The sequence below is a fragment of the Streptomyces flaveus genome (assembly GCF_014647675.1).
In the GTDB taxonomy this organism is placed as follows: domain Bacteria; phylum Actinomycetota; class Actinomycetes; order Streptomycetales; family Streptomycetaceae; genus Streptomyces; species Streptomyces flaveus.
Genome location: NZ_BMPQ01000025.1, coordinates 1 through 56,918, shown reverse-complemented (window position 1 = coordinate 56,918; position 56,918 = coordinate 1). Strand labels below are relative to the sequence as shown.

Sequence of the window (56,918 nt, the reverse complement as noted above, 5' to 3'; positions counted from 1 at the left end):
CCGTCACCAGCGACTCGCGGTCCAGGAGCACATCCGTGACCGGGCGGGAGCCCAGCTCCAGGGCGTCCTCCAGGCGCTCCTGCTCCTCGGGGTCGAGGAACCCGGCCTGGCCCGCGTCCTCCACGAGGCGGTTGAGCTGCTCGCTGGTGAAGACCGCCTCGACCTCGTCCTTCGGCTCGACGTGGAAGAGCTTCAGGATCAGGCGGGAGCAGGCGCCGAGGCCCGCGGTGACCGGCTTGCACAGCCGGGCGAAGGCGACCAGGCCGGGGCTGAGCCACAGCGCGGTCTTCTCCGGCGCCGCCATCGCCAGGTTCTTCGGCAGCATCTCGCCGACGACGAGGTGGAGGAAGACGACCGCGGCGAGAGCGATGACGTACCCGAGCGGATGGATCATGCCTTCGGGCAGATGCACCGCATGGAAGACCGGCTCCAGGAGACGGGCCACGGTGGGCTCGGCGACAGCACCGAGCGTCAACGAGCAGACGGTGATGCCGAACTGGGCGGCGGCCATCATCTGCGGCAGGTTCTCCAGGCCGTACATGACCTGCCGGGCGCGTGCGGTGCCGAGCGGTTCGATCTGGCTGCGGCGTACGGAGACGAGCGCGAACTCGGCACCGACGAAGAAACCGTTGGCGAGTACGAGCAGGGCGGCGAACAGAAGTTGGAGCAGACTCATCGGACGGCCTCCGCCACGGCGTCCGCGGCCTTGACCAGACGTACCCGCTCGGCCCGGTAGTGCCCGACCTGGCGGACCGACAGGCGCCAGCCCGGGAGTTCGGCCTTGTCACCGGGTGCCGGGATCCGGCCGAGCAGATCGGCGACGAGGCCGGCGACGGTCTCGTACGGACCCTCGGGCACATCGAGGCCGATGCGCTGGAGGACGTCGACGCGGCAGCTGCCGTCGGCGTCCCAGGTGGGGCGGCCGTCCTCGGAGGGGGCCACGGCGAGTTCCGGCAGGTCGTGTCCGTCGTGCTCGTCGCGGACCTCGCCGACGAGTTCCTCGACGATGTCCTCCAGGGTGACGACGCCGGCCGTGCCGCCGTACTCGTCGACGACGACCGCGATGGGCTGCTCGCTGCGCAGCCGCTCCAGGAGGGGCTTCACCGGCAGGGTCTCCGGGACGAGCAGCGGGGCCTGCGCGATCCGGCCGACGGGGGTGCGCAGCCGTTCGTGCGTGGGCACCGCGAGGGCGTCCTTGAGGTGCACCATGCCGACGATTTCGTCGATGCGCTCCAGGTAGACGGGGAAGCGGGACAGGCCGGTGGCGCGGGTGAGGTTGACGACGTCCTCGGCGGTCGCGGAGGACTGCAGGGCGCTGACCTTCACGCGCGGCGTCATGACGTGCTGCGCGGTGAGGTCCGCCAGGGAGAGGGTGCGGACGAAGAGGTCGGCGGTGTCCTGTTCCAGGGTGCCGGCCCGGGCGGAGTGCCTGGCCAGTGAGACGAGTTCGCCGGGGGTGCGGGCGGAGGCCAGCTCCGCGGTGGGCTCGACGCCGAAGAGGCGGACGAGCCGGTTGGCGACGGCATTCAGGCCGGCGATCACCGGCCTGAACAGACTGGAGAAGAGGTGCTGAGGCCCCGCGACGAAGCGCGCGACCTGCATCGGCCTGGACACCGCCCAGTTCTTGGGCACGAGCTCGCCGATCACCATCTGCACGGCCGAGGCCAGCAGCATGCCGACGATCACGGAGACACCGGGGACGGCGCCTTCGGGGATGCCGATCGAGGTGAACGGGCCGTGCAGCAGCTCGGCGAGCGCCGGTTCGGCGAGCATGCCGACGACGAGGGAGGTGATGGTGATGCCGAGCTGGGTGCCGGAGAGCTGGAAGGACAGCTCCTTGAGCGACTCGACGACCCGGTGGGCCCGTCGGTCACCCTCGGCCGCGGCCTTCTCGGCGTCGGGGCGCTCCACCGTGACGAGGCCGAACTCGGCCGCCACGAAGAAGCCGTTGGCGAGGATCAGGAGGAACGCCGCCCCGAGGAGCAGCAGGGGGATGGTCATGCCGCCGCCTCGATATGCCGGGAGGGGGCGGCGCAGGTACTACAGGACGATCCGTCCATCGCTGGAGGGAGTCACTCCTCGACTAGCAGGAGCCCCTGACTTCCGGGGCGGAACATCAGGGGCGGAGGCGCAACGAAAACGCCTCCGGCACCAGATTAATCAAGACACCCGGAAAAACGGCAGGGTGAATTCATCGGATCAGCCGTGACCTTCGTCGTGCCGGCCGTCGTGCTGTCCGTCGGCGTCGCCGATCGCGCGGGCCTCGGCCAGCGCCCGCAGCGTACGGGCGTCCCTGATCGCCCGCTGTTTCGCGATCCCCGGCTGGATGCCGAGCGCGGGCAGGCTGGTGCCGTCGCTGAGGTTCAGGAACACCCACGGGTCGCCGGGACGCAGGTTGACCTGCAGGATCTCCGCCCAGGCAAGGTGCCGGCGGCTGGCGATGTTGACGACGGTGACCCCGGACTCGTCGGCGACGACTTTCGGCCGTGAGAGCAGCACGAGCACCCCGAAGAGCAGCGCCCCGGTGAAGACGAAGCTGAGACGCTCCCCCGGGCTGAGGTTCTCCAGCAGCATCGCGACCGTCGTGATGACCACGAAGATCGCGGCACCGGCGGTCAGCAGGACGGCACGGGTGCGTCCCGGCCTGAAAGTGACGGGCAGAGCGGGCAGATCCGACATGAACGTGCTCCGGATCCCGGTCAGAGACGGCAGGCGTGGATGGCCGTGGTCAGGATGGCCCGGGCGCCGATGTCGTACAGGTCGTCCATGATCCGCTGGGCTTCCTTGGCCGGGACCATCGCCCGGACGGCGACCCAGCCTTCGTTGTGCAGCGGCGAGACCGTCGGCGACTCCAGACCCGGCGTGAGGGCCACGGCCTTCTCCAACTGCTCGACGCGGCAGTCGTAGTCCATCATCACGTACGTCCGCGCCACCAGGACGCCCTGAAGGCGGCGCAGGAACTGCTGGACCTTCGACTCGGCGGTCTCCTCGGCGTCCGCCCCCGTACGGCGGATGACGACGGCCTCGGACTTCATGATGGGCTCGCCGATGACCGCGAGGCCCGCGTTGCGCAGCGAGGTACCGGTCTCGACGACGTCCGCGATGACCTCGGCGACGCCCAGCTCGATCGCGGTCTCGACGGCGCCGTCGAGGTGGACGACGGAGGCGTCGATGCCGTGGTCGGCGAGGTGCCCCGCGACGATGCCCTCGTACGAGGTGGCGACCGTCATGCCGTTCAGGTCCTCGACGCCGTTCGCCGTGCCCGGCTTGGTGGCGTAGCGGAACGTGGAGCGGGCGAAGCCGAGCGGCAGGATCTCCTCGGCGTCGGCGCCGGAGTCGATGAGCAGGTCGCGTCCGGTGATGCCGATGTCGAGCTGCCCGGAGGAGACGTAGATCGCGATGTCGCGGGGGCGGAGATAGAAGAACTCGACGTCGTTCTCCGGGTCGACGATCCGGAGTTCCTTGGACTCCCGGCGCTGCTGGTAGCCGGCCTCATGCAGCATCTCCGCCGCAGGGCCTGACAGGGAACCCTTGTTGGGGACGGCGATGCGCAGCATGAGGTCGGCTTCCTTTGTTCGTGCGTACGTGCGGGAGTCGGGGTTGCGTCTTTACGGCGACGGCGTGACAGCTCAGAGATGGGCGTACACGTCGTCCAGGGAGATGCCGCGGGCGACCATCATCACCTGAACGTGGTAGAGCAGCTGCGAGATCTCCTCGGCGGCCGCTTCCTTGCCCTCGTACTCGGCGGCCATCCAGACCTCGGCGGCCTCTTCGACGACCTTCTTGCCGATGGCATGGACCCCCTTGCCGACCAGCTCGGCGGTGCGAGAGGTGGCGGGGTCGCCGTTGGCTGCCTTGTGCTGGAGCTCGGTGAAGAGCTCCTCGAACGTCTTCTTGGACATGGTGGCGACCACTTTACGCGCAGCCGCCCGTTCCTCAGCGCCAGGGTTCGGATACCGAGCGCAGTGTGGCCGCGGTCGCCACGGCGGCCGTCACCGCCTCGTGTCCCTTGTCCTCGCTGGAGCCCGCGATGCCCGCGCGGTCGAGGGCCTGTTCCTCGGTGTCGCAGGTCAGCACGCCGAAGCCGATGGGGACGCCGGTGTCCACACAGACCTGGGTGAGGCCCTGGGTGACGCCCTGGCACACGTACTCGAAGTGGGGGGTGCCGCCGCGGATGACGACGCCGAGGGCGACGATCGCGTCGTAGCCGCGGCCCGCGAGGACCTTGGCGACGACCGGCAGCTCGAAGCTGCCGGGGACGCGCAGGACGGTCGGCTCGTCGATGCCCAACTCGCGCAGGGCGCGCAGGGCGCCGTCGACGAGGCCTTCCATCACCTTTTCGTGCCACTGTGCCGCGATCACCGCGACGCGCAGGTCGCCGCAGTTGCGTACGGACAGTTCAGGTGCACCCTTGCCGCTCACGTGTCTCCTTGAGTGTTCTCTTACTGGTTGCCGCAGGGGGACACGGTGGTCGTGTCCAGCCAGGGCAGGTCGTGCCCCATCCGGTCCCGCTTGGTGCGCAGGTAGCGGAGGTTGTGCTCGCCCGCCTTCACGGGCATCGGCTCGCGGTCGGTGACCTTGAGGCCGTGGCGGACGAGTGCGTCGGTCTTGTCGGGGTTGTTGGTCATCAGCCGCACGCTGCGTACACCGAGGTCCTCGAGGATCTGCGCGCCCGCGCCGTAGTCCCGGGCGTCGGCGGGCAGGCCCAGCTCCAGGTTGGCGTCGAGGGTGTCGCGACCGCGCTCCTGGAGCTCGTACGCGCGCAGCTTGGACAGCAGGCCGATGCCGCGCCCCTCGTGCCCACGCAGATACACCACCACTCCCCTGCCCTCGGCGTGGATGCGCTCCAGGGAGGCCTCCAGCTGGGGGCCGCAGTCGCAGCGCAGCGAGTGGAAGATGTCGCCGGTGAGGCACTCGGAGTGGATACGGACGACGACGTTCTCGCCGTCGCCGATCTCGCCGTGGACGAGGGCGACGTGCTCGACGCCGTCGACGGTGGAGCGGTAACCGTATGCCGTGAACTCGCCGTAGGCAGTGGGTAGTTGGGTCTGGGCTTCGCGGCGGACGGTGGGCTCGGAGGTACGGCGGTAGGCGATGAGGTCCTCGATGGAGATGATCGTCAGGCCGTGCTTGCGGGCGAACGGGATCAGCTGGGGCAGCCGCAGCATGCGGCCGTCCTCGCCGGCGATCTCGACGATCGCGCCGGCCGGGCGCAGTCCGGCGAGCCGGGCGAGGTCGACGGCGGCCTCGGTGTGGCCGTTGCGCACGAGCACCCCGCCGGACCTGGCGCGCAGCGGGAAGATGTGGCCGGGGCGGACGAAGTCACCGGCCTGCGCCGTACCGCTCGCCAGCAGTTGGAGTGTGGTGGCGCGGTCGGAGGCGGAGATGCCCGTGGTGACGCCGTGCTCGGGTGTGGCGTCGACGGTGACTGTGAAGGCGGTGCGCATCGACTCGGTGTTGTGCTGCACCATCTGCGGCAGTTCGAGCCGGTCGAGCTCGTCGCCCTCCATCGGCGCGCAGATCATGCCCCGGCACTCGCTCATCATGAAGGCGATGATCTCGGGGGTCGCCTTCTCGGCGGCGACGACGAGGTCGCCCTCGTTCTCCCGGTCCTCGTCGTCGACGACCACGACGGGGCGGCCCGCCGCGATGTCGGCGATGGCCTGCTCGACCGGGTCGAGTGCGAAGTCTTCGATGTTGTCTGTGCTGTACCAGACGGGCGCCACTGTCATGCCGGGGCTCCTTCCAGAACGGGCTGCGCCGCCCTGCGGGAGCGCAGCCACCAGTCGCGCATGCCCCACAGGACGAGTGCGCCGTAGATGATGTAGACGAAGCCGGAGAAGGCGAAGCCGTTGGCGAAGTTGAGCGGCACGCCCACGAGGTCGACCAGAAGCCAGGCGAACCAGAACTCGACCATGCCGCGCGCCTGGGCGTACATGGCGACGATCGTGCCGACGAAGATGTACGCGTCCGGCCAGGGGTCCCACGAGAGGGTCGGGTACGCGGTGAACAGGCCGCCGACCGCGAGGGTGCCGAGGGCGGCGGCGCCGGCCAGGCAGGCGCGCTCCCGCCAGGTGGCGAACCGTACGGCGACCGAACCGTCCTGCGCCTTCCGCCCGCTGCGGTTCCACTGCCAGAAGCCCCAGGCGGCGACGGCCATGACGACCACCTGTTTGCCGGCGCTGCCGGAGAGGTGGGCGGTCGCGAAGGCCGTGAGGAGGATGACGCCGGAGAGGAACTGGGCGGGCCAGGTCCATATGGAGCGTCGCCAGCCGAGGGCGAGGGCGATCAGACCGATGGTGTTGCCCATCATGTCCGCCCACTTGATGTGCTGTCCGAAGACTGTGAAGGCCTCGGAGTTCAGCCAGTTCACCGCCCGGCCTCCTGGCTGCCGAGCAGCCGCTCGACGTACTTGGCGATGACGTCGACCTCGAGGTTGACGGGGTCGCCGGGCTGCTTGAGGCCGAGCGTGGTCAGGGCGAGGGTCGTGGGGATGAGGCTGATGGTGAAGTAGTCGGGGCCCGCGTCGACGACGGTCAGGCTGATGCCGTCGACGGTGATGGAGCCCTTCTCGACGACGTAGCGCCTGAGGTCCTCGGGGAGCGAGATCTTCACGATCTCCCAGTTGTCGGACGGCTTGCGCTCGATCACCTCGCCGGTGCCGTCCACATGGCCCTGCACGATGTGCCCGCCGAGGCGGTCGCCGACGGCCATGGGGCGTTCGAGGTTGACGCGGGAGCCGACGGCGAGGGCGCCGAGGCTGGAGCGGTTCAGGGTCTCGGCCATCACATCGGCGGTGAACTCGTCGCCTTCGTGGTCGACGACCGTGAGACATACGCCGTTGACGGCGATGGAGTCGCCGTGGCGCGCGCCTTCGGTGACTACGGGGCCGCGGAGCCGAAAGCGGGAGGCGTCGTCAAGATTCTCGACGGACGTGACCTCGCCCAGCTCTTCGACGATTCCGGTGAACACTTCCCGGGTCCTCCTGCCTCTTCGGGCACGGACTCCGGGGCCTGTCGATGACGACAGATAGAACGGACGGCGACACCGGGAACGACGCCGAATGAGACGTGCCCCTGGGACACGTCGAAACAGACGGCGACGCGCACGAATGCCCGCCCGCCGCGCACTGCCTCCCATCCGGACTTTAACCGTCGGTCCAGGAATTTCACCTGGTCAACCGGCCGCTGGAAGCGACCGGGTCGCGGACTTTAACCGCCGGTTCGGAGTTTCACCGACCCCGGAGTGCGCTGCTTCTGGTACAGAGCCAGTGTGCCACGCCTGATCGATGCCTACGGGCCCCATGCCTGTGTGCTGGCTCACAGCGCAACTCAATGGACTTCACGGGACACTCATGACGGCCCAACTTCCGTATGGGCACGGCGCCTTATCATTGGTCCATACCTATTGACGCGCTGATTCAGTCCTCTTAGGGTCTGCGTTCACCGACCCGCCCCCAAGAGCGACCCGGCGGCGGTGACGGAGGCCCTTGCCCCGCCGCCGGGTCTCCTGCCCGGCTTCTGCCGCATGGTCACCGCCCGAACAACTCGTCCTGCGCCCCCTCCCGAGCCATCAGCAACGCCCCCCGAAGCACCGCCCCGCCCCCCAGCGAACTGGCCCGCACCTCGGTGGGCAGCGGTGACATCCGGGTGAGCCGCTCCTGGACGCGCGCTGCCAGCGTCTCGCCGCCGGCCTGCCCGATCTCCCCCGCGAGCACCACACACCCGGGGTCCAGCACGGCGATCACGGACGCGGCCCCGATGGCCACACGATCGGCGAGCGCGTCGAGGAACTGGTCCGCCGCACCGCCGACCGCCGCCCGCACCAAGGCCGCCGCCTGCGGCTCATGAGGCGACGGGGGTGCCACGACCCCGTACCGCCCGGCGAGTTCGACGATCGCCGCAGCACCCGCGAGTGAGTGGAAGCCCCCGTCGCAGGCCGTCGCCGACGGCAGTCCCGAGGTTCCCGGGACCGGGAGGAAGCCGATTTCGCCGGTGCCGCCGGAGGCGCCCCTGCGCAGGGTGCCGTCGAGGACGACGGCGGCGCCGATGCCGTGGCCGAGCCAGAGGAGGACGAAGGTGTCCCGGTCGTGGGCGGAGCCGGCCCGCTGCTCCGCCAGGGCCGCGAGGTTCGTCTCGTTCTCGACGAGGACGCGGGCCGCGAGCCGGTCGTCGAGGGCGGCGACGAGGCGCCGGTGCCACTCGGGCAGTCCGGAGGAGTCGCGGAGTTCGCCGGTGGCGGGGTCGATCAGGCCGGGCGCGCCGATCCCCACCGTGTGCAGCCGGTCGGCGCCTGCCTCCTTGGCCGTACGCTCGACCAGCGTGACCGCCTGCTCGACGGCGGACCCGGTGCCCGCCTCGTCCCCGATCGGCACCGACGCCTCGGCCAGCACCGTACCCAGCAGATCCGTGACGACCACGGACACGCCCTCGGTGCGTACATCCAGCGCGGCCAGATGCGCGAGGTCGGCGACGATCCCGTACAGCCGGGCGTTCGGGCCACGGCGCTGCTCCCCCGCCTCCCCCACGACCGCGATCAGCCCGGCGGCCGTGAGGCGTTCCACGAGGTCGGCGACCGTGGGCCGGGACAGTCCGGTGAGCTGTTTCAACTGCCCTGCCGTCAAAGGGCCTTCCTGCTGCAGCAGCCGCAGGGCGAGCCGGTCGTTGATGGCCCGGGCAGTACTCGGAGATGCGGGCATGCCGGGATCCTTCCAGATTGGAGGGGCAGGGCGACCAGGGCCCGATTTCCGCTATCTATCAGGCAGGGACCCTGATAGTTTACGTCGGCGGATCGGCAGAGCGGACAGCCGCGACGGAGGGCCCGGAGACGTGAGTGAAGTGGTCTACGACAAACGCGAGTTGAGGCGCGCCCGGTACGCCGTGGCGACGGTTTTCGCCGTGCACGGCGCCGTGACGGGCTCGTTCGCGACCCGCGTCCCGTGGATCCAGGATCACGCCTCGGTGAGTGCGGGCCAGCTGGGTGTGGCGCTCGCGTTCCCCGCGATCGGCGCCTCCGTGGCTATGCCGCTGGCCAGCGGGATCAGCCACCGCTTCGGTGCCCGTGCGGCCCTGCGCGGGCTGCTCGCGCTGTGGACGCTGGCCCTGGTGCTCCCCTCGCTCGCGCCGAACCTGCTCACCCTGTGCGTGGCCCTCTTCGTGTACGGCGCCACCGCGGGCATGGCCGACGTGGTGATGAACGCGCTGGGCGTGGAGGTCGAGAACCGTCTCGACAAGTCGATCATGTCCGGCCTGCACGGCTGGTGGAGCGCGGGCGCCCTGATCGGCTCGGCGGCCGGCACCCTCGCCGCCCATCTGGGCTCGGACGCCCGCCTCCATCACGCGCTGGCGGCCGTGGCGCTCACGCTGATCGGTGTGGCCGCCTGTCAGGGCGTACTGGATCTGCGGCCGACGGAGGACGAGGAGGCGCCGCCGCGGTTCGCGCTGCCGCCCAGGTCCGCGCTGCTCATCGGTGCGGTCGGGTTCTGCGCGGTGTTCGCGGAAGGGGCCAGCCTGGACTGGTCGGCGGTCTATCTGCGGGACGTGCTCGGCAGCTCGGCGGGGGTCGCGGCGGCGTCCACGACCGGCTTCACGCTCACCATGGCGCTCGCACGCATCGCGGGTGACAGGGTGATCGACCGCTTCGGGCCGGTCCGCACCGTACGCGTCGGCGGCTTCCTCGCGACCCTCGGCGGACTGCTCGTGGTGGTAGCCGGACACGTCGGAAACACAGCGGTCGCGATGAGCGGCTTCGCACTCCTTGGCCTCGGCATCGCCGTCGTCGTCCCGCTCTGCTTCGCGGCGGCCGGACGCAGCGGCCCCAACCCCGCCCAGGCCATCGCGGGCGTCGCCACCATCACGTACACCTCGGGCCTGATCGCCCCCTCCGCGATCGGCACGATCGCGGACGCGACGAGCCTGATGGTGTCCTTCGGCCTGGTGACGGCCTTGACCTTCGGGCTCGTCGCGTTCGCGGGCGTCCTGCGGACGGGCGGTCGGCAGACCGGCGGACTCGCTTCACACGAACCGGTTCAGCGCGCCAAGTCGTAGGCGTAGTCCGGCGCGAAGGACCCCGGCGCGCCCAGACAACCGTCGGACTCGCCCGGCAGCTTGATCCACAGGTAGCCGTCGATCCGGGCCTGACCGGTGCTCAGAGTCGGGGCCTGGCCCAGTTTGCGGCCCACCGGATCGCACCACTCGCCGTCGGCCGGGGCGCCGTTGCCGTTGCGGCTGGTGTCGATCACGGCGCCGAGGCTCGCGGGACCGCCGAGCGCGTCGAGGGTCCGCCGGACGTACGCGATCTCGCCGCTCGTACCGTTGAAGTTGGAGACGTTGCTGAAGATGCCGTCCGAGGAGGCGGCCGAGGCGGCGCCCGCCTGCCGTAGCAGCGAGGCCTGCTTCGCCGGGGAGTTCCAGCCGGAGTGGCCCGCGTCGTGGTAGACCCGGGCGTTCGGGTTCGCGGCCTTGAGGACGCGGCCCGCGCGGGCCAACGAGGCGAAGCGGTCGGCCCGTTGACCTTCCGAGAGGCAGTCGGACTGGGCGATGGCGTCGGGCTCCAGGATCACGACGACCTCGCCGGAGCCGAGGCCCGCCGCGAACTTGTCGATCCACGCGTCGTACTCGTCGAGGTTCCCCGCCCCGCCCTGGGAGTGCCCGCCGCAGTCGCGCTGCGGAATCGCGTACGGCACCACGACCGGGACGCTCCCCTTGGCCGCGGCGGCGGACGTGACCGCGCGGACCCGCGAGGTGATGGTGCCCGGAGCGAACTCCGCGAACCACACTGCCTGCGGACGGTCCGCTATCCGGGACTCTATGAGCGCGGCACGCGGGTCGTTGCGGTTCGCGGCGACCCAGTCGAGCACATTGGAATCGGGGTAGCGGTACAGATTCGTGGACGCCTCGACGGTCTTCTTCTTCACCTCGGGCTTCGGGGCTTTCGACGGCTTGGGGCTCGGCTTGGCCGAGGACTTGGACGGCGAGGGGGACGGCGAAGGGGACGCCTTCGTGGGCGAGGCGGTCGGCACGGCAGGACCGGGCTCCAGGAGCGGGGAGCTGGTCACCTCCGGGCGGGCCTCGTCGCCGCGTCCGTCGTCGAGTGCGGACATCATCCCCGTCGCGGTGCCGACCGCCACCACGGCGGAGGCCACCGACACCATGACGCCACGCCGGGCGGCGCGACTGCGCTCGGCCTTGCGTTCGGCCAGGCGCCGGGCACGTTTGCCTGACACTCGGTGTTCCCCCCTCTTCCCGCTCTTCCCGATCGAGCACGTTCCCCCGTTCTGGGGAAGCGTTCGGCCCGTCGGACCTTTAGCCACCCTAAGGGTGGGACGCTGCATCCATGGTCCAGTTGGAACATTTCGCGACACCCGTGGACAAGGTCGTATCTCGTTTGCGCACGCTGAGCACGACTTGGCCCGAGCGGGACGGCGTCGCGGTTTTCAACCGCGTCTACCTCACCGTCACGGAGGAGGTCGACCGGCACGTGGACGCCGGCCAATTCCCCGACGCGCAGGCCGCGATCACGCTGGATGTACGGTTCGCCGAGCGTTACCTCGCGGCCGTCGAGGCGGTGACCGAAGAGCGCCGTCCGCCCGCCTGCTGGCGTCCGCTGTTCCAGTTCCGGCGCCATCCCGGCGTACGCCCCTTGCAGTTCGCGCTAGCGGGCATCAATGCGCACATCGGCCACGATCTGGCGCTCGCCGTAGTAGACGCTTGTCGTACGCTCGACTGCGAGCCCGTCTACCTGGAGGACGAGTTCGACCGCGTGGGCGACATCCTCATCGCGCTGGAGGAGCGCATCCGCGAAGATCTGATGCCGGGCCCCGACGTCCTCCAGATCGCCGATCCGCTCACCCATCTGATCGGCTCGTGGAGCCTGGAGCGGGCGCGGGACGGAGCGTGGTCGGCGGCCCGCGCGCTGTGGGCCCTGCGCGCACTGCCCGACCTCGCCGACGAGTTCGCCCGCCGCCTGGATGCGGCCGTCGGTCTGGCGAGCCGGATGCTGCTCACCCCACTGCCGGATTGATCCGGCCACACCGGCTCGGCACCGCCGAATCGGGGTACGCGCGCGTTAGGTTGACCGTTGAACTGCCTTAGGCGAACCGACGCGAAGGAGCGTACGCATGGCCACCAGGTTGGGTCTCTGTCTTCCCCAGGCGCAGCAGTACGACATCGGACGGGACGTACCCGATGTGGCGCGCACCGCCGAGCAGATCGGCTACGAGAGCTTGTGGGTGTACGAGCGCGCCCTGTTTCCGGAGCCCGCGACGCAGGGCTTGTACGGCGTCCCGGGCCTGCCCTGGCCCGAGCACTACCGCAGTGTCCCCGACGCGCTGGTCACGCTGACGCTGGCGGTCACGGCCACCGAGCGGGTCCGGCTCGGCACGAGCGTCCTGGTCGCCCCGCTGCACGGGCCGTTCCAGCTGGCCAAGACGCTCGGGACGCTGGACGCGGCCAGTGGCGGCCGGGTGGTGGCGGGCTTCGGCACGGGCTGGTCGCTGGACGAGTACGCGGCCGCCGGCGTCGCGCCGTTCGAGGAGCGCGGCAAGGTCCTGGACGAGGTCCTCGACGTGTGCCAGGCGGTTTGGGGCCCGGACCCGGTGGAGTACGAGGGCCGCCTCACCAAGATCGCGTCGTCCGTGGTCGGGCCCAAGCCCGCCCGGCCGATCCCGGTCCTGCTGCCCGCCAACACCAAGAAGGCGCTGACCCGGCTCGTCGACCGCGCCGACGGCTGGCTGCCGATCGCCATGGGTGCCGAGCAGCTCGCCGCACAGTGGCGGCAGGTGCAGGACCTGGCGGCCGAGCGCGGCCGGACGAAGCCGATCGAGACCGCGGTGCGGGTGAACGGCGTGCAGTACACGGCGAAGGCGTACGACGGCGCCGACCGCGCCCCGTTCCAGGGCAACGTCGAGCAGATCGTGACGGACCTCAAGGCCCACGCCGAGGTCGGCCTCGACGAGTTCTTCCTCGACCTCCAGGCCTCGACGCGGGACGCCCAGGAGCTCAAGGACGTGGCCGCCGAGGTGTACACGGCGGCGCGGGCGGCCGGGATCTGAGGCTCTCGGCAACCGCCGGCCGGCCCGGTCTCAGTCCTCGGGCAGTTCCACCGGTGCGATCTCTTCGTAGACGTCGCCGGGTCCGGGGTTGGCCGGGTCGGCCTGGCCGCCGAGGTGGTGCATGACACCCCACACGGCGTTCAGCGCGGTCTGCACGGCGCCCTCGGCCCAGCCCGCCGTCCAGGAGATGTCGTCGCCCGCCAGGAAGATGCCGCGCTTGTCCTCGGGGAGCCGGTCCTGCATGAAGTGCGTGAACAGGCGCCGCTGGTAGCGGTAGTGGCCGGGCAGGTTGGCCTTGAACGCGCCCATGAAATGGGGCTCGTTCTCCCAGGACACGGTCACCGGGCTGCCGATGATGTGCTTCCTGATGTCGACCTTCGGATAGATCTCACCGAGCGACTTCAGCATGACCTCCATCCGCTCGTTCGCGGACAGCGGCAGCCATTTCAGACTGTCGTCGCACCAGGTGTAGGAGAGGCAGATGACAGCGGGCTTGTCCGGACCGTTGTCGAGGAGGTAGGTGCCGCGCGTCATACGGTCGGTGAGGGTCATCGACATGACGTCCCGCCCCGTTTTTTCGTCCCTGCCGAGCCAGAAAGGCCGGTCGACCGGCACGAAGAGCTTGCTCGACTCCATGTAGTGGGTGCGCTCGATGGCGGTCCAGTGGTCGATCGGGAAGAGCGAGTCGTCGCAGTCGACCTTGGAGAGCAGCATCCAGGACTGGGCGGTGAAGATCGCCGCCTGGTACGTACGGATGTCGCCGTTCGCGTCCGTCACGGTGATCCGGTTTCCGGCGGTGCGGTTCAGGCGGGTCACGGCGGGCTTCGGACTTCCGTCGTGCAGCTTCGCGAGCGATGTCCCGTACGGCCAGTGGACGATCTTCTCCGGCTCGCGTTCCCAGAGCCGGAGCGGGAGTTGCCGGCTGCCGCCGACGATGCCGCGGTGGTGGTCGTCGGCCTCGGTGTAGACGACGCGCAGGATCTCGAGGATCGAGTTGGGGAAGTCGGTGTCCCAGCCGCCCGTGCCGAAGCCGACCTGGCCGAAGATCTCGCGGTGCCGAAAGGATCTGAAGGCCTCCGAGTCGCAGAGGAAGCCGTAGAAGGTCTGGTCGTCGAGCTTCTCGACCAGCCTGGCCCAGATCTCGCGGATGCGCGGGACGTCGCGCTCGCGCATGGCCTGGTTCATGGCGGAGAAGTCGGCGCCCTCTTCGAGGCAGGCGTTCCAGGCCGCCGCCACTTGGCGGTAGACCTCGGGCAGGTCGTCGATGGTCCGGGCGTAGTGGGACTCGCCCTTGAGGTCGACGACCGTCGAAGGCGTCACCTCGGCAAGGGGGTTGGGAAACGGCCGGGTCTCGAGGCCCACCAGGTCGATGTAGTGCTGGAGGGCGGTGGAGGACGGCGGGAAGCGCATCGCGCCCAGTTCGGCGGTGAGGGAGGGATCGCACCCGTCGAAGCCCACCGTCCGCAGTCGGCCGCCGATCTCGTCGGCCTCGTACACGACGGGCTTCAGGCCCATCTTCATCAGCTCGTACGCCGCCACGATGCCGGACAGACCGCCGCCGATGACGGCGATCTCGGTGCCGTGTGCGGTCGCCGGGATCTGGCCGAGGCCGGCGGGATGCGCGAGGAAGTCGTCGTACGCGTACGGGAAGTCCGGGCCGAACATGGTGATCGGCGGCTGCTGCTTGTCTGCGTGCTCGACGGCGTTGGGCACGGTGGACGTCATGGGGTGCGGACTCCTTGCGCGAAAAGCTTGTTCAGGGGGTGGCGGGGTTTTCAGATCAGGGACCCGTAGAGACCGGGGCGCCGGTCCTTCAGGTACGGGTTCTCCTCGCGTGAGGCGGCGAGGAACGCGGGGTCCACGTCACCGAAGACGAGTTCCTCCCCGCGACCCGCGCGGGCCCGGGCGCATCCGTCGGGCCCGGCCAGCGTGGAGAGTCCGACGAACTCGAACTCCCCTTCCGCACCGACCCGGTTGACGTACGCGACGTACATCTGGTTCTCGAAGGCGCGCACCGGTACGACGGACTCGGCGACGAACTGGAACGGGTGCATCTGGGCCGTGGGGACCACGAGGAGGTCGGTGCCGGCCAGGGCGTGAGCGCGGACGTTCTCCGGGAACTCCACGTCGTAGCAGATCATGAGGCCGATGCGGAGGCCGCCGAACTCGGCCTGGACGACCGGCTCGTCGCCCGGCGTGAAGTGCTCGCGTTCGAAGCAGCCGAAGAGGTGCGTCTTGCGGTAGTTGGCGAGCCGCGTGCCGTCGGGGGCGATCAGCTGGGCGGAGTTGAAGACGGTCTCGCCGTCGCGCTCCGGGTAGCCGTACGCGACCGCGAGTCCGTGCCGCCCGGCGATCTCCGCGACCGCGTCGGCCCCGTCCCCGTCGGCGGGCTCGGCAAGGCGGCCCACGTCCGCCCCGATCGCGTACCCGCTCAGAAACATCTCCGGCGCCATCAGCAGCCCGGCCCCCGCATCGGCGGCACGCCCCGCGGCCTCGTCGAGAACCTTGAGGTTCGCGGCGACGGAGCCGAGGCGTCCGGAGCTCTGGAGCAGGGCGGTGCGCATGGGTGTTCCTCACCGGGGGCGGAGGGGGTCTGGGGGCCAGATCGACGGTACGGGCGGTGACTTCGGGCGGACAAGGCGGTGTTGTTGCGCGTTTGAGGGTGGATCGTTGCGTACATCGAGGGCTGGGCGGCGATTCGTTGCGCACGGGTGGTTTCACGGTCGGACCTTGGCGGTCGAGGCTCTGGCCAGCAGGATCAGTGCTGTCAGCAGGTACGGCACGGCGAGCACCGCGAACACCATGCTGTGCGTCGCCTGCGCGCCGATGACCGCGTACACGCCGAACACGGCGACCGTGGCCAGCTCGGTGCCCAGGCTCGCGACGGAGGTGAGGGTGGCCCGGCGGGTGTCGTCGATGCGGTGCTGGAGCCTGACCTCGGCGAGCACCTCGGCCAGGTGGAAGCCGCCGAAGGCGACGGCGACGAGGGCGATACCGGCAGGCGTACGCGTCAGCGCACCGACGGCGAGGGCGAGCGCGGCGCCCGCGATCACCGCCGCGAGCCCGGTCGTCCCGAGGCGTTCGGCCGCTCCCGTGAGCAGGCTGCCTGCCGCGACCACTCCCCAGACCAGCAAGAGCAGGTAGGGCACCGTCTGGTCGGCCACGCCCGTGTCGCGGATCAGGAGCGAGGTGTACTCGTCGAGCGCGCCCCATACCGCGGCGACGGCCGGCACGAGCAGCAGAGCGCCGCGCACGGAACGGTCACGGTGTGCTTCGGCGAGGCCGGTGCGCAAGGTCGTCGCCCAGCCGTCGTCACCGGTCTCCGGCGGCACCCGGTGCTCCGGGAACCGGGTCGCCGACGCCGCGGTCAGCAGGCAGGCCAGGACGCTGACTGCGCCGACGGCCGGGTAGCCGCCCAGCGCGAGCACCGGTCCGGCCAGTCCCATCGACGCCATCGTGGCCAGCAGTCGCGCCGCCCTGGACCGGCCCATGACGCGGGCGTAGCGGTCGGCGGCGCCGAGCCGGTCCAGCTCCTCATAGACCAGCGCCTCCAGCGCGCCGGAGCCGAGCGCTCCGCCCGCGCCCCACAGGACGAAGCCGAGCGCGAAGGCCCCGTACGACGGGACGAGCACCCACAGCGCGAAGCCTGCGGCGGTGAGCAGCGGGCCGACCCACAGCAGCGTCCGCCGCGAGAAGGCGTCCGCCCAGGCACCGGAGGGGACCTCCAGCAGTACGCCGGTGATCGACCACAGGGCGAAGAGAGAGGAGATCTGCCACAGGGACATCCCGGTGTCGGCGAACAGCAGGGCGTACACCGGGTAGAGCAGGACGAGGTCGTCGAGGAACGCGTAGCCGTACAACGTGGCCGTGAGCCGCCGTCCACCGGTGGTCTCGGGCACACGCGCAGGTGAGATTGTCATGAGGCCTTCCCGCAGGGACGAATCGGACGCCGGAGGTACAGCGCCCGAGGCGGTCCTCGGGAGGCACGGCTGGTGGATCAATGTCGCCAGGTCATGGCACCGATGTTAGACGGGACCGGCCGTCCGGCCCAGCGAAAAAGTCGTGAGCGAGAAAGTCGTGATCACCGCCGCGTGGTCGGAGGGCCAGTCGTTGTCCTCGACGTCGGGCCAGGGGCGGGGATTGCCGGTGACGAGGGTCCGGGAGTCGAGCACGCGCAGCCCGTCACCCGCGTACAGGACGTAGTCGATCCGGTCCTGCGGCTCCGGGCGGCCGCTGCCGTCCTCGTGCTCGGTGTGCACCGGGGACCAGGTGACACCGGGTTCCTTGAGCGGGTCCGGGTGGGCCTCGCGGAAGGAGTCGCGCAGGCCCGCCTCCTCGGCGGCCTTGGTCACGGGCCACTCGGCGTCCGTGCGGTCCAGGTGGGAAGGGGCGTTGAAGTCGCCGACGAGGAGGACCGGTGTGGTGTCGCGGGCCGCGAGGTCCGGGGCCATCGTGTCCAGGATCTCCCTCAACTGGCCGAGCCGTCCCGCCTCGTGGGCCACGAGCTCGGGCGCGGCAAGTCCGTCGAAGGAGGCCTCGTACGGGCCGTACGGCGTGTAGTCGAGGTGGGCGCTCCACAGCACGGCCTCTTGCCGCTCGCCGAGCCGGATCCGTACTCCGGTCGCCCCGTAGAAGCCGGGGTCCGGGGCGCCCAGCCGGGCGACGATCGGATACCGGCTGATGACGCCGAGGTTCTCCCCCGCCTGATGGTGCTCCCAGCCGAGGGCGTCGGCGAGTTCGCGGGCGGAGGTGCCGTACGTCTCCTGGAGGCCGACCACGTCGACGCCCGCCTCCAGGATGACCTTGAGCTGCTTCTCGCGGTGGTGGGCGACCTTCGTGCCGCCGTACCAGAGGTTCCAGCTCATCACGCGCAGCTCGCGGGGCGTGATCATCTCGCGCAGCCGTGCGGGAGTCACGTCTTCCAGGCTCTCCAGGACCGTCCGCCCGGGCGCGGAGGCGATCGGCGCCAACGACGGCACCGCGAGGACCGCGCAGCCCGCCGCCTCGGCGGAGGAGACGCCGGTCTGGGTGTCCTCGACGGCCACACAGGTGGCGGGTTCGACGCCGAGGGCGCGGCAGGCGGCGAGGTACGGGTCGGGGTCGGGTTTGGTGCGCGGGGTGTCGTCGGCGGTGACGGTGACCGCGAACCGTCCGGCGCCCAGGGCCTCGACCACCAGGTCCGCGACCGCACGCGGGGACGCGGTCACCAGGGCGGCGGGCACGCCGTCCGCCGCCAGCGCGTCGAGGAGCCGGAGAGCGCCGGGCCGGGCCACGACACCCGAGCGCACCCGTACCGCGAACTCCCGGTGCAGGTCCGCGGCGACCTCGTCGAACGGGGCGCCCGTGGCCCGGCTCAGCACCTCGGCGGTGTGCTCGACGGGCCGCCCGAGCACATCCCCCTCGTCGGTCTCCGCGAGCGAACGGCCGAGTCCCGCCGCCACCTGCTCGACCGCCTCCCACCACAACCGCTCGGTGTCCACAAGGGTGCCGTCCATGTCGAACAGGACGGCCTGAAGCGGCTGTTGGGGAGTCCCGGGAGGGGGCTGGAGGGTGTGGGGGGACACGTGACTCTCTCTCATACGCGTTCGGCGACCAGGACCGGACGCTCCGGCAGGCTGAGGGTCACGGCGGAGCCCGCTCCCAGCGCGGCGGCCTCGTGGGTCGGCAGGTCGGCCTTCACCTCGGTGCCGTCGGCGAGCCGGACGGTGACGCGGGTGGCCGCACCGAGGAAGGCAGAGGAGACGACTCGGGCGTCACCGGCGTCCTCGGCCTTCACCCGCACCGCCTCGGGCCGTACGAGCACGTCCACCTCCGCCGCGGCGGGCGCTTCGCCGTCGACCGGCAGCCGCTGACCGAGCACCTCGACCGTCCCGCCGGCCACCTGCCCCGGAATGCGGCTCATCGTCCCGACGAACTCCGCGACGAAGGCCGTGGCGGGCCGCCCGTACAACTCCGCCGGAGCCGCGCACTGTTCGAGCTGTCCGGCCCGCATCACGGCGACCCGGTCCGCCATCGACAGGGCCTCCTCCTGATCGTGTGTCACGAACAGGGTGGTGATGCCGAGTTCCTGCTGGAGCCGGCGGATCTCCTCGCGCAGGTTGAGCCGTACCTTGGCGTCGAGCGCCGACAGCGGTTCGTCGAGGAGTAGCACGCGGGGGCGCAGAGCGAGCGCCCGGGCCAGCGCGACGCGCTGCTGCTGACCGCCGGAGAGCTGGTGGGGGAAGCTGCCGCCCTTGTCACCGAGACCGACGAGTTCGAGCAACTCGGCGGCCCGGGACCGCCGTTCGGCCGTACGCACCTTGCGCATCCGCAGACCGAAGGCCACGTTGTCGAGCGCGCTGAGGTGCGGGAAGAGGCTGTACGACTGGAAGACCATCCCGGCGTCGCGCCGGTGGGCCGGGACGCGCGTGACGTCCTCGCCGTCGACCAATACCTCGCCTGAGTCGGGGTGTTCGAACCCGGCGAGCATCCGCAGCGCGGTGGTCTTGCCGCAGCCGGACGGGCCGAGGAGGGCGAGGAGTTCGCCGGGACGTGCGGTCAGGTCGAGTCCGTCGAGGGCGACGGTGGGCCCGAACTCGCGGCGCAGGCCCCGGAATTCGACGGTGGCCGCCTCGGTGTCGGTGGCCTTCTCAAGCAGCGTGGTGACGGTCATGGTTCATCCCCGGGGAGCGGTACGGGAGCGCCCGCCGAACCCGGCGAGCGCGAGAAGGAGTGCCCAGGTGACCAGCAGGCTGAGCACGGACACGGCGACGGAGAGCTGGGCCTGCGATCCGCTGACGTTGACGATCCACACGGCGAACGGCTGGAAGCCGAGCAGCTGGGCGACGGTGAACTCGCCGAGCACCAGGGCCAGCGTGAGGAACGAGGCGTTGAGCAGCGCCCCGCGCAGGTTCGGCAGTACGGCGCGTACGAGCGCCTGCGGCCAGCCCGCGCCACAGCTGCGGGCTGCCTCGACGAGGGTGCGTACGTCCATCGCTCGCAGCCCGGCGTCCAGGGCCCGGTACACGAACGGCAGCGCCATCACGACATACGCGAGGACGAGCACGAACGGGAAGTCGGGGTTCTGGATCGCCGTGAACGTCTGGAACAGCGGGGTGCGCGAGAGGTGTTCGGGCCCCCACTTCAGGACCGTGCCGATCCCGGCGACGAACGCGATCGGCGGCACGACGAGCGGCAGCGAGCACACCACCTCGACGACCGGCCGCAGCTTCGGCGCCCCGAGCCGCAGCGCGACCATCGCGGGCACCATCAGCAGCAGGACGATCGCGATGGTCGCGGCGGCCAGCTCCAGCGAGAGCAGCAGACTGGAGACGAAGCCGTCGGTGCCGAAGATCTGGGTGTACGCGTCGAAGGTGACGCCCTCCCCCGGCACGTCGACCGTGAAGATCACGGACGCGGCCAGCGGCACCAGGAAGTAGAGCGCGGCGCCGGCGAGGACGAGCCCGCGCCAGGGACGTACGGGTACGGACCTGTTCGTGCTTCGAGCCGATGCGTTCGTGCTTCGAGCGGCTGTGTTCATGCTTCGAGCCATCGCGCGCTCCGTCGTTGCAGGGGCAGGTACACGGCCATCACCAGGCCCGCGACGAGGACCATGTCGAGACTGAGGGCGAGCGCCACGTTCTCCTGGCCGACCAGGACGTTGCCGGAGATGGCGTCGGCGATCTGCAGGGTGACCAACGGGATCGAACTTCCCACCATGGCCGCGGCGGTGGCGTACGCGGCGAAGGCGCTGCCGAAGAGCAGTACGAACCCGCCGAGCAGCGAGGGCGCGAGGACGGGCAGGGCGACGTGTCGCCAGTACTGGACGGCGGTGGCCCCGTTGTTCCGCGCGGCCTCGCGCCACTGAACGCGCAGGCCGTCGAGGGCGGGGGTGATGGTGAGGACCATCAGTGGGATCAGGAAGTACAGGTAGACGATCACCAGCCCCCAGAAGCTGTAGAGGTCCCAGCCCTTGTCGGTGAGGTCCAAGTACCGCGTCAGGACACCGGAGTTGCCGAGGGTGGCGACGAACGCGAAGGCCAGCGGGACGCCGCCGAAGTTGGCGAGGACGCCGGACGCGGTGAGTACGGCCTCGCGCAGCGCGCGGAAGCGGGAGGTCACCACGGCCTGGGCGAGCAGGAGTCCGAGGACGGCCGAGATGACCGCCGAGACTGCGGACAGCTTGACGCTGCCGAGCAGGGCGGTGAGGTACGCGCCCTTGAGCGAGGCCGTCAGGTTGGCCGTGGTGTACGAAGTCGCCCCGGTGGCCGGGTCCTTGACGGTGAACGCGCCGTTCAGCATGGCCAGGGCGGGGATCCCGAAGGCGAGCGCCACGAAGGCGAGCAGCGGGACGACGGCGAGCCAGCCGGGCGCGTGGCGCCGCCGCTTCGGAGAAGCGACCGGCGGCGCCACGTCGACTCGTGTGAGTGTCGCGGTCACTCGGAGACCGCCTTGCCCCAGCCCTGCCCGAGTACCTCCTTGGCCTTGCTCTGCTGCGCCTCCGTCGGGAACTCCGGAGTGCCGGAGACCTCGGGGAGCTTGGCCGCGGCCGTCTTGTCGAGCGTGCCGGCCTTCTCCATGGCGGTCATCAGGGCCGGGCGGGCGTACCCCTTGAGCCAGAGGTTCTGGCCCTCGGCGCTGTAGAGGTACTCCTGCCACAGGCGGGCGGCCGCCGGGTGCGGGGCGTCCTTGTTGACGGCCTGCGAGTAGTACTGGGAGAACTTGCCGTCCGACGGGACCGCGACCTGCCAGTCAAGACCCTTGGACTTGAACTCGTCGGCGTACCCGGCGTTGAGGTAGTCCCAGTCGATGCTGATCGGCGTCTCGCCCTTCTCGACCGTGGCGGGAGTCGACTCGACGGGCGTGTAGTTGCCGTTCTTCTTGAGCTCGGCGAAGAAGTCGAGGCCGGGCTGGATGTCGTCGAAGGAGCCGCCGCTCGCGAGGGAGGCCGCCCAGACGCCGCCGAAGGCCGAACCGGACTTGGTGGGATTGCCGTTGAGCGCGACCTGGCCCTTGTACTGCGGCTTGAGGAGGTCCTCGAAGGTGGTCGGGCACGTCTTCACGCGCTTGGCGTCGCAGCCGATGGAGATGTAGCCGCCGTAGTCGTTGTACCAGCGGCCTTGCGCGTCCTTCTGACCCTCGGGGATGTCGGCGAAGTCCGCGACCTTGTACGGCGCGAGGAGTCCCTGCTGGGCGGCGCTCAGCGCGAAGGAGCTGCCCAGGTCGAGCACGTCGGGGGCGCGGTCCTGGCCCTTGCGGGAGGTGACGGCGTTGATCTCGTCCTGGCTGCTGCCGTCGGGGTTCTCGACCTCGATCTTGATGCCGTACTTCTTCTCGAACCCGTCGATCAGCGCACCGTAGTTGGCCCAGTCGCGGGGCAGCGCGATCGCCTGCAGCGTGCCCTCCTTCTTGGCCGCCTTGACCAGCGCGTCCATGCCACCGAAGGCCTCGGCCGAGGTCGCGGTGGCGGCGCTCTTGCCGTCGGTGGTGGTGGACGCGTCGTCGGGGGCCGCGCCACAGGCACTCAGGGCGAGTGCGGCAGCGCCGACGAAGACGGCTGTTCTCGGCAGGGACACGGTCACGGTCTTCTCCAGGGATGCGCTCAGGGGTCACACGAGGCAGGGCTCACGCGAGGTAGGAGTCACGCGAGACTGAGAACTTGTCAGCGGAACTTGTCTGAACAAGTTGGCCTCAGTAGGCCCGCCGTTGATGTCCTGTTCGTAAACTCTGGAAAAACCATGGCCCTTGATTCTCCGGCCAGTCACCGGGCGCACGTGTCACCGCCGATCCTCGTCTAGGCTGGTCAAGGGGTACACACCTGCGCACAGAGGGGGAGCATGGCGGCACGACACGAGGAGATCGCCGAGGAGCTCAGGCGGGCGATCGACCGCGAGGAGTACACCGTGGGCAGTCGACTGCCCACCGAGACCGACCTCGCGGCCCGCTACGAAGTATCCCGCGGCACCGTCCGCCAGGCCGTCGCCGCGCTGACCTCCGAGGGGCTCATCGGTTCCCGGCAGGGCGCGCGTCGCGTGGTCCTCGCCAGCCGCCGCAGCCAGACCTTCGAGGAACTGCGCAGTTTCGCCCAGTGGGCGCGCGCGATGGGGCGCGAGGCGACGGGACACGTGGTGTCGTCGACGTACCGCCCGGCCACACCCGAAGACTCCGTACGCCTCCAACTGACTGCCGGCACCCAGGTGTTGCACGTCCTGCGCGTACGCGGCCTGGACGGTGAACCCGTACTCCTGGAACGCACGGTGTACGCCGACTGGATCTCCCCCGCCGTGGAACGCGTCGAGCCGGACTGCCCGTCGGTCACCCAGCGCCTCTACGAGGACACAGGCCTCGTCTTCGCCTACGGCGAGCACGTCATCGACGCGGTGGCGGCCGGCGCCCAGGACGCCGACCTCCTCGGCATCCGCCGCACGAGCCCCCTGCTCCGGGTCCGCCGAGTCACCACGACCCGCGAAGGCCGCCCGGTCGAATGGTCCGACGACCGCTATCGCTCGGACGCCGTGACGTTCAGCGTCCACAACTCGATAGCCAACAACGCACTGGCGAGGCGCGCTCCGTAAGGGCGCCCCTTCGAGGGGCGCGGGGCTGTTACATATGCGGCTCCGCCGCGATGGGGGTCCCCCCGCTCGAGTGAATTCGAGAGTGGGGGAGCGACAAGCCCCCACTGACCCGCACGCCGCACACCGGACCTCGCGCGAAACGCTTACGTAGGAGACCCCGAAGAGAACCGTCGCAACAACGGCGACAGCACCAGCACGGACTTGGTCCGCTCCACGAACGGCTCCTCCGCGATCCGCTCCAGCACCCGCTCGAAGTGCCGCATGTCAGAAGCGAAAACCTGCACAACAGCATCCGCCTCCCCGGTGACGGTGGACGCGGCCACAACCTCCTGATACCGCTCAAGACCGCGCTGGATGGTCTCGGGCGAAGTGTTCCGGCGGCAGTAGATCTCGACGAACCCCTCGGTCTCCCAGCCAAGCGCCGCCGGGTCCACCCGAACCGTGAACCCGGTGATGGCCCCGGTGGCCCGCAACCGGTCCACCCGCCGCTTCACCGCGGGCGCGGACAGCCCGACCTCCTGGCCGATGTCCGCGTAGGAGCGGCGGGCGTCCTCGGCGAGGGCGTGCACGATGCGTTCGTCGAGATCGTTCAGCACTGCGGGTGGTTCACTTTTCTGAGGCGGCGAGACGGGACCGGCGATAGCCGTAACTGAAGTAGAACACGAGCCCGACGGCCATCCGGACCCCGAAGACGACCCAGGTCACGGTGTTGAGACTGCCCATCATCCACACACAGAAGCCGAAGCCCAGCGCGGGCAGCACCGGCGACAACGGCACCCGGAACGCACACGGCATCTCGGGCCGCGTACGCCGCAGCACCACGACGGCCACATTGACGAGCGCGATGGCGATCACGGCACCGGCCGCGAGCAGCGTGCCCCTCGGCGCATGTTCGTTGCTCGGGGCTTTTCGGCCGTTGCGCAAGCCCTCGCCAGCAGCCGACGAAGGCCTCGTACGGCCTCCACTCGGAGCCCGTACGGCCTGCGCTCAGGATCCCTCCGGCTCCCCCGCGATCGCCCGCGCCTCGGCCACGTCGTCCTCGTCGAAGCCCATCTGTCCGGGCCGCCCGTGTGCCGCCGCCTGGTCGTCGATCCAACGGTTGTGCGCCTCCCAGGCGGCCTGCTTGCTGGTGCCCAGGGCGGCCCCGATCTGCGACCAGGAGGCGCCCGACTCGCGGGCCGCGCGGACGGTGAGCTGACGGCCGTACGCGGCCTTGCGGGCCACCACCTCGCTGAGCGCGAGCAGTTCGAGGAGCTCGGCGCGGTCGAGGGCTTCCTCGTCGCTTCCGGCCTCGGCCATAGACTCCCGGACCCGCAGCTCGTCGAGACGGGCCACGGCGGTCAGCAGCGTGTACTGGGGCTCGATGCTCTGTGGTGTCGTCATGCCCTCAGCCTCTCGTCAAGCCACCTTGACGTCAAGAGGGCCTGACGCCAACGGCCCCCGCTCTCCCGGCGACGGGACAACAGGGGCCGTACAGGTCTGCCGTACGTACAGAAGGAACCCGTGTCAACTCCAGCTGGCATGCAGCGGCTTGCCCTCCGCGTAGCCCGCGGCGCTCTGGATGCCGACGACGGCCTTCTCGGCGAACTCCTCCAGGGAGCCCGCGCCGGCGTAGGTGCAGGAGGAGCGGACGCCCGCGATGATCGAATCGATCAGGTCCTCGACGCCCGGCCGGGTCGGGTCGAGGAACATCCGGGAGGTCGAGATGCCCTCCTCGAACAGGCTCTTGCGGGCCCGGTCGTACGCCGACTCCTCCGACGTACGGTTGCGCACCGCGCGCGCGGACGCCATGCCGAACGACTCCTTGTAGGGGCGGCCGTTGGCGTCGTGCTGGAGGTCGCCCGGCGACTCGTACGTACCGGCGAACCAGGAGCCGACCATGACGTTCGACGCGCCCGCGGCCAGTGCCATGGCGACGTCGCGCGGGTGGCGGACGCCGCCGTCGGCCCACACGTGCTTGCCGTACTTCTTCGCCTCGGCGGCGCATTCCAGGACGGCCGAGAACTGCGGGCGGCCGACCCCGGTCATCATGCGGGTGGTGCACATGGCGCCGGGGCCCACGCCCACCTTGATGATGTCGGCGCCGGCCTCGATCAGATCCCGTACGCCCTCGGCGGCGACGATGTTGCCCGCGACGATCGGTACCTGCGGGTCGAGGGCGCGGACGGCCTTGACCGCGGCGATCATCGACTCCTGGTGGCCGTGCGCGGTGTCCACGACGAGTGTGTCGATGCCCGCGGCGAGGAGCTGCTTGGCCTTGCCCGCGACATCGCCGTTGATGCCGAGGGCGGCGGCGATGCGCAGCTTGCCGTTGGCGTCGGTGGCCGGCGTGTAGAGCGTGGCGCGCAGGGCACCCTTGCGGGTCAGGATGCCGGCGAGCTTGCCGTCCCTGTCGACGGCGGGCGCGTAGCGGCGGTTGGCGCCGTCGAGCTTGTTGAACGCGTCGCGCGGGTCGATGTCCGCGTCGAGCAGCAGCAGGTCCCGGGACATGACCTCGGACAGCTGCGTGAAGCGGTCGACCCCGCCCAGGTCGGCGTCGGTGACCACACCGACCGGCCTGCCGGCCTCGTCCACCACGACGCCGGCGTTGTGCGCCCGCTTCGGCAGCAGCGCCAGCGCGTCGGCGACGGTCTGGTGCGGGTCCAGCACGATCGGGGTGTCCAGGACGAGGTGACGGCCCTTGACCCAGGAGACGACCTCGGTGACCACGTCGATCGGGATGTCCTGCGGAATGACGACGAGCCCACCGCGACGGGCCACGGTCTCGGTCATCCGGCGGCCCGCGATCGCCGTCATGTTGGCGACCACCAGCGGAATCGTGGTGCCGGTGCCGTCCGGCGACGACAGATCGACGTCCTGCCGCGAGCCGACCGCGGAACGGTTCGGCACCATGAAGACGTCGTCGTACGTCAGGTCGTATGCGGGCTGGATGTCATTGAGGAAACGCACGTGCTGCACATCCCAGTCGATCAGAAGTGGCCCCCGAGCAGATCAGCGCGAGGGAAGAGCACGTACCTCATTGTCCCATGACGGTGGTTGCGGCCTGCCCGGGCCGATCATCCAGGCTGGTCAGAGGGCCTCTGGTGGGATCCTCCCAACACGAGCAGCACCGAAAGCCCCGTCAGCCGGTCCGCGGCCTCCGCGAACACATCCTGCGCGATCTCCCACTCCTCCGGCCGCGCCTTGGCGTATGTACGCCAGCCCGTGACGACGATCAGCAAGCCGCGCTCGGCGGCGCCCGTGGGCCAGACGGAGCGGTCGGTGAGGCTGTCGGCCAGCGCGTCCCAGTTGCGGCCGAACCAGTCGGGCAGCTCCAGGGCGCGTACGCAGCGCTCCATGAAGCCCGCCTTGTCCGCGACCCCGGCGAGGTCCAGCGTGACCACGAGGCGGTCCGCCACGTCGTCCGTCATCTCGGTACCGCCCTGCTTCGAAGGACTCGTCACTCGTCAAGACTCGTAAGGGGAAACTCGTACGGGGTCGTACGGGGAAAGAGAGCGGCCCGTCAGCGGTCGAGCGCTGACGGGCCGCTGACGGATCAGGGCCCGTCGGGGTCGGCCCGGTTCAGGGCCGGACGCGGCGCGGGCCCCGTCGTCATCAGGTAGTCCGCGGCCGATGTGTCGGTCACCAGGCTGGTGACCAGGCCGGAGCGGAGCACCGCGTCGATGGCGGCCGCCTTGCGCTGCCCGCCCGCGATCGCGACGACTTCGGGGATACGCCGCAGCCGGTCGGCCTCGACCGTGATGCAGCGCTCCCCCAGGTCCCGGCCCACGCGACGGCCCTGGGCGTCGAAGAGGTGCGCGGACATCTCGGCGGCGACACCGAGCGAGGCGTAGTGCGAGCGCTCCTCGTCGGTGAGCATGTCGTGCACCGTGGAGATGCCCGCCTCCCAGGAACCGATCGACACACAGGCGACCGTCACCTTGTCGAAGTACTCGAAGGCACGGGCGATCCCCGTCTGGTTGCGCAGCGCGGCGGCGGTGGCCACGTCCGGCAGCAGCATCGGCGCGTAGATGGGGTGGGCGTCGCCGCCCGAGACCTGGGCGGCCCGGCGCACGGCCTCGACCGAGCCGCGCTCGGCCGTCCCGGCGTCGTACACACCCGTCAACTGCACCACCGTGCACGGCGGCAGCCGGTCGAGGGCCGCCGCCATGTGGATGGTGGATCGTCCCCATGCGAGGCCGAGCACATCACCCTCGGTGACCAGCTCGCCGAGCAGGTCGGCGGCCACTTCGCCGAGGTTCTCCGGGTCGGGCGACTCCTCGGCGTCGGCCGGGGACTCCACCACGACGGCGTGCCTGAGTCCGTAGCGGGCACGCAGCGCGTCGGAGCGCTCCGCGTCCAACTCGGCGGGGACACGGATCTCGATCCTCACCAGATCCCGTTCGAGAGCGGTCTCCAGGACCCGGGCCACCTTGAAGCGGCTGACGCCGAACTCCTCGGCGATCTGGATCTTGGACTTGCCCTCAAGGTAGAAGCGGCGGGCCATGGCCGCCGCCTGCACCAGCTCAGCGGGTCCCATCCGCATGGCTGACCGGCCCGCCGACATACCCGACACGGCGATCTCCTCACTGCTGTTCACACTCTGGATTCGCCGTTCATCCTCGCAGATCCGGCGTCCTTGATCAGCCCTGATGGGCGGCGTTCACGTTCCCTTGGCCTGGCGGTGGCTCAGTGGCCGCACGCCCAGGCCGCACGGGCCATCACCGCCTCCGCCTGGCTGCGCAATGCACGTACCGCCTCTGCCGGGTCCGAAGCGCCGTACACCGCCGAACCCGCCACGAAGACGTCGGCTCCGGCCTCGGCGCAGCGTTCGATCGTCTCGGCCGAGACTCCGCCGTCGACCTGGAGCCAGAGCTCGAGGCCGTGCTTGGAGATCAACTCGCGGGTCCGGCGGATCTTCGGGAGCATGATGTCGAGGAAGGCCTGGCCTCCGAAGCCCGGCTCGACGGTCATGATCAGCAGCATGTCGAGTTCGGCGAGGAGATCCTCGTACGGCTCGATCGGCGTCGCCGGCTTGAGGGCCATGGAGGCGCGGGCGCCCTTGGCCCGGATCTCGCGGGCGAGCCGCACCGGAGCGGCGGCAGCCTCCACATGAAAGGTGACGGAACCGGCACCCGCTTCTACGTACTGGGGCGCCCAGCGATCGGCGTCCTCGATCATCAGATGGCAGTCCAGCGGCGTGTCCGTAGCGCGCGCCAGGGACTCTACGACCGGCACACCGAGCGTGAGGTTCGGGACGAAATGGTTGTCCATCACATCCACATGGAGCCAGTCGGCCCCCTCGACCGCCTTGGCCTCCTCGGCGAGGCGAGCGAAGTCGGCGGACAAAATGCTGGGGTTGATCTGCACGGCCATGCTCTAAGCCTGCCATGCCCTCGAGGGGTTGTTCGCCTCGGTCCGGATCTAGTCCCTTCTGCGCATGCGGCATCCCATGACGGCGTGCCATTCTGGGCCGCCCACGGGCTCCACGTACGGCTACGGGGGTGGCCATGACGGACGTACCAGACCGGCCGAAGCGAGGCATCGCGCACCTGGTCTGCGGGCCGCGGGCCAAGTGGCTGGTGGTGGCGCTGTGGGTAGTGGTGCTGCTCCTCGCGGCGCCGTTCGCGCAGAAACTCACCGACGCCCAGGACAATGACGCGGCGTCCTGGCTGCCAGGATCCGCGGAGTCGACCCAAGTCCTGGAGGCTTCCGAGGACTTCAGGCCGGAGCAGATCCCCGCGATCGTCGTGTATGCCCGGGAGAGCGGCCTCACGGCACAGGACCGGGCGCAGATCTCCGAGGACGTACGCCAACTCAAGGCGCTGCGCGACCACGGCATCCGCGGGGCGGAGACGCGGGGCCCGACGTTCGACCGGGACGCCGATCCGCGGGCGGCCCAGGTCTTCGTGCCGATCACGATGGACGAGAAGGGCTGGGAGCGGATCGCGCCCGCGGTCGACTCGATCCGTGCGGACGTCGGCGAGGGCGGCGACGGCCTTGCCGTGCACATCACGGGCCCGGGCGGTACGTCCGCGGACTTCTCCGAGGCCTTCGAGGGCATCGACTCGACGCTGCTGTTCTCGGCGATGGTCGTCGTCATCGTGATGCTGCTGCTCACCTATCGCAGCCCGACGCTGCTCCTCGTTCCGCTGCTCGGGGTGATCGTCGCGCTGTTCACCTCGCAGGCGCTGATCTACTTCCTGGCGGAGAACGCGGGTCTGACCGTCAACGGCCAGAGCGCGGGCATCCTCACGGTCCTGGTGTTCGGCGCCGGGACTGACTACGCCCTGCTCCTGGTCGCCCGCTACCGGGAGGAGCTGCGTCGCCACGAGGACCGCCACGAGGCCATGGCGCTGGCCCTGCACCGGGCGGGTCCGGCGGTGATCGCGTCCGGCGCCACGGTCGTCCTGAGCATGCTGGTCCTGCTCGCCGCCGAGATGAACTCGACGAGGGGCCTCGGCCCGGTCGCCGCCATCGGCGTCGCGGTGGCGCTGCTCGCGATGCTGACCCTGTTCCCCGCCCTGCTCGTGATCTTCGGCCGCTGGATCTTCTGGCCGGTGATCCCGCACTTCGGCGCGCCCGACCCGGCCGAACGCGGCCTCTGGGCCCGCATGGGCCGCCGTATCGCCCGCCGTCCACGCATGATCTGGGGCGTCACGGCGGCGGCACTCGCGCTGCTGTCGCTCGGCCTGCTCCAGATGCGGGCGGAGGGGCTCAGCAACGCCGACGCCTTCACCGACAAACCCGACTCGATCGTCGGCCAGGAGGTGTCCGCGCGCTACTTCCCCGCGGGCAGCGGCGATCCGCTGGTGGTCATCAGCAACCAGGCGCAGGCCGAAGAGGTGGGCCAGGCGGTCGCGGGTACATCCGGTGTCGTACCGGAGTCTCTGGGCCTGCCACCGGGCGCGAAGCCGGAGTTCGAGGGCAGGGTCCTCTTCGAGGCCACGATGACCGCGCCCGCGGACAGCGAGGCCGCGAAGGAGACGGTGGAGCGGGTACGGGACGCCGTGCACGCAGTGCCCGACGCGGACGCGCAGGTGGGCGGCGGTACGGCGGCTCTGCTGGACATGGACAGGGCGACGACCCACGACAACATCCTGATCATCCCGCTGGTGCTCGTGGTAGTGCTGCTGATCCTCGGTGCGCTGTTGCGCGCCCTGATCGCGCCGCTCCTGCTGATCGGCACGGTGGTGCTGTCGTTCGCCGCCGCGCTGGGGATCAGTGCGCTCGCGTTCCGGTACCTCTTCGACTACGCGGGCGAGGCGACGGACTTCCCGCTCTTCGTCTTCGTGTTCCTGGTGGCGCTGGGTATCGACTACAACATCTTCCTGACGACCCGCATCCGCGAGGAGGCGGCCCGGCAGGGCACCCGCCCCGGCGTGGTGACGGGCCTGGCCGCGACCGGCGCCGTCATCACCTCGGCGGGCCTGGTCCTGGCAGGCACCTTCGCCGCCCTCGGCACGCTCCCCATGGTGGCCTTCGCGGAGATCGGCTTCGCCGTGGCCCTCGGCGTCCTCCTCGACACGTTCATCGTCCGCTCGATCCTGGTCACGTCCCTGTTCCTGGACGTCGGCCCGAAGGTGTGGTGGCCGCACCGACTGGCCCGGGAGGACAGCGGGGCGCCCCCGCCGACGGCGGTCGAGGGCACCACCCCGGAACCGGCGTCGCGGCCGGGCAGCCCGTCGGAGTAGAGCCCTTCCTGTCGGGCCCCCTCCTGTTCCTGTCGGCCCTATGGCTTGACCGCGATACGGCCCTCATCCATACGGAGCAGGAGGAGCCGGGCACCGGTCTTCTCCAGGAATTCGTCCACCGCGCATTTCGACCCTTGCCACCAGCCGTAGTCGTCGATGAGGAGAACGCCGCCACTGACCAACCGCGGGTAGAGATACTCGAGTTCATGGCGCGTCGACGCGTACCAGTCGGTGTCGAGCCGCAGGACCGAAATCCGCCCGGGGGCCGCTGCGGGAATGGTGTCCTCCACAAGCCCCTGGACGAAATGCACGCGATCCGTGGGGTACGGAATCCTTTCGAAGCCCTCTTTGACGTCCTCCAGCGTGGCGACCGCCCAGATGGGGCGGCTCCTGTCCTGTCTGGCGAGCAGATCCCCGGCGAATTCACCGTCCCGGCGAAGGTCCTTGTCGGTCGGCGCCGGCATGCCCTCGAACGTATCGAAGAGGTACAGGTGCCGCCCGGTGTCATGCATGCCGAGCAGGGTGCGGGCGGCCGCCTGCATACTGCCGCCCCGCCACACTCCGCACTCGACGATGTCGCCGGCGATGTTGTGCCGACTGACGTAACGGGTGGCCAGAATCAGGGCATTGAGCCGTTCGGGCGAGGTCATCGTGTAGGGAGAAACGGCCCGGATGATGTCCTTGGCCGTGTCGTCGTAGTCGGCGGGGAGTTTGGGGCCGGGAGCCACCTCCGACCTTTGCGGGGAAGTCCGTGAGGAATTCCCCGCGGAAGGCCGCGGGGTCATCGATTCGGACGTCGGTGAGGACTTCACGGGCCTCGGACGGCGGATTTCGTAGCCGGTGAGCCGTCTCAGGGTCGCGTTGACATTCTTACGCCACGTCATAAAGGCAACGTACGTCCCGAACCAGAAACCGGCAGCTTCACCAGCGCCACGGCATCAGCGCCACGGCATTTCGTCAGCCGGTGCGGCGGATCAGCGCCAGATACATCGCGTCCGTCCCGTGCAGATGCGGCCACAGCTGTACGTCGGGACCGTCACCCAGTGCCGGTACGCCGGGCAACTGCGGCCGAGCGTCGAGCAGTTCGGCGGAGCCGTCGTACTGCTTGAGGGCGTCGTCGACGACCGCGCGGGTCTCGGCGAGGTGCGGCGAACAGGTGACGTAAGCGACGACCCCGCCGACGCGTACCGACGCGAGCGCCGTGCGCAGCAGCCCTCGCTGGAGCGGCGCGAAGTCGTCCAGGTCGTCGGGGCGGCGCCGCCAGCGGGCCTCGGGGCGGCGGCGCAGGGCGCCGAGTCCCGTGCACGGCACGTCCATCAGGACCCGGTCGAAGGAGCCGGGCCGCCACGGCGGACGCGTACCGTCGGCGGCGATGACCTGGTACGGCCCCGGGTTCCCGGCGAGCGCCCTGGCCACGAGCCCGGCACGGTGCGGCTGCTTCTCGGCGGCGAGCAGTACGGCCCCGCGCTCGGCGGCGAGCCCGGCGAGCAGCGCCGCCTTGCCGCCCGGCCCTGCGCAGCCGTCGAGCCACGCCTTGTCGGGCCCGTCGAGGGGCGTGTTGGCAAGGGCGAGCGCCACGAGTTGGCTGCCCTCATCCTGGACGCCGGCCCGGCCCTCCCGTACGGCTTCGATGGCGCCCGGTTCGCCGCCCTCGGAGAGCCGCACGGCGTACGGCGACCAGCGCCCGGGCAACGCGGCCTCGTCATCGAGTGCGTCGCGAAGTTCCCCGGCCGTGGCGCGTCCGGGCCGGGCGACGAGGGTCACCTCGGGCCGCTCGTTGTCGGCAGCGAGGAGGTCCTCGATCCCGTCGCGCCCGCCTCCGAGGGAGTCCCACAACGCGGAGACGATCCACCGAGGGTGCGAGTGCACGACGGCGAGATGGTCCTCGGGGTCGTCGTCGTACGGCGGTGCCACCCGCTCCAGCCACCCGTCGAGGTCGTGCTGCGCGACCTTCCGCAGAACGGCGTTGACGAACTTGGCCCGCCCGTCACCGAGTACGACCCTGGCGAGCTCGACGGAGGCGGACACGGCGGCGTGGCTGGGAATGCGCGTACCGAGCAACTGATGTACACCGAGGCTCAGCACATCGAGCACGGGAGGGTCGACCTCACTGAGCGGCCGGTCCACACAGGCCGCGATGACAGCGTCGTACGTCCCCTGCCGACGCAGCGTCCCGTACACCAACTCCGTTGCCAGCGCCGCGTCCCGCCCGTCGAAGTCCCCCTTCTCCCGCGCCTTCCGCAGCAGCGGTGGCAGGACGAGATTGGCGTACGCGTCCCGCTCGTCCACGGCCCGCAAGGCCTCGAAGGCGAGCATCCGCACGGGGTCCTTCTTCGGACGACGGTGAGGCTTCCCCTGCGGGCGACGACGACGGTCCTGCTCGTTCACGTAAAAGGTGCTCCGGATCTTGGAAGGGTTACTCGTCCAGCGTACGTCGCCCCCTCCTGGGCCCCTTCTAGACCCCGACCCGCTCGTCGGAGGCGATCCGTGCCCCGCGTGCCCAGTCCGCCGCGCGCATCGGCTTCTTGCCCTGGGCCTGGACCCACAGGAGTTCGACGGCGTGCGAGCCGGTGCCGACGTACACGTTGTTCTTGGCGACGGACAGTTCGCCCGGGGCGAGGTCCGTGCGCTCGGGCACGAGCGCGACCTGGATGAGCTTGAGCCGCTCGCCGCGGAAGACGGTCCAGGCACCGGGCGCCGGGGTGCATCCCCGCACCACCCGGTCGACGCGCAACGCGGGCGCGGACCAGCCGATCTCCGCATCCTCGACAGTGAGCTTCGGGGCGATCGTGACGCCCTCCGCCGGCTGCGGTACGGCCTTGAGCGTGCCGTCCGCGATCCCGTCCATCGTCGCGACGAGCAGCCCGGCACCCGCGAAGGCGAGCCGCGTCAGCAGATCCCCGCTGGTGTCGGTGGGCCGCACCTCTTCGGTGACGGTCCCGTACACGGGCCCGGAGTCGAGCCCCTCCTCGATCAGGAACGTGGACGCACCCGTGATCTCGTCCCCCGCCATCACCGCGTGCTGCACGGGCGCCGCCCCGCGCCAGGCGGGCAGCAGCGAGAAGTGCAGGTTGACCCAGCCGTGGGCGGGGATGTCGAGCGCGACCCGGGGCAGCAGCGCCCCGTACGCGACGACGGGGCAGCAGTCGGGCCCGATCTCCCGCAGCCGCTCGAGGAACTCCGGGTCTCGCGGCTTCACGGGCTTCAGCACCTCGATCCCGGCTTCCTCGGCCCGCTCGGCGACCGGACTCGCGACCAGCCTCCGCCCGCGCCCGGCCGGTGCGTCGGGCCGGGTGACGACGGCGGCCACCTCATGCCGCCCGGAGGCGATCAGGGCGTCCAGAGCGGGAACGGCGACCTCGGGTGTACCGGCGAAGACGAGCTTCATGGGGTGGTTCGGGCCTCTCGGGCGAGGGTTGGACGCGGGCAACGCACAAGTCTATGGCGGCAGGACGCGAAAGATCCCACGACCGCGGCGGGAATGCCGCCGACGACAGCAAGGGCTATGCGGCCGTCGAACACATCAGATGGATGCGACGAGCCGGGCGAGCGGCGGGGGCGCCTGCCCGGCCGGCAACGCGTCCACGAGCAGCCGCGCGTATCGGACCTTGTGACCGCTGCGTCCCCCGAAGAACCGGCGCAACTGCGCCGTTATCGGCCGCTCTCGCTGTGCCGGCTGGCGTTGGAGGATCCGGAACGAGGCGAGCTGGCCCTGAGCCTCGATGACGTCGAGCACGGCATCGGCCCCGAGGCAGCGGATGAGTTCGTCCTCCAGGTCGGCGTGACAGACGTGGAACCCGAGTTCGTCCAGCGAACCGGACCCGATACCCGCCCGGGCGAGCGCGGTGGCGACGCCGCCCGACTCTCCCGCGTCACACAGGCCGAGCAACCGGTGGCCTGCGCCGCCCGGTCCGTAGCGGTCGAGGAAGTGGACGATGCTGGTCGCGCCTCCCATCGGCACGACCGTCACCCGCTGGGCTGTCAGATCATGGCCAACACGACCGGCCAGCGTCTCGACCGCCACCCGGTCACTCTCGCCCTCGACCAGCACCGTCGTCGCCCGCATGGATCCAGTATCGCGAACGCCGGTCATCGGGGGCTCAGCACACAGAACTCATGGCCATCAGGATCGGCCATCACCACCCAGGGAACGTCGCCCTGGCCGATGTCGACGCGAGTCGCCCCGAGGGAGATGAGACGGTCGACCTCCGCCTGCTGATCACCGCCGGCCGTTGGGGCGAGGTCGAAATGCAGCCGCTCCTTCCCCGTCTTCGGCATCAGCGGCGGACCGCCCCATGTGACCTTCGGGCCTCCGTGCGGAGAGCGGATCGCGGTCTCCTGGTCCTGGTCCCAGACCAATGGCCAGCCCAGCGCCCGGCTCCAGAAGTACCCGACGTCCTGCGAACCGTCGCACGCGAGCGCTCCGATGAATCCGCAGTCGGCGAGGAAGTTGTTGCCCGGCTCGCTGACGCAGAACTCATTGCCCTCGGGGTCGGCGAGCACCACATGCCCCTCTTCCGGGCGTTGACCGATGTCGATGTGCCGGGCGCCCAGCTCGAGCGCCCTCGCCACCGTCTTCTGCTGGTCATCAAGGGATGTGCTCGTCAGATCGAAGTGCAGCTGGTTCTGGCCGGTCTTCTTCGCCCGGCTCGGAAGAAAACGCATCCGGAACCCGGTGTCATCGCTTGGCAGGAGCATGATGCCCTCGGAGAAGTCATCGGACATCTCCCAGCCCAGGAAGTCAGCCCAGAAGCGCGCGAGACGGGGCGGGTCGTTCGCATCGAAGCAGAGCGCGTGAAGGTGAGAAGTCATCCCTGACGCTAGAACGCTCGGGAACTGCCACGCAACGCAATTTAGACCGACCGGCAATTGGAGGGCGGCAGGTCACAGGACCCTCGCCGACGCCGAGCCGACAGCGCACCCCACCCCCAGGAGCGCACGCAAATGCCCACACGCCCCCACACCGTGACCAGCGGAGCGCACACGCGTTGGTCAAGAAAGAGTTGACCACAACGGGCCGCACCAGCGGCCCGATCCTTTTCAACGCCGGTTCGAGAGGCTTGTTCATGGCCGACCACGCAACCCACGACGCCCAGGCTCGGGCCAGCCTGCACTTGCTGGTGCGGGACATCGAGCGGGTCCGCCGGCAGGTGGACGCACTGCGCACGCTCACCGCCCAGTTGGGCAACGTCTACCGCCCGCGCCGCTCCGGCCCGTCCACAGGCTTCGTCGTCTACGGACGCGCCCCCGCCCCGACCGTCCGCCTCGCCCAGGAGCTGCGGGACAGTGTCGAGACCCTGGTCACGGCCGCCGTGGACTTCGATCGCTCACTGGGTTTCTCGTGGGACGCGGTGGGCTCCGCACTCGGAGTCACCAAACAGGCGGTGCACCGCCGTTACGGCGCACGCCGGGCCGCCGCCCAGGCCGCCGCCGAGGCCGAGCGCGCGACGGAACCATCGGGCTCCCGCGCGGTGCCCGGGGGCGTCGGCATGCCCACGGTCCCCGCGGCCCGCTCCATGCCCCTGCCCACTCAGCCGACCGCCGGCAGCCCCGCCCTACGCGACGAGGCGAGGCCAAACGCCTTCCCCGGCCCACGAAATGGCTGAGCCCTGGCGGCTGATAGCCGGTTGACGCCCCCACCGTCTGCCTCCCGACGACCGTCGGGAGGCAGACGCGCGTAGGCAGATGGACGCATGTCGGCGTGCAAAGGCCCATCGGCGGGCGAAGGCGCGTCCACAGCTACATGCACGGGCAGGCGGAAGCGGAGGCGGCATCGGATCCCTCGCCGCCCGCTCACCCGATGTCCGGCGGATCAATCCGAACCCGTACGACGTCATTCCCCCCTTGAGCCATCCGAGCCGCCTGCGCGAACTTCAGCGCGGAAGCCAGCGCCGCCCCGCTGCCCGGCGGCACCCGGATCAACGCCCGCTCCCAGCGCTCCCCGACCGGCGGCGCCCCCGTACGCCGAGGTCGCCCCGCCTCCGTGACGGGCAATGGCACCGGCCCCAACACCTCGGCGTCGCCGGGCAGTTCGACCGCGGCCAGGAACCCGGCGAGTGCCTCCGGCGTTCCGGACACGGCAGCCATCCGCGACACGGGCGGGAACCCCAACTCGACCCGCTCGGACAGCTCACGGACCGCATGCCCGACGGGATCCCAGCGCACCAGCGCCTGCACGGGCCGCAGCGTCGGCTCGGCGACGACCACCACTTTTCCGCCGGCCTCCTGCGCTCGTACCAGCGAAGCCGCCCCGATCCACCGCCGCAGAGCGTCCTCACCCGCCCGCAGATCGGGCCGCCCCAGCATCGCCCAGCCGTCGAGCAGCAGCGCCGCCGCGTAACCACCCTCGGCGACGGGCTCCGCTCCCGGCGTGCTCACAACGAGCGCGGGCGCCCCCGGCACCGTGTCCAGCACCTGCTCACGCCCCGAGGTCCGCACAGGCACGGCGGGAAACGCGCGCCCCAGCTCCTCGGCGGTCCGCCGCGCCCCCACGACCTGCGCCCGCAACCGGAACCCACCACATTCGGGACAGTGCCAGGCCTCCTCACCGCGTCCGCACCACCCACATCTCAGGCCCCCGGCGTCCTGCCCCTCCAAGGGCCCGGCGCAGTGCCGGCACCGCGCGGGCGCCCTGCACTGCGCACACGCCATCCGGGGTACGTAGCCACGCCGGGGCACCTGCACCAGTACGGGGCCGATCCGCAGCCCTTCCCGTACGACCTGCCAGGCGAGCGTGGGCAGCCGCGCCGCCCTGGCCGCCTCGTCCCGCGCGAGGTCCCCGTCACTCACGGTCCGTACGAGGGGAGCCGTCGCCCGCACCTGCTCGCGCTCGGCGACGAGCGGTGCCGCCCAGCCGCTCTCGACGAGCTGCGCGGCCTCAACGGTGCAGCTCCAACTCCCCAGCAGAAAAGCGCACTTGTCGTGGGCGGCCCGCAGCAGCAGCACTTCCCGGGCATGCGGCTGCGGCGCGCGCGGCTCGCTGTGGCTGTCGTCCCCGTCGTCCCAGATGACCACGAGCCCCAGATCCCGTACGGGCGCGAACATGGCGGCCCGGGTCCCCACCACAGCCCGTACGGACCCCCGCCGCACCGCGAGCCACTGCCGATACCGCTTCTCGGGCCCGGCCTCGGCCGTCAGCACCGCATGCCGCCCCTCCCCCAGCAGCGAGGTCAACGCGGCATCCAGCCGGGCGACGGCCCGCCCATCCGGCACGACGACCAGCGCGCCGCGCCCCGAAGCGAGCGTCGCCCCGACGGCCCGCGCGAGTTCGTCGGCCCACTCGGGCCCGGGCAGCGCGTTCCACACGGCTCGCGGTGCTCCGCCCGTCGCGAGCGAGCGTACGAAGGCCTCCCCGCGCCCGTACCGCGCCCATGACCCGACGTCAGGCGTCTCGGGCAACGGCAGCGGTGCCGGCGACGGCTTGCTTTCCGCCCGCGCGTTCCGCGGCGGCACGGCCAGTTGCAGCACATCGGCCAGACTTCCCGCATACCGATCGGCCACGGCCCGCGCGAGCCCCAGCAGCTCCTCACTCAACACGGGCTCGGGCGAGACGACTTGGGCCAGCGCGGCAAGGGGCCCGGAGTAATCGGACTCGGCAAGCCGCTCGATGAGAAACCCGTCGGTCAGCCCCCCACCCTCACGCCGCCCTTCCCGCACCCGATGCCGCCCGGCCCCGAACCGCACCCGCACCCGCACCCCGGGCTGGGCCTCGGCGTCCAGCTCCTCCGGAACGGCATAGTCGAAGTACCGGTCAAGATGCAGCACGCCCTTGTCGACGAGCACACGAGCAACGGGCAACTCTTTGGCGACCGCGGCCCCTCGCCAGGTTCGCGGCTTGGCCCGCGGCGCCTTGGCCTTCCGCACACTCTCCCGAATAAGCGCAAGCTGCTCGGGCGGCACACCCCCCGCCCCGTCGCCCTGCCCGTTCTCGCTGCTCACACCAGCATTGGTACCAGACGGCACTGACAGCGGGCCGAGCCGGTCTGACGCACCGAGGCCCGGTGCCCCTCAGGGACACCGGGCCTCGGAAAGAGCCGGAAAACTACGGCAGGAGCCGGGAACTACAGCCCAGCCGCCCTCCGCAGCGCCTCCACGCGGTCCGTCTTCTCCCACGTGAAGTCGTCCAGCGCACGCCCGAAGTGGCCGTACGCCGCGGTCTGGGCGTAGATCGGGCGCAGCAGGTCGAGGTCACGGATGATCGCGGCGGGGCGGAGGTCGAAGACCTCGCTGATCGCCTTTTCGATCTTCTCGGCGTCGATCTTGGCGGTGCCGAAGGTCTCGACGAAGAGGCCGACGGGCTCGGCCTTGCCGATGGCGTAGGCGACCTGGACCTCGCAGCGGGTGGCGAGGCCTGCGGCGACGACGTTCTTGGCGACCCAGCGCATCGCGTACGCCGCCGAGCGGTCCACCTTGGACGGGTCCTTGCCGGAGAAGGCGCCGCCGCCGTGGCGGGCCATGCCGCCGTACGTGTCGATGATGATCTTGCGGCCGGTGAGGCCGGCGTCGCCCATCGGGCCGCCGATCTCGAAGCGGCCGGTGGGGTTCACCAGCAGGCGATAGCCCTCGGTCTCCAGCTTGATGCCGTCGTCGAGGAGGGCCTTGAGCTCCGGCTCGACCACGAACTCGCGGATGTCGGGGGCCAGGAGCGAGTCCAGGTCGATGTCCTGGGCGTGCTGCGAGGAGACGACCACGGTGTCGAGGCGGACGGCCTTGTCGCCGTCGTACTCGATGGTGACCTGCGTCTTGCCGTCGGGGCGCAGGTAGGGGATCGTCCCGTTCTTGCGGACTTCCGAGAGCCGCTTGGACAGTCGGTGCGCCAGGTGGATCGGCAGCGGCATCAACTCGGGCGTCTCGTCGGTCGCGTAACCGAACATCAGGCCCTGGTCACCCGCGCCCTGCTTGTCCAGCTCGTCCTCGTCGCCCTCGACACGCGTCTCGTACGCCGTGTCGACGCCCTGCGCGATGTCCGGGGACTGCGCGCCGATCGACACCGACACGCCGCAGGAGGCGCCGTCGAAGCCCTTCTTCGAGGAGTCGTAACCGATCTCGAGGATCTTGTCGCGCACCAGCTGCGCGATCGGCGCGTACGCCTTGGTCGTGACCTCGCCAGCCACGTGCACGAGGCCGGTCGTGATCAGCGTCTCGACGGCGACCCGGGACTTCGGGTCCTCGCGCAGAAGCGCGTCGAGAATGGTGTCGCTGATCTGGTCAGCGATCTTGTCGGGGTGACCCTCGGTCACAGACTCCGAGGTGAACAGACGACGGGACACAACGCTCCCTGGGGTTGCAGCGGCTGCTGGCTGATCATTTGGTGGACGGATCGGGGGCTGCGCCCGCTGTCGTCCGGGGGTCAGTTTATCGGTCACGCTGGACCGCGGGTCCACCCCGTCTCGCGACTCGGAAGACCTGTGACCTGCGGCACGGGCATTCTGCCCAACGACGCCAGGTCTCCGCCAGGCTCCCAGGCCCGAATTCGCCGGTTTTGGAAGCCCGATGGACCACTTTCGACGGAACGAATCAGGCATTCACTCCGGAACGTGTTCCGCAACGCACTCCGGGAAGACGGGGCATTCACTCCAGGCGTCGCGCCACAAGATCCCACACCGTCTCGGCCAGAGCTTCCTTGGGCCCGTACGGCACGGGGGTCTCGCTGCCGTCGGCGCCGAGCACGACCGCTTCGTTCTCCTCGGAACCGAAGGTCTTGCGCTCCCCCACCTCGTTCACGACGAGGAGATCGCACCCCTTGCGCTCCAGCTTCGTCCGCCCGTTGGCCAGGACGTCGTCCGTCTCGGCGGCGAAGCCGACGATCACCTGGCCGGAGCGGGCGCGCTCGGCGGATATCTCGGCGAGGATGTCGGGATTACGGATCAGAGTGATCGGATCCGGGTCCTGGCCGTCCTTCTTCTTGATCTTTCCGGCCGCGTACGTCGCGGGCCGGAAGTCCGCGACGGCTGCCGCCATCACCACCGCGTCGGCGTCCGCGGCGGCCTTCAGCACCGCTTCGCGCAGCTGGACGGCCGTCTCGACCGGCACGACGTCCACGCCCGCCGGGTCCGGCATCCCGGTGTTCGCGGCGATCAGCGTGACCCGGGCACCCCGGGCCGCGGCGGTGCGCGCAAGGGCGTACCCCTGCTTGCCTGAGGAACGGTTGCCGAGGAAGCGGACCGGGTCGAGCGGCTCGCGCGTCCCACCGGCGCTGACCACGACATGGCGGCCCGCCAGATCGGGAACGACGGCCCCGCGTGCCAGCACCCGGCGACAGACCTCGAAGATCTCGCTGGGCTCCGGCAGCCGGCCCTTGCCCGTGTCCACGCCCGTCAGACGGCCGACGGCGGGCTCGACGACGACGGCACCGCGGCGGCGCAGTGTCGCCACGTTCTCTTGCGTGGCCGGGTGCTCCCACATCTCGGTGTGCATGGCGGGGGCGAAGACGACGGGGCAGCGGGCGGTGAGCAGGGTGTTCGTCAGCAGATCGTCGGCCAGGCCGTGTGCTGCCTTCGCCAGCATGTCCGTGGTGGCGGGGGCCACGACCACCAGGTCGGCCTCCTGGCCGATGCGGACGTGGGGAACCTCGTGCACATCGGACCAGACCTCGGTCGAGACGGGGTGCCCGGAGAGCGCGGACCAGGTCGCGGCGCCGACGAAGTGGAGCGCCGACTCGGTCGGTACGACCCGCACGTCGTGTCCCGATTCGGTCAGCCGGCGCAGCAGCTCACACGCCTTGTACGCGGCGATGCCACCGCTGACTCCCAGTACGACCTTCGGCTTGTCCACCGTTTCTCCCCGGGTTCGTCTCGCCTGCGCCTGCGAACGTGTACGTACTCATGACACACCACAGGCCCGACAGCCGGGCTGCCGGGCCTGTGGAAAAGCCTGCTGCGATCTGCAGAAATTACTTACTGCGCCGGGCCCTCAACGGCCTCGGACGTCAGCAGACCCGCGTTGATCTCGCGCAGAGCGATCGAGAGCGGCTTCTCGTGGACGTGCGTGTCCACAAGCGGACCGACGTACTCGAGGAGACCTTCGCCGAGCTGCGAGTAGTACGCGTTGATCTGACGGGCCCGCTTGGCCGCGTAGATCACGAGGCTGTACTTCGAGTCGGTGGCCTCGAGGAGCTCGTCGATCGGGGGGTTGATGATGCCCTCGGGCGCGGCAATGGAAGAGGACACGCTCTACCTTCCGAAAGATGGGATGAGATCGAAAACGATCACACTACGTCCATCAAGGCTAGCAGCTCACGCGCCACGTCCTCGACGGAGGTGTTGACCAGGGTGACGTCGAACTCCGACTCGGCCGCCAGCTCGATCTTCGCGGCGGCCAGTCGGCGCTCGATCACCTCGGGCGGCTCGGTGCCCCGCCCGGTGAGTCTGCGCACCAGCTCCTCCCAGGAGGGAGGAGCCAGGAACACCAGCTGGGCCTCGGGCATCGACTCGCGGACCAGACGCGCGCCCTGGAGGTCGATCTCCAGCAGGACGGGCTCACCGGCCTCCAGCCGTTCCATCACGGCGCCCCGCGGGGTGCCGTAGCGGTTGCCGGCGAACTCGGCCCACTCGAGCAGCTCGCCGTTGGCGATCAGCTTGTCCATTTCCTCGTCGCTGACGAAGAAGTACTGGACACCATGCCGCTCACCGGGGCGCGGCCTCCGGGTCGTCGCCGACACCGAGAGCCAGACCTCGGGGTGTTCCTTGCGCATATGAGCGACGACCGTGCTCTTGCCGACCCCGGAGGGGCCGGAGAGCACGGTCAGCCGCGGACGTGATTCCGGGGGTACGGGGGTCGTCCCCCGGGATGTTGCAGCCATGGAGCGATTATCCAGGTTCTCAGGAGTGCCCGAGAACGTCAGGCGGGACCGCCGCCGAACTCGCGCTCGAGAGACGCGATCTGGTTGGAACCGAGACCACGCACGCGGCGGCTCTCGGAGATCCCGAGTCGCTCCATGATCTGCTTGGCGCGGACCTTGCCCACGCCAGGCAGGGACTCCAGGAGGGCGGAGACCTTCATCTTGCCGATGACGTCGTTCTCCTGGCCCTGCTTGATGACCTCGTGAAGGGAGGCACCGGAGTGCTTGAGTCGATTCTTGACCTCGGCCCGCTCCCGGCGAGCCGCGGCGGCCTTTTCGAGCGCGGCTGCGCGCTGTTCAGGGGTAAGGGGCGGAAGAGCCACGCCTACGTCACCTCGGATGTCGAACTGTCGGATACGGACCGGTGAGGAACCTAGTCGCCCCTCACCTGGGGAGCAACGAGCAACGCTTCTTGCCCGTCCCCACTCGTCGGAGACTAGCGGCCAAGTCCGCCGGAGTCAGCGAGAACAGCGGAAAAGTCCTGGTCAGCCTCCATTGAAACCGACATTCGGGGCATAATGCTCCGGATTTGAGGATGTATTCAGACGTGGGACGTCCACAAGGACCTCACCGAAGGCGCCAGGCCGCCGCCGCAGCTGCCCTGATGTCCTCCGCGAACCGCTCCGCGGACGCGCGTAGCGCGCCGACATCGGGTCCGTGACGCAGAACACCTCGGCTCACGTTCGGGACCACACGGCGCACCGCCTCCCCGAAGACGCCCGGAAGATCGGCCGGGGTCGCACCCTGGGCGCCGATGCCGGGCGCGAGGAGCGGTCCGTTGATGTCGAGGTCGTACGAGGACAGGTCGCCCAGCGTGGCGCCCACGACCGCGCCGAAGGAGCCCATCGGCGCCTCCCCCGCGTTCTCCTCGGCGAGATGCGCGAGCATGGTGGCGCCGACGTTCCGGCCGGCCGCGTCGCCGGGCCGTACCGCGTGCTGCACCTCGCCGCCCTCCGGGTTGGAGGTGAGCGCGAGCACGAACAGCCCGGCACCGCTCTCACGCGCGAGCTCGACGGCAGGCTTCAGCGATCCGTAGCCGAGATACGGGGAAACGGTCAGCGCGTCCGAGAACAGCGGCGAACCCTTCTCCAGGAAGGCGGAGGCGTACGCGGCCATGGTCGAGCCGATGTCGCCACGCTTGGCATCCATGACGACGAGCGCCCCGGAGGCCCGGGCCTCCTCGACCGACTTCTCCAGTACGGCGATGCCACGCGACCCGAAGCGCTCGAAGAACGCGCTCTGCGGCTTCAGTACGGCGACCCGGTCGGCCAGCGCCTCGACGACAGTGCGGCTGAAGCGCTCCAGGCCCGCGATGTCGTCGTTCAGGCCCCAGTCGGTGAGCAGCGAGGCGTGCGGGTCGATGCCGACGCAGAGCGGGCCGCGCTCGTCCATGGCGCGGCGCAGACGGGCGCCGAAAGGCTCCACAGGACTCATACCGCGGTCTTCCTCACGTCGGCGCCGACCGCGTCGGCGAGGGTGGCGTACGGGCTCGTACGCAGGCGGGCAGCGAGTCCCTTGTGGATCGCGCGGCTCCAGAAGGGGCCCTCGTAGATGAAGGCGCTGTAGCCCTGGACCAGGGTGGCGCCGGCCAGGATGCGCTGCCAGGCGTCCTCGGCGTTCTCGATGCCGCCGACGCCCACAAGCGTGATGTCGTCGCCCACGCGCGCGTAGAGGCGGCGCAGCACCTCCAGGGAGCGCGATTTCAGCGGCGCACCGGAGAGGCCACCGGTCTCTTTCACGAGGGAGGGTTCGGATGTCAAACCGAGTCCCTCGCGCGCGATGGTGGTGTTCGTGGCAATGATCCCGTCCAGGCCGAGCTCCACGGCGAGGTCGGCGACGGCGTCGATGTCCTCGTCTGCGAGATCGGGGGCGATCTTCACCAGCAGCGGGACGCGGCGCTCGGTCACGGCCTGGTCGGCGGCCTCGCGGACGGCGCTGAGCAGCGGTCGCAGATGGTCCACCGCCTGCAGATTCCGAAGGCCCGGCGTGTTCGGCGAGGAAACGTTGACCACCAGGTAGTCGGCGTACGGGGCAAGCCGCTGTGTCGACTTCACATAGTCGCCGACCGCCTCTGCCTCGGGCACGACCTTGGTCTTGCCGATGTTGACGCCCACGACGGTCCTGAAGACCGCCTCACGGCCTGCCAGGCGCTCCGCCACGGCCGCGGAGCCCTCGTTGTTGAACCCCATGCGGTTGATCAGCGCCCGGTCCGGGACGAGCCGGAACAGCCGCTTACGGGGGTTGCCGGGCTGCGGCTCCCCCGTGACCGTGCCGATCTCGACGTGGTCGAAGCCGAGCATCGACATCCCGTCGACCGCGATCGCGTTCTTGTCGAAGCCGGCCGCGAGCCCGAACGGCCCGTGCATCCGCAGCCCGAAGGCCTCGGTGCGCAGCTCCTTGTGACGCGGGGCGAGAGCCGCCGCGACGAACGTACGCAGCACAGGGATGCGGGCTGCGAGGCGGATCCAGGCGACGGCCAGGTGGTGGGCCGACTCCGGGTCCATCCGTTTGAAGAACAAACTGAAGAACAGTGAGTACATGGCGTCAGTCCCGCGCCGCCGTGAGGTGCTCCGCGTGTTCCTGGAGCGAACGGACTCCCACGTCTCCGTGGTTGAGCGCGTCGATGCCCTGGACGGCGGCGGCGAGCGCCTGGACCGTCGTCAGGCAGGGCACGGAGCGGGCCACGGCGGCCGTACGGATGTCGTAGCCGTCGAGTCGGCCACCGGTGCCGTACGGCGTGTTGACGATCAGGTCGACCTCGCCCTCGTGGATGAGCTGGACGATCGTCCGCTCGCCGTTCGGGCCGGTGCCCTCGCTCTGCTTGCGGACGACGGTGGCGTGGATGCCGTTGCGCTTGAGTACCTCGGCCGTGCCGGACGTGGCGAGCAACTCGAAGCCGTGGGCGACCAGTTCACGCGCCGGGAAGATCATCGATCGCTTGTCGCGGTTCGCTACGGAGATGAAGGCGCGGCCCTTGGTCGGCAGCGGACCGTACGCGGCCGCCTGCGACTTGGCGTACGCCGTGCCGAACACCGAGTCGATGCCCATGACTTCACCGGTGGAGCGCATCTCCGGGCCCAGGATGGTGTCGACGCCCCGCCCGTGGATGTCGCGGAAGCGCGACCACGGCATGACGGCCTCCTTGACGGAGATCGGCGCGTCCAGCGGCAGTGTGCCGCCGTCGCCGCTCGCCGGGAGCAGTCCCTCGGCTCGCAGCTCGGCGATGGTCGCGCCAAGGGAGATCCGGGCCGCAGCTTTGGCAAGCGGCACCGCGGTCGCCTTGGAGGTGAAGGGGACGGTGCGCGAGGCACGCGGGTTGGCTTCGAGGACGTACAGGATGTCCCCCGCCATCGCGAACTGGATATTGATCAGCCCGCGGACGCCAACCCCCTTCGCGATGGCTTCCGTCGAGGCCCGCAGCCGCTTGATGTCGAAGCCGCCCAGCGTGATCGGCGGCAGCGCGCACGCCGAGTCGCCGGAGTGGATCCCGGCCTCCTCGATGTGCTCCATGACGCCGCCGAGGTACAGCTCGTGGCCGTCGTAGAGCGCGTCCACGTCGATCTCGATCGCGTCGTCGAGGAAGCGGTCGACCAGGACCGGGCGCGACGGGGAGATCTCGGTCGACTCGGCGATGTACGCCTCCAGTCGCGTCTCGTCGTACACGATCTCCATACCGCGCCCGCCGAGCACGTACGAGGGCCGTACGAGGACGGGGTAGCCGATCTCGTCCGCGATGGCCTTGGCGCCCGCGAAGGTCGTCGCGGTGCCGTGCTTGGGAGCCGGGAGTCCGGCCTCGGCGAGTACCTGGCCGAAGGCGCCACGGTCCTCGGCGGCGTGGATCGCCTCGGGCGGCGTGCCCACCACCGGGACGCCGTTGTCCTTCAGCGCCTGCGACAGGCCCAGCGGGGTCTGGCCGCCGAGCTGCACGATGACGCCCGCGATCGGCCCGGCCAGGGACTCCGCGTGGACGATCTCCAGCACGTCCTCCAGCGTGAGCGGCTCGAAGTACAGCCGGTCGGAGGTGTCGTAGTCCGTGGAGACGGTCTCCGGGTTGCAGTTGACCATCACGGTTTCGTACCCGGCGTCGCTCAGCGCGAAGGACGCGTGGACACAGGAGTAGTCGAACTCGATGCCCTGCCCGATGCGGTTGGGCCCGGAGCCCAGGATGATCACCGCGGGCTTCTCGCGGGGGGCGACCTCGTTCTCCTCGTCGTACGAGGAGTAGAAGTACGGCGTCTTCGCGGCGAACTCGGCGGCGCAGGTGTCGACCGTCTTGTAGACCGGGCGCACGCCCAGCGCGTGCCGGACCTCGCGGACGACGTCCTCGCGCAGACCGCGGATCTCGGCGATCTGGGCGTCGGAGAAGCCGTGCCGCTTGGCTTCGGCCAGCAGCGACGGATCAAGCCTGTCGGCTGCGGCCAGTTCGTCCGCGAGCTCCTTGATGAGGAACAGCTGGTCGACGAACCACGGGTCGATCTTCGTCGACTCGAAGACCTCCTCCTGGGTCGCGCCCGCGCGGATGGCCTGCATGACGGAGTTGATCCGCCCGTCGGTAGGCCGGATCGCCTCCTCCAGGAGGGCCGTTTTGTCCCCGGGCTCCCCGACGAACGTGAACTGCGAGCCCTTCTTCTCCAGCGACCGCAGCGCCTTCTGCAGCGCCTCGGTGAAGTTGCGGCCGATGGCCATGGCCTCGCCGACCGACTTCATGGTCGTGGTCAGCGTGGAGTCGGCGGACGGGAACTTCTCGAAGGCGAAACGCGGTGCCTTGACGACGACGTAGTCGAGCGTCGGCTCGAAGGACGCCGGGGTCTTCTCCGTGATGTCGTTCGGGATCTCGTCGAGGGTGTAGCCGACGGCCAGCTTGGCGGCGATCTTGGCGATCGGGAAACCCGTGGCCTTCGACGCGAGGGCCGAGGAGCGCGACACACGCGGGTTCATCTCGATGACGATGATGCGGCCGTCGTCCGGGTTGACCGCGAACTGGATGTTGCAGCCGCCGGTGTCGACGCCGACCTCGCGGATGATCGCGATGCCGATGTCGCGGAGGCGCTGGTACTCGCGGTCGGTCAGCGTCATCGCGGGCGCCACGGTGATCGAGTCACCGGTGTGGACGCCCATCGGGTCGAAGTTCTCGATGGAGCAGACCACCACGACGTTGTCGTGCTTGTCGCGCATCAGCTCCAGCTCGTACTCCTTCCAGCCGAGGATGGACTCCTCCAGGAGCACCTCGGTGGTCGGGGAGAGCGTGAGCCCCTGGCCGGCGATGCGGCGCAGCTCCTCCTCGTCGTGCGCGAAGCCGGAGCCGGCGCCGCCCATGGTGAAGGAGGGCCGGACGACGACCGGGTAGCCGCCGAGCTGCTCGACCCCCTTCAGTACGTCGTCCATCGAGTGGCAGATGTAGGACCGGGCGGACTCGCCGTGCCCGATCTTCGCGCGGACGGCCTCGACGACGTCCTTGAAGAGGTCACGGTCCTCACCCTTGTTGATCGCCTCGACGTTGGCGCCGATCAGCTCGACACCGTACTTCTCCAGCACCCCCTGCTCATGCATGGAGATCGCGGTGTTGAGGGCGGTCTGGCCGCCGAGCGTCGGCAGCAGGGCGTCCGGCCGCTCCTTGACGATGATCTTCTCGACGAACTCCGGGGTGATCGGCTCGACATACGTCGCGTCGGCGATCTCCGGGTCCGTCATGATCGTCGCGGGGTTGGAGTTGACGAGGATGACCCGCAGGCCCTCGGCCTTGAGGACGCGGCAGGCCTGGGTGCCGGAGTAGTCGAACTCGGCGGCCTGGCCGATGACGATCGGGCCGGAGCCGATGACCAGGACGGACTGGATATCGGTGCGCTTAGGCACGCTGGGCTCCCTTTTCTGCCATGAGCTCTACGAAGCGGTCGAACAGGTAGGCCGCGTCGTGCGGGCCCGCCGCCGCCTCGGGGTGGTACTGGACGCTGAACGCCGGCTGGTCGAGCAGCTGGAGCCCTTCCACGACCTGGTCGTTCAGACAGACGTGCGAGACCTCGGCACGCCCGTAGGGGGTGTCGCTGACGCGGTCGAGCGGCGCGTCGACGGCGAACCCGTGATTGTGCGCGGTGACCTCGACCTTGCCGGTCGTACGGTCCTGCACGGGCTGGTTGATGCCCCGGTGGCCGTACTTCAGCTTGTACGTGCCGAAGCCGAGCGCGCGGCCCAGGATCTGGTTGCCGAAGCAGATGCCGAAGAGGGGCGTCTTGCGCTCGAGGACTTCCCGCATCAGGGAAACGGGGTGTTCGGCCTTCTCCGGGTCGCCGGGACCGTTGGAGAAGAACACGCCGTCGGGGCCGACCGCGTAGATGTCCTCGGCGGTCGCGGTGGCGGGCAGCACATGCACCTCGATGCCGCGCTCGGCCATACGATGCGGGGTCATGCCCTTGATGCCGAGGTCCACGGCGGCGACGGTGAACTTCTTCTCGCCGATGGCGGGGACGACGTACGCCTCAGTCGTGGCGACCTCCTCGTACAGGCTGGCGCCCTTCATCTCGGGGGCCTGACGCACCTCGGCGAGCATGGTGCCCTCGTCGGGCAGCGCGTTCCCGGAGAAGATGCCGACGCGCATGGCGCCGCGCTCGCGCAGATGGCGGGTGAGCGCCCGGGTGTCGATGCCGGAGATCCCTACGACTCCCTGCTTGGTGAGCTCCTCGTCCAGCGAGCGGCGGGAGCGCCAGTTGGAGGGCACGCGCGCGGGGTCGCGTACGACATAGCCGGCGACCCAGATCCGCTTCGACTCGGGGTCCTCGTCGTTGACGCCGGTGTTGCCGACGTGCGGGGCGGTCATCACGACGACCTGGCGGTGGTACGAGGGATCGGTGAGGGTCTCCTGGTAGCCGGTCATCCCGGTGGAGAAGACGGCCTCTCCGAAGGTCACCCCCACGGCCCCGTAGGCGCGGCCGCGGAAGATCCGACCGTCCTCCAGGACGAGTACGGCGGGAGTTCTGGAGGCTCCCCTGGTGGAGGTGGTCATCGTGCGCCTTCCGTCTTGTTGCTGTCCTTGTTGATCATCTGGTTCAGTGTCTCGACCCACTCGTTGTGCTCGGCCGCGTGGTCGGAACGGAACCCGGAGTCGAGCAGCCTGTCGCCGTGCTCCCAGGTGACGACCAGCAGGCCGCCCTCGGTGAGGACCTTGCCCGCGATGCCCTTGTCGAGTCGTGCCTCACGCAAGGCCTTGAGAGGCACGAAGAAGTCGGCCGCTCCGGGGCGTACGACATCCAGGCCCGCGTCCGTCAGCGTGAGTTCGACCCGGCTGCGGGTGCCCAGTCCGTGCGCCACGATGCGGTCGAGCCACTGACCTGCGGTCGTCGAGCCGTGGTAACGGCCGCTCAACGTCAGCCGCACGGGACCGGGCTCGTCCGGCGCTTGGAGCAGCTCGGGCAGGTCGCCCTGGAGCGTGCCGCGCCACTTCCAGCCCTCGCGCATCAGCCAGTAGACGAGGGCGACGAAGAGCGCGAGACCCACGAGCCAGCCGATGCGGGCGGCCCAGTCGGTCACTTCCGCCGACTTCTGTTCCGCGGCGTACGTCAGTTGCGTCAGTGGTGTCACGCGAGCTTCCCGTCGACGAGCGTGGCGCGGCCCCGCAGCCATGTGTGCGTGACACGGCCCGGCAGCTCACGACCCTCGTACGGAGTGTTGCGGCTGCGCGACGCGAAGCCCGTGGGGTCCACGGTCCCACGGTATGCCGGATCGACCAGCGTGAGGTTGGCGGGCTCACCTGCCGAGACGGGACGGCCGTGGCCTGTCGCCCCACCGATCCGGGCGGGCTTGAAGGACATCCGGTCCGCGACGCCGGCCCAGTCGAGCAGCCCGCTGTCGACCATCGTCTGCTGGACCACGGACAGCGCGGTCTCCAGGCCGACCATGCCCATGGCCGCCGCGGCCCACTCGCAGTCCTTGTCCTCGTGCGGGTGCGGGGCGTGGTCGGTGGCGACGATGTCGATCGTGCCGTCGGCGAGCGCCTCGCGCAGGGCCATGACGTCGCGCTCGGTGCGCAGCGGCGGGTTGACCTTGTAGACCGGGTTGTACGAGCGGACAAGCTCATCGGTGAGGAGCAGGTGGTGCGGGGTGACCTCGGCGGTCACGTCGATGCCGCGGGACTTGGCCCAGCGCACGATCTCGACCGAGCCGGCGGTCGACAGATGGCAGATGTGCACCCGGGAGTGCACGTGCTCGGCGAGCAGCACATCGCGCGCGATGATCGACTCCTCGGCGACGGCGGGCCAGCCGCCGAGCCCCAACTCGGCCGAGACGACGCCCTCGTTCATCTGGGCGCCCTCGGTCAGCCGCGGCTCCTGCGCGTGCTGGGCCACGACACCGCCGAAGGCCTTCACGTACTCCAGCGCCCGCCGCATGATCACGGCGTCGTCCACGCACTTGCCGTCGTCCGAGAAGACGGTGACGCCGGCCGCCGACTCGTGCATCGCGCCCAGCTCGGCGAGCTTCTTGCCCTCCAGACCGACCGTGACGGCGCCGATGGGCTGCACATCGCAGTAGCCGTGCTGCTGGCCCAGCCGGTAGACCTGCTCGACCACACCGGCGGTGTCGGCGACCGGGAAGGTGTTGGCCATGGCGAACACGGCCGTGTAACCGCCGCTCGCGGCAGCCCGCGTACCGGTCAGGACGGTCTCGGAGTCCTCACGCCCGGGCTCGCGCAGGTGGGTGTGGAGGTCGACGAGGCCCGGCAGAAGCACCTTGCCTTCGGCCTCGACGACCTCGGCTCCCTCGGCGGGAAGTCCGGCACCGACCTCCACGATGGTGTCGCCGTCGATCAGGACGTCCTGCGGCTCGCCACCGAGCACCTTCGCACCACGGATCAGGATCTTGCTCATGTGTCTTACTTCTCCTCGGTACGGCTGTGGGTGACGGCGGGCTCATTGCCGCCCAGGAGCAGGTACAGGACCGCCATGCGGATCGAGACACCGTTCGTCACCTGCTCGATGGCGGTGCAACGGTCGGAGTCGGCGACCTCTGCGGTGATCTCCATGCCGCGGACCATCGGCCCGGGGTGCATCACGATGGCGTGCTCGGGCATCCGCGCCATACGGTCGCCGTCGAGGCCGTAACGCCGCGAGTACTCGCGCTCGGTCGGGAAGAAGGCCGCGTTCATCCGCTCGCGCTGGACGCGCAGCATCATCACCGCGTCGGACTTGGGCAGCGTGCTGTCGAGGTCGTACGACACCTCGCAGGGCCAGGTTTCGACGCCGACCGGCAGCAGGGTGGGCGGGGCGACGAGGGTGACCTCGGCGCCGAGGGTGTGCAGCAGGTCGACGTTCGAGCGGGCGACCCGGCCGTGCAGGATGTCGCCGACGATCGTGATGCGCTTGCCTGCGAGGTCCTGCCCGAGCCCGGCGTCCCGTCCGACGAGGCGGCGTCGCATCGTGAAGGCATCGAGCAGGGCCTGGGTGGGGTGTTGATGGGTGCCGTCGCCTGCGTTGATGACGGCGGCGTCGATCCAGCCGGAGGTCGCGAGGCGGTACGGGGCTCCGGAGGCGCCGTGCCGGATGACGACGGCGTCGACGCCCATCGCCTCCAGGGTCTGGGCGGTGTCCTTCAGGGACTCGCCCTTGGAGACGCTGGACCCCTTGGCAGTGAAGTTGATCACATCCGCGGAGAGGCGCTTCTCCGCGGCCTCGAACGAGATCCTGGTACGGGTCGAGTCTTCGAAGAAGAGGTTGACGACGGTGCGGCCGCGCAGGGTCGGCAGTTTCTTGATCGGCCGGTCGGCGACCCGGGCCATCTCCTCGGCGGTGTCGAGGATCAGGACGGCGTCGTCGCGGGTGAGGTCGGCGGCCGAGATGAGATGACGCTGCATCTGTCAGGCTCCGTAAGGCAGTTCAGTTCGGGAGGCGAGGGCCCGGCGGGAGGTCACAGCCGGGCAGGCGGGCGCGCACAGGCACACTCGGGGGCTTACGGCAGGGACGTACGCCGGAGTGCTACTGCTGCGCGCCCGGTGAGGCCTGCTTGGCACCGAGCAGCACGGTGTCGCGACCGTCCTCCTCGGCGAGCAGGACCTTGACCGTCTCCCGCAGCGACGTGGGGAGGTTCTTGCCGACGTAGTCGGCGCGGATCGGAAGTTCGCGATGGCCCCGGTCGACGAGCACCGCGAGCTGCACGGCGCGCGGACGGCCGATGTCGTTCAGCGCGTCGAGCGCGGCGCGGATGGTGCGGCCGGAGAAGAGCACGTCGTCGACGAGGACGACCAGACGGCCGTCGATGCCGTCACCTGGGATGTCGGTGCGGGCCAGCGCACGCGGCGGATGCATACGCAGGTCGTCGCGGTACATGGTGATGTCGAGCGAGCCGACCGGGATCTTGCGGTCGGTGATCTCCTCGAGCTTGGCGGCGAGCCGCTGGGCGAGGAAGACGCCCCGCGTCGGAATGCCGAGAAGCACCACGTCGTCGGCGCCCTTGGCGCGCTCGACGATCTCGTGGGCGATGCGGGTCAACACCCGCGCGATGTCCGGGCCTTCGAGCACGGGCCGGGCATCGGACTGCTGCGTGTCCATACGAGACGGACCTCCTTCTCCGCCTCACGGGACGGACCTTAAAGGACGTCGGAATTGCGCCACCAACGCTACCAGCCCGGCAACGGCCCTGATCACCCCCCTGGAGTCACTCGCCCACCACCTGACGCATTTCTCCGGGGCCGGCACGCAAGGGTCGGGCGTGACCATTCGGCTTGACGGGGAAGAGTAACGCTGCGTAACCTCACAGTGAGTCACCAGCCGCGCGGCAAAACCGCACGTCGACACAGTGTCCGGGGAGCTATATGTCCAGCGAATACGCCAAACAGCTCGGGGCCAAGCTCCGCGCGATCCGTACCCAGCAGGGCCTTTCCCTCCACGGCGTCGAGGAGAAGTCCCAGGGCCGCTGGAAGGCGGTCGTGGTCGGTTCCTACGAGCGCGGCGACCGCGCCGTGACCGTACAGCGCCTCGCCGAGCTGGCGGACTTCTACGGCGTTCCGGTGCAGGAACTGCTGCCGGGCACCACGCCGGGCGGCGCCGCCGAGCCGCCGCCGAAGCTGGTCCTGGACCTGGAGCGGCTGGCCCACGTCCCGGCCGAGAAGGCGGGCCCCCTGCAGCGTTATGCCGCCACGATCCAGTCCCAGCGCGGCGACTACAACGGCAAGGTGCTCTCCATCCGCCAGGACGACCTGCGCACCCTCGCCGTCATCTACGACCAGTCCCCCTCGGTCCTCACCGAGCAGCTGATCAACTGGGGTGTCCTGGACGCGGACGCGCGCCGCGCGGTCTCCCACGAGGAGGGCTGACCGGCGTCGGCCCTGTGAAGAAACGTGCCGTCGGGGTGGACCGGAACCTGAGCGTTCCGGTCCACCCCGACGGTTTTGTGTAGGCCCCACGCAGAACATCCGCGCAGAACACTCCGGAGGGCCCACAGCCGACGCTGTGGGCCCTCCGTGACGGCCTGTGGTGCTACTCGTCCCGGCGCAGCGACGGCTTCAGGGTCTTGAAGCGGCCGAGGAGGCCGTTCACGAAGGCCGGAGACTCGTCCGTGGAGAACTCCTTCGCGAGCTGGACCATTTCGTCGAGGACGACGGCGTCCGGAGTCTCGTCGACCCAGATCAGCTCGTACGCGCCGAGGCGCAGGATGTTGCGGTCGACGACCGGCATCCTGTCCAGCGTCCAGTCGACCGCGTACTGCGCGATGAGTTCGTCGATGCGCCGCTCGTACTTCGCGTAGCCCTCGACAAGCTGCATCGTGTACTCACTCACCGGCGGCTGCCGGGTGTCGGTCCGGGAGTGCCGGATCCAGTCCGCGAGGACCGTCAGGACGTCCACGCCGCGCTGGTCACCTTCGAAGAGGATCTGGAAGGCGCGCTTGCGGGCCGTGTTGCGGGCAGCCACGGTTAGCTGTTCACCCGGCCGAGGTAGTCGCTCGAGCGGGTGTCGACCTTGATCTTCTCGCCGGTGGTGATGAAGAGCGGCACGTTGATCTGGTGGCCGGTCTCCAGGATGGCGGGCTTGGTGCCGCCGGTGGAGCGGTCACCCTGGACGCCCGGCTCGGTCTCCTGGACGCTCAGCTCGACGGCTGCCGGGAGCTCGACGAAGAGCACCTCGCCCTCGTGCTGCGCGACGGTGGCCGTGAAGCCCTCGACGAGGAAGTTGGCGGCGTCGCCGACGGCCTTCCGGTCGACCATGAGCTGGTCATAGGTCTCCATGTCCATGAAGACGAAGTACTCGCCGTCCATGTACGAGAACTGCATGTCACGCTTGTCGACGGTGGCCGTTTCGACCTTGACGCCGGCGTTGAACGTCTTGTCGACGACCTTGCCGGAGAGCACGTTCTTGAGCTTGGTGCGCACGAAGGCCGGGCCCTTGCCGGGCTTGACGTGCTGGAACTCGACGACGGACCAGAGCTGGCCGCCTTCGAGCTTGAGCACCAGGCCGTTCTTGAGGTCGTTCGTGGAAGCCACGGTTGCGGAATCTCCTGGACTGACGTGGACGACCCCGGGGCAGGCGCACAGCTCGAAGCTAGAGCGCGAGCAGCTCCTTGGTCGTGATGGTGAGTAGCTCGGGTCCGCCGTCCGCCTCAGGGCGTACGACGAGCGTGTCATCGATCCGGACACCGCCCCGGCCCGGGAGGTGGACCCCCGGTTCGACGGTGACCGGCACGCAAGCGTCCAGTTTACCCATGGCCGCGGGGGCCAGCTGAGGGTCCTCATCGATTTCGAGCCCTACACCGTGCCCGGTCAGCGGAGAAAGGCCGTGCCCGTACCCCGCGGAGTCCAGCACATGCCGGGCGGCGCGGTCCACATCGCGGTACTCGGCGCCGGGTGTGAGCGCCTCGCGGCCAGCCCGTTGGGCGGCGAAGACGACGTCGTACAGCTCGATCTGCCAGTCGGCAGGCGAGGTGCCGATCACGAACGTACGGCCGATCTCGCAGCGATAGCCGCGGTAGTTCGCCCCCAGGCATACGGAGAGGAAGTCGCCCTCCTCGACCCGCCGGTCGGTGGCACGGTGGCCGCGACGTCCCGAGTTCGGGCCGGTGCCGACGGAGGTCGCGAAGGCCGGGCCGTCGGCACCGTGGTCGACGAGGCGGCGCTCCAGCTCCAGGGCGAGGTGGCGTTCGGTTCGGCCGACGAGGATCGATTCGAGGAGTTCGCTCAGCGCCTGGTCGGCGATCTCGGCACCGATCCGGAGGCAGGAGATCTCCTCCTCGTCCTTGACGACGCGCAGCTGCTCGACGGCGCCGCCGAGGTCGGTCAGGCGCAGGCGGGGTGTCACGGAGCGGATGGCTCTGTGGCGGGCCACGGTCAGGTGGTGTTCCTCGACGGCCAGTGACTCGGCGCCGTGCGCCACGGCGAGGTCGGCTGCGGCGACAGCCGGGTCGCCGCGGCCGTCGCCGGCTCCCGGCAGCGTCTGGATCCGCAGGGCTTCGTCGGGGCGCTCGTCGTCGGGGGGTGCGCCGAGCGGGCCCGCGTCGAGGGGACCCGCGCACAGCATCAGGTCCGTTCCCTTGCCCAGCAGCAGAACGGCGCCGCGGGGGGCTGCGCCCGCGAGGTAGCGGACGTTGGCGGGACGGGACACCAGCGCGGTGGCGCTGCCGCCGGCTGCGCATCGCTCCCGGAGCCGTTCGCGGCGGGCCGCGTACACCTCTGACATGACCCGAGCCTACGAGGGGTGGGCGGATGGTGCCGGTTCTGGTTGGGCCGGGTGGGGATTGCCTCCGGCGGTTGGGCGGGTGGGTTCGTTTTTGGGTGCGGGTGTGTGGGTGGCTGGTCGCGCAGTTCCCCGCGCCCCTTGGGTGGGTGGGTG

Annotated in this window: 54 protein-coding genes, 1 pseudogene and 1 riboswitch (1 of these 56 running past the window's edge); of the genes and pseudogenes, 7 read left to right on the top strand and 48 right to left on the bottom strand. The window is 70.1% G+C overall.

Features of this window, described 5'->3' with window-relative positions; all coding sequences use genetic code 11:
* The 10 genes from IEZ21_RS34775 to IEZ21_RS34730 form a co-directional block, all read right to left on the bottom strand.
* On the bottom strand, positions 1-676 hold the 5' portion of the coding sequence (locus tag IEZ21_RS34775; protein WP_189325801.1) for a hemolysin family protein. It extends 431 nt beyond the left edge of the window; the window shows 676 of its 1,107 coding nt (coding positions 1-676); the start codon lies at positions 674-676; the stop codon falls past the left edge of the window.
* Positions 673-2,001, bottom strand: a complete 1,329-nt coding sequence (locus IEZ21_RS34770; protein WP_189325800.1) for a hemolysin family protein — start codon at positions 1,999-2,001, stop codon at positions 673-675. Before IEZ21_RS34770 ends, IEZ21_RS34775 begins: the two co-directional genes overlap by 4 nt.
* A gap of 198 nt (positions 2,002-2,199) precedes the next feature.
* Positions 2,200-2,679 (bottom strand): PH domain-containing protein, encoded by a 480-nt coding sequence (locus IEZ21_RS34765; RefSeq protein WP_189325799.1) that lies wholly within the window; start codon positions 2,677-2,679, stop codon positions 2,200-2,202.
* Positions 2,680-2,699: 20 nt separating this feature from the next.
* Positions 2,700-3,557 (bottom strand): ATP phosphoribosyltransferase, encoded by an 858-nt coding sequence (gene hisG / locus IEZ21_RS34760; RefSeq protein WP_189325798.1) that lies wholly within the window; start codon positions 3,555-3,557, stop codon positions 2,700-2,702.
* 72 nt (positions 3,558-3,629) lie between these two features.
* Positions 3,630-3,902: a phosphoribosyl-ATP diphosphatase gene (locus tag IEZ21_RS34755; RefSeq protein ID WP_031486114.1), complete on the bottom strand. Its 273-nt coding sequence runs from the start codon at positions 3,900-3,902 to the stop codon at positions 3,630-3,632.
* A 34-nt stretch (positions 3,903-3,936) separates the two neighbouring features.
* Complete coding sequence (gene ribH / locus IEZ21_RS34750) at positions 3,937-4,422, bottom strand: 6,7-dimethyl-8-ribityllumazine synthase (RefSeq protein WP_033321827.1); 486 nt, start codon at positions 4,420-4,422, stop codon at positions 3,937-3,939.
* A 20-nt stretch (positions 4,423-4,442) separates the two neighbouring features.
* Positions 4,443-5,732 carry a bifunctional 3,4-dihydroxy-2-butanone-4-phosphate synthase/GTP cyclohydrolase II gene (locus IEZ21_RS34745; protein ID WP_189325797.1) on the bottom strand — a complete coding sequence of 430 codons (1,290 nt, stop codon included), beginning with the start codon at positions 5,730-5,732 and terminating at the stop codon, positions 4,443-4,445.
* Positions 5,729-6,373: a nicotinamide mononucleotide transporter family protein gene (locus IEZ21_RS34740; RefSeq protein WP_189325796.1), complete on the bottom strand. Its 645-nt coding sequence runs from the start codon at positions 6,371-6,373 to the stop codon at positions 5,729-5,731. Before IEZ21_RS34740 ends, IEZ21_RS34745 begins: the two co-directional genes overlap by 4 nt.
* Positions 6,370-6,972, bottom strand: coding sequence for a riboflavin synthase (locus tag IEZ21_RS34735; protein ID WP_189325795.1), 603 nt, complete (start codon positions 6,970-6,972; stop codon positions 6,370-6,372). Before IEZ21_RS34735 ends, IEZ21_RS34740 begins: the two co-directional genes overlap by 4 nt.
* Positions 6,973-7,122: 150 nt before the next feature.
* Positions 7,123-7,253, bottom strand: a riboswitch (FMN riboswitch).
* Between the two features lie 278 nt (positions 7,254-7,531).
* Positions 7,532-8,698, bottom strand: a complete 1,167-nt coding sequence (locus IEZ21_RS34730) for an ROK family transcriptional regulator (RefSeq protein ID WP_189325794.1) — start codon at positions 8,696-8,698, stop codon at positions 7,532-7,534.
* Positions 8,699-8,828: 130 nt separating this feature from the next.
* Between IEZ21_RS34730 and IEZ21_RS34725 the strand changes: the two genes are divergently transcribed.
* A complete protein-coding gene (locus IEZ21_RS34725) occupies positions 8,829-10,046 on the top strand; it encodes an MFS transporter (RefSeq protein WP_189325793.1) in 1,218 nt (405 codons plus the stop codon).
* On the opposite strand, the gene IEZ21_RS34720 is transcribed toward IEZ21_RS34725, so the two are convergent.
* Positions 10,028-11,152 (bottom strand): glycoside hydrolase family 6 protein, encoded by a 1,125-nt coding sequence (locus IEZ21_RS34720; RefSeq protein ID WP_189325856.1) that lies wholly within the window; start codon positions 11,150-11,152, stop codon positions 10,028-10,030. The two genes, IEZ21_RS34725 and IEZ21_RS34720, sit on opposite strands and share 19 nt — an antisense overlap.
* Positions 11,153-11,334: 182 nt before the next feature.
* Between IEZ21_RS34720 and IEZ21_RS34715 the strand changes: the two genes are divergently transcribed.
* Both IEZ21_RS34715 and IEZ21_RS34710 read left to right on the top strand, forming a co-directional pair.
* Complete coding sequence (locus tag IEZ21_RS34715; protein WP_189325792.1) at positions 11,335-12,021, top strand: DUF5995 family protein; 687 nt, start codon at positions 11,335-11,337, stop codon at positions 12,019-12,021.
* Positions 12,022-12,118: 97 nt separating this feature from the next.
* Positions 12,119-13,051 carry an LLM class F420-dependent oxidoreductase gene (locus IEZ21_RS34710; protein WP_189325791.1) on the top strand — a complete coding sequence of 311 codons (933 nt, stop codon included), beginning with the start codon at positions 12,119-12,121 and terminating at the stop codon, positions 13,049-13,051.
* A gap of 30 nt (positions 13,052-13,081) precedes the next feature.
* Here IEZ21_RS34710 and IEZ21_RS34705 read toward each other — a convergent pair whose 3' ends face one another.
* The 8 genes from IEZ21_RS34705 to IEZ21_RS34670 form a co-directional block, all read right to left on the bottom strand.
* Positions 13,082-14,776: a flavin monoamine oxidase family protein gene (locus IEZ21_RS34705; RefSeq protein ID WP_189325790.1), complete on the bottom strand. Its 1,695-nt coding sequence runs from the start codon at positions 14,774-14,776 to the stop codon at positions 13,082-13,084.
* Positions 14,777-14,826: 50 nt separating this feature from the next.
* Entirely contained in the window at positions 14,827-15,615 is a 789-nt protein-coding gene (locus IEZ21_RS34700) for a carbon-nitrogen hydrolase family protein (protein ID WP_189325789.1), read from the bottom strand.
* 153 nt (positions 15,616-15,768) lie between these two features.
* Positions 15,769-16,971, bottom strand: a complete 1,203-nt coding sequence (locus IEZ21_RS34695) for an MFS transporter (RefSeq protein WP_189325788.1) — start codon at positions 16,969-16,971, stop codon at positions 15,769-15,771.
* Between the two features lie 105 nt (positions 16,972-17,076).
* Positions 17,077-18,615 (bottom strand): HAD-IA family hydrolase, encoded by a 1,539-nt coding sequence (locus IEZ21_RS34690; protein WP_281399642.1) that lies wholly within the window; start codon positions 18,613-18,615, stop codon positions 17,077-17,079.
* A gap of 11 nt (positions 18,616-18,626) precedes the next feature.
* Positions 18,627-19,703: an ABC transporter ATP-binding protein gene (locus IEZ21_RS34685; RefSeq protein ID WP_189325786.1), complete on the bottom strand. Its 1,077-nt coding sequence runs from the start codon at positions 19,701-19,703 to the stop codon at positions 18,627-18,629.
* Between the two features lie 3 nt (positions 19,704-19,706).
* On the bottom strand, positions 19,707-20,570 hold the full coding sequence (locus IEZ21_RS34680) for an ABC transporter permease (protein ID WP_246568447.1): 864 nt from the start codon (positions 20,568-20,570) through the stop codon (positions 19,707-19,709).
* The gene (locus tag IEZ21_RS34675; RefSeq protein ID WP_033321816.1) at positions 20,567-21,469 is read right to left on the bottom strand and encodes an ABC transporter permease; all 903 of its coding nucleotides are present in this window, start codon (positions 21,467-21,469) and stop codon (positions 20,567-20,569) included. The genes IEZ21_RS34680 and IEZ21_RS34675 overlap by 4 nt, the downstream gene beginning before the upstream one ends.
* The gene (locus IEZ21_RS34670; RefSeq protein WP_189325785.1) at positions 21,466-22,611 is read right to left on the bottom strand and encodes an ABC transporter substrate-binding protein; all 1,146 of its coding nucleotides are present in this window, start codon (positions 22,609-22,611) and stop codon (positions 21,466-21,468) included. Before IEZ21_RS34670 ends, IEZ21_RS34675 begins: the two co-directional genes overlap by 4 nt.
* 255 nt (positions 22,612-22,866) lie before the next feature.
* On the opposite strand from IEZ21_RS34670, the gene IEZ21_RS34665 reads away from it, so the two are divergent.
* Positions 22,867-23,604, top strand: coding sequence for a GntR family transcriptional regulator (locus IEZ21_RS34665; protein WP_189325784.1), 738 nt, complete (start codon positions 22,867-22,869; stop codon positions 23,602-23,604).
* A 143-nt stretch (positions 23,605-23,747) separates the two neighbouring features.
* On the opposite strand, the gene IEZ21_RS34660 is transcribed toward IEZ21_RS34665, so the two are convergent.
* The 7 genes and pseudogenes from IEZ21_RS34660 to rpe form a co-directional block, all read right to left on the bottom strand.
* Positions 23,748-24,200: an Lrp/AsnC family transcriptional regulator gene (locus IEZ21_RS34660; RefSeq protein ID WP_033321813.1), complete on the bottom strand. Its 453-nt coding sequence runs from the start codon at positions 24,198-24,200 to the stop codon at positions 23,748-23,750.
* 10 nt (positions 24,201-24,210) lie between these two features.
* Positions 24,211-24,456 (bottom strand): annotated as a pseudogene (locus IEZ21_RS34655) (amino acid permease C-terminal domain-containing protein); the annotation flags it as partial.
* A gap of 135 nt (positions 24,457-24,591) precedes the next feature.
* A complete protein-coding gene (locus tag IEZ21_RS34650) occupies positions 24,592-24,987 on the bottom strand; it encodes a hypothetical protein (RefSeq protein ID WP_189325783.1) in 396 nt (131 codons plus the stop codon).
* Between the two features lie 123 nt (positions 24,988-25,110).
* Positions 25,111-26,553, bottom strand: a complete 1,443-nt coding sequence (locus IEZ21_RS34645) for a GuaB1 family IMP dehydrogenase-related protein (protein ID WP_189325782.1) — start codon at positions 26,551-26,553, stop codon at positions 25,111-25,113.
* 107 nt (positions 26,554-26,660) lie between these two features.
* Entirely contained in the window at positions 26,661-27,014 is a 354-nt protein-coding gene (locus IEZ21_RS34640; RefSeq protein ID WP_189325854.1) for a barstar family protein, read from the bottom strand.
* Positions 27,015-27,139: 125 nt separating this feature from the next.
* Positions 27,140-28,183 (bottom strand): sugar-binding transcriptional regulator, encoded by a 1,044-nt coding sequence (locus tag IEZ21_RS34635; RefSeq protein WP_189325781.1) that lies wholly within the window; start codon positions 28,181-28,183, stop codon positions 27,140-27,142.
* Positions 28,184-28,272: 89 nt separating this feature from the next.
* Entirely contained in the window at positions 28,273-28,959 is a 687-nt protein-coding gene (gene rpe, locus IEZ21_RS34630) for a ribulose-phosphate 3-epimerase (protein WP_033321808.1), read from the bottom strand.
* 134 nt (positions 28,960-29,093) lie between these two features.
* On the opposite strand from rpe, the gene IEZ21_RS34625 reads away from it, so the two are divergent.
* Positions 29,094-31,277: an MMPL family transporter gene (locus tag IEZ21_RS34625; protein WP_189325780.1), complete on the top strand. Its 2,184-nt coding sequence runs from the start codon at positions 29,094-29,096 to the stop codon at positions 31,275-31,277.
* Between the two features lie 38 nt (positions 31,278-31,315).
* Here the strand turns inward: IEZ21_RS34625 and IEZ21_RS34620 are convergent, their stop codons facing one another.
* The 5 genes from IEZ21_RS34620 to IEZ21_RS34600 form a co-directional block, all read right to left on the bottom strand.
* Positions 31,316-32,005 carry a TylF/MycF/NovP-related O-methyltransferase gene (locus tag IEZ21_RS34620; RefSeq protein WP_373302346.1) on the bottom strand — a complete coding sequence of 230 codons (690 nt, stop codon included), beginning with the start codon at positions 32,003-32,005 and terminating at the stop codon, positions 31,316-31,318.
* 229 nt (positions 32,006-32,234) lie between these two features.
* The gene (locus IEZ21_RS34615; protein ID WP_189325778.1) at positions 32,235-33,665 is read right to left on the bottom strand and encodes an RsmB/NOP family class I SAM-dependent RNA methyltransferase; all 1,431 of its coding nucleotides are present in this window, start codon (positions 33,663-33,665) and stop codon (positions 32,235-32,237) included.
* Positions 33,666-33,732: 67 nt separating this feature from the next.
* Positions 33,733-34,665 carry a methionyl-tRNA formyltransferase gene (gene fmt, locus IEZ21_RS34610; protein WP_189325777.1) on the bottom strand — a complete coding sequence of 311 codons (933 nt, stop codon included), beginning with the start codon at positions 34,663-34,665 and terminating at the stop codon, positions 33,733-33,735.
* Between the two features lie 135 nt (positions 34,666-34,800).
* The gene (locus IEZ21_RS34605; protein WP_189325776.1) at positions 34,801-35,343 is read right to left on the bottom strand and encodes a TOPRIM nucleotidyl transferase/hydrolase domain-containing protein; all 543 of its coding nucleotides are present in this window, start codon (positions 35,341-35,343) and stop codon (positions 34,801-34,803) included.
* 23 nt (positions 35,344-35,366) lie between these two features.
* Positions 35,367-36,089, bottom strand: a complete 723-nt coding sequence (locus IEZ21_RS34600) for a VOC family protein (RefSeq protein WP_189325775.1) — start codon at positions 36,087-36,089, stop codon at positions 35,367-35,369.
* Positions 36,090-36,343: 254 nt separating this feature from the next.
* Here IEZ21_RS34600 and IEZ21_RS34595 point away from each other — a divergent pair, with 254 nt between their 5' ends.
* The gene (locus IEZ21_RS34595) at positions 36,344-36,883 is read left to right on the top strand and encodes a hypothetical protein (protein WP_189325774.1); all 540 of its coding nucleotides are present in this window, start codon (positions 36,344-36,346) and stop codon (positions 36,881-36,883) included.
* Between the two features lie 187 nt (positions 36,884-37,070).
* Here the strand turns inward: IEZ21_RS34595 and IEZ21_RS34590 are convergent, their stop codons facing one another.
* From IEZ21_RS34590 to pyrR, 14 genes are all read right to left on the bottom strand, one after another.
* Positions 37,071-39,215: a primosomal protein N' gene (locus IEZ21_RS34590; protein WP_189325773.1), complete on the bottom strand. Its 2,145-nt coding sequence runs from the start codon at positions 39,213-39,215 to the stop codon at positions 37,071-37,073.
* Between the two features lie 122 nt (positions 39,216-39,337).
* Positions 39,338-40,546, bottom strand: coding sequence for a methionine adenosyltransferase (metK, locus tag IEZ21_RS34585; protein ID WP_033321802.1), 1,209 nt, complete (start codon positions 40,544-40,546; stop codon positions 39,338-39,340).
* Positions 40,547-40,847: 301 nt separating this feature from the next.
* A complete protein-coding gene (coaBC, locus tag IEZ21_RS34580) occupies positions 40,848-42,050 on the bottom strand; it encodes a bifunctional phosphopantothenoylcysteine decarboxylase/phosphopantothenate--cysteine ligase CoaBC (RefSeq protein WP_189325772.1) in 1,203 nt (400 codons plus the stop codon).
* A 122-nt stretch (positions 42,051-42,172) separates the two neighbouring features.
* The gene (gene rpoZ / locus IEZ21_RS34575; protein WP_033321800.1) at positions 42,173-42,445 is read right to left on the bottom strand and encodes a DNA-directed RNA polymerase subunit omega; all 273 of its coding nucleotides are present in this window, start codon (positions 42,443-42,445) and stop codon (positions 42,173-42,175) included.
* A 38-nt stretch (positions 42,446-42,483) separates the two neighbouring features.
* A complete protein-coding gene (gmk, locus tag IEZ21_RS34570; RefSeq protein WP_051744788.1) occupies positions 42,484-43,077 on the bottom strand; it encodes a guanylate kinase in 594 nt (197 codons plus the stop codon).
* 38 nt (positions 43,078-43,115) lie between these two features.
* Positions 43,116-43,439, bottom strand: a complete 324-nt coding sequence (locus IEZ21_RS34565) for an integration host factor (protein WP_003956414.1) — start codon at positions 43,437-43,439, stop codon at positions 43,116-43,118.
* Between the two features lie 244 nt (positions 43,440-43,683).
* The gene (gene pyrF / locus IEZ21_RS34560; protein WP_189325771.1) at positions 43,684-44,550 is read right to left on the bottom strand and encodes an orotidine-5'-phosphate decarboxylase; all 867 of its coding nucleotides are present in this window, start codon (positions 44,548-44,550) and stop codon (positions 43,684-43,686) included.
* Positions 44,547-45,656 carry a quinone-dependent dihydroorotate dehydrogenase gene (locus IEZ21_RS34555; protein ID WP_189325770.1) on the bottom strand — a complete coding sequence of 370 codons (1,110 nt, stop codon included), beginning with the start codon at positions 45,654-45,656 and terminating at the stop codon, positions 44,547-44,549. The genes pyrF and IEZ21_RS34555 overlap by 4 nt, the downstream gene beginning before the upstream one ends.
* Positions 45,657-45,660: 4 nt before the next feature.
* Positions 45,661-48,969, bottom strand: a complete 3,309-nt coding sequence (carB, locus tag IEZ21_RS34550) for a carbamoyl-phosphate synthase large subunit (RefSeq protein ID WP_189325769.1) — start codon at positions 48,967-48,969, stop codon at positions 45,661-45,663.
* Entirely contained in the window at positions 48,962-50,113 is a 1,152-nt protein-coding gene (carA, locus tag IEZ21_RS34545) for a glutamine-hydrolyzing carbamoyl-phosphate synthase small subunit (RefSeq protein ID WP_189325768.1), read from the bottom strand. The genes carB and carA overlap by 8 nt, the downstream gene beginning before the upstream one ends.
* On the bottom strand, positions 50,110-50,688 hold the full coding sequence (locus IEZ21_RS34540) for a PH-like domain-containing protein (RefSeq protein WP_189325767.1): 579 nt from the start codon (positions 50,686-50,688) through the stop codon (positions 50,110-50,112). Before IEZ21_RS34540 ends, carA begins: the two co-directional genes overlap by 4 nt.
* Positions 50,685-51,971: a dihydroorotase gene (locus tag IEZ21_RS34535; protein WP_189325766.1), complete on the bottom strand. Its 1,287-nt coding sequence runs from the start codon at positions 51,969-51,971 to the stop codon at positions 50,685-50,687. Before IEZ21_RS34535 ends, IEZ21_RS34540 begins: the two co-directional genes overlap by 4 nt.
* A 5-nt stretch (positions 51,972-51,976) precedes the next feature.
* The gene (locus IEZ21_RS34530; protein WP_189325765.1) at positions 51,977-52,954 is read right to left on the bottom strand and encodes an aspartate carbamoyltransferase catalytic subunit; all 978 of its coding nucleotides are present in this window, start codon (positions 52,952-52,954) and stop codon (positions 51,977-51,979) included.
* A gap of 121 nt (positions 52,955-53,075) precedes the next feature.
* Positions 53,076-53,648, bottom strand: a complete 573-nt coding sequence (gene pyrR / locus IEZ21_RS34525; RefSeq protein ID WP_033321791.1) for a bifunctional pyr operon transcriptional regulator/uracil phosphoribosyltransferase PyrR — start codon at positions 53,646-53,648, stop codon at positions 53,076-53,078.
* A gap of 263 nt (positions 53,649-53,911) precedes the next feature.
* Between pyrR and bldD the strand changes: the two genes are divergently transcribed.
* Positions 53,912-54,412: a transcriptional regulator BldD gene (gene bldD / locus IEZ21_RS34520; protein ID WP_033321790.1), complete on the top strand. Its 501-nt coding sequence runs from the start codon at positions 53,912-53,914 to the stop codon at positions 54,410-54,412.
* 163 nt (positions 54,413-54,575) lie between these two features.
* On the opposite strand, the gene nusB is transcribed toward bldD, so the two are convergent.
* The 3 genes from nusB to IEZ21_RS34505 are packed head-to-tail and all read right to left on the bottom strand — an operon-like array spanning position 54,576 to position 56,765.
* On the bottom strand, positions 54,576-55,007 hold the full coding sequence (nusB, locus tag IEZ21_RS34515) for a transcription antitermination factor NusB (RefSeq protein ID WP_033321789.1): 432 nt from the start codon (positions 55,005-55,007) through the stop codon (positions 54,576-54,578).
* 2 nt (positions 55,008-55,009) lie between these two features.
* A complete protein-coding gene (gene efp / locus IEZ21_RS34510) occupies positions 55,010-55,576 on the bottom strand; it encodes an elongation factor P (protein WP_033321788.1) in 567 nt (188 codons plus the stop codon).
* Between the two features lie 58 nt (positions 55,577-55,634).
* Positions 55,635-56,765, bottom strand: a complete 1,131-nt coding sequence (locus tag IEZ21_RS34505; protein ID WP_189325764.1) for a M24 family metallopeptidase — start codon at positions 56,763-56,765, stop codon at positions 55,635-55,637.
* Between the last annotated feature and the right edge of the window lie 153 nt (positions 56,766-56,918).

Bases quoted from the DNA above. Each gene is read 5' to 3' on its own strand.
- IEZ21_RS34770 (WP_189325800.1), bottom strand. From the start codon at position 2,001: ATGACCATCCCCCTGCTGCTCCTCGGGGCGGCGTTCCTCCTGATCCTC.
- IEZ21_RS34765 (WP_189325799.1), bottom strand. From the start codon at position 2,679: ATGTCGGATCTGCCCGCTCTGCCCGTCACTTTCAGGCCGGGACGCACC.
- hisG (WP_189325798.1), bottom strand. From the start codon at position 3,557: ATGCTGCGCATCGCCGTCCCCAACAAGGGTTCCCTGTCAGGCCCTGCG.
- IEZ21_RS34755 (WP_031486114.1), bottom strand. From the start codon at position 3,902: ATGTCCAAGAAGACGTTCGAGGAGCTCTTCACCGAGCTCCAGCACAAG.
- IEZ21_RS34745 (WP_189325797.1), bottom strand. From the start codon at position 5,732: ATGACAGTGGCGCCCGTCTGGTACAGCACAGACAACATCGAAGACTTC.
- IEZ21_RS34730 (WP_189325794.1), bottom strand. From the start codon at position 8,698: ATGCCCGCATCTCCGAGTACTGCCCGGGCCATCAACGACCGGCTCGCC.
- IEZ21_RS34720 (WP_189325856.1), bottom strand. From the start codon at position 11,152: ATGGTGTCGGTGGCCTCCGCCGTGGTGGCGGTCGGCACCGCGACGGGG.
- IEZ21_RS34715 (WP_189325792.1), top strand. From the start codon at position 11,335: ATGGTCCAGTTGGAACATTTCGCGACACCCGTGGACAAGGTCGTATCT.
- IEZ21_RS34710 (WP_189325791.1), top strand. From the start codon at position 12,119: ATGGCCACCAGGTTGGGTCTCTGTCTTCCCCAGGCGCAGCAGTACGAC.
- IEZ21_RS34705 (WP_189325790.1), bottom strand. From the start codon at position 14,776: ATGACGTCCACCGTGCCCAACGCCGTCGAGCACGCAGACAAGCAGCAG.
- IEZ21_RS34700 (WP_189325789.1), bottom strand. From the start codon at position 15,615: ATGCGCACCGCCCTGCTCCAGAGCTCCGGACGCCTCGGCTCCGTCGCC.
- IEZ21_RS34695 (WP_189325788.1), bottom strand. From the start codon at position 16,971: ATGACAATCTCACCTGCGCGTGTGCCCGAGACCACCGGTGGACGGCGG.
- IEZ21_RS34685 (WP_189325786.1), bottom strand. From the start codon at position 19,703: ATGACCGTCACCACGCTGCTTGAGAAGGCCACCGACACCGAGGCGGCC.
- IEZ21_RS34680 (WP_246568447.1), bottom strand. From the start codon at position 20,570: ATGAACACAGCCGCTCGAAGCACGAACGCATCGGCTCGAAGCACGAAC.
- IEZ21_RS34665 (WP_189325784.1), top strand. From the start codon at position 22,867: ATGGCGGCACGACACGAGGAGATCGCCGAGGAGCTCAGGCGGGCGATC.
- IEZ21_RS34650 (WP_189325783.1), bottom strand. From the start codon at position 24,987: ATGACGACACCACAGAGCATCGAGCCCCAGTACACGCTGCTGACCGCC.
- IEZ21_RS34640 (WP_189325854.1), bottom strand. From the start codon at position 27,014: ATGACGGACGACGTGGCGGACCGCCTCGTGGTCACGCTGGACCTCGCC.
- rpe (WP_033321808.1), bottom strand. From the start codon at position 28,959: ATGGCCGTGCAGATCAACCCCAGCATTTTGTCCGCCGACTTCGCTCGC.
- IEZ21_RS34625 (WP_189325780.1), top strand. From the start codon at position 29,094: ATGACGGACGTACCAGACCGGCCGAAGCGAGGCATCGCGCACCTGGTC.
- fmt (WP_189325777.1), bottom strand. From the start codon at position 34,665: ATGAAGCTCGTCTTCGCCGGTACACCCGAGGTCGCCGTTCCCGCTCTG.
- IEZ21_RS34605 (WP_189325776.1), bottom strand. From the start codon at position 35,343: ATGCGGGCGACGACGGTGCTGGTCGAGGGCGAGAGTGACCGGGTGGCG.
- IEZ21_RS34600 (WP_189325775.1), bottom strand. From the start codon at position 36,089: ATGACTTCTCACCTTCACGCGCTCTGCTTCGATGCGAACGACCCGCCC.
- IEZ21_RS34595 (WP_189325774.1), top strand. From the start codon at position 36,344: ATGGCCGACCACGCAACCCACGACGCCCAGGCTCGGGCCAGCCTGCAC.
- gmk (WP_051744788.1), bottom strand. From the start codon at position 43,077: ATGGCTGCAACATCCCGGGGGACGACCCCCGTACCCCCGGAATCACGT.
- pyrF (WP_189325771.1), bottom strand. From the start codon at position 44,550: ATGAGTCCTGTGGAGCCTTTCGGCGCCCGTCTGCGCCGCGCCATGGAC.
- IEZ21_RS34555 (WP_189325770.1), bottom strand. From the start codon at position 45,656: ATGTACTCACTGTTCTTCAGTTTGTTCTTCAAACGGATGGACCCGGAG.
- carA (WP_189325768.1), bottom strand. From the start codon at position 50,113: ATGACCACCTCCACCAGGGGAGCCTCCAGAACTCCCGCCGTACTCGTC.
- IEZ21_RS34535 (WP_189325766.1), bottom strand. From the start codon at position 51,971: ATGAGCAAGATCCTGATCCGTGGTGCGAAGGTGCTCGGTGGCGAGCCG.
- IEZ21_RS34530 (WP_189325765.1), bottom strand. From the start codon at position 52,954: ATGCAGCGTCATCTCATCTCGGCCGCCGACCTCACCCGCGACGACGCC.
- pyrR (WP_033321791.1), bottom strand. From the start codon at position 53,648: ATGGACACGCAGCAGTCCGATGCCCGGCCCGTGCTCGAAGGCCCGGAC.
- bldD (WP_033321790.1), top strand. From the start codon at position 53,912: ATGTCCAGCGAATACGCCAAACAGCTCGGGGCCAAGCTCCGCGCGATC.
- IEZ21_RS34505 (WP_189325764.1), bottom strand. From the start codon at position 56,765: ATGTCAGAGGTGTACGCGGCCCGCCGCGAACGGCTCCGGGAGCGATGC.